At 63.0% G+C, this 56,713-nt stretch carries 54 protein-coding genes and 2 tRNA genes (2 of these 56 only partly in view); 28 read left to right on the top strand and 28 right to left on the bottom strand.

Annotated features, from left to right (window positions below; genetic code table 11):
• The 5 genes from PIN31009_RS22035 to PIN31009_RS22015 all read left to right on the top strand — a co-directional run.
• Positions 1-6: the end of an acyl-CoA-binding protein gene (locus PIN31009_RS22035; protein ID WP_150791585.1), read on the top strand. The gene continues 255 nt to the left of window position 1, outside the view; only the last 6 of its 261 coding nucleotides appear in the window; its start codon lies off the left edge, out of view; the stop codon is at positions 4-6.
• 536 nt (positions 7-542) lie between these two features.
• Complete coding sequence (locus PIN31009_RS22030) at positions 543-788, top strand: hypothetical protein (RefSeq protein WP_150791584.1); 246 nt, start codon at positions 543-545, stop codon at positions 786-788.
• Positions 789-895: 107 nt separating this feature from the next.
• Positions 896-1,756, top strand: a complete 861-nt coding sequence (locus tag PIN31009_RS22025) for a PilW family protein (RefSeq protein ID WP_174997332.1) — start codon at positions 896-898, stop codon at positions 1,754-1,756.
• Entirely contained in the window at positions 1,735-2,457 is a 723-nt protein-coding gene (locus PIN31009_RS22020) for a hypothetical protein (protein ID WP_150791582.1), read from the top strand. Before PIN31009_RS22025 ends, PIN31009_RS22020 begins: the two co-directional genes overlap by 22 nt.
• Entirely contained in the window at positions 2,454-2,981 is a 528-nt protein-coding gene (locus PIN31009_RS22015; protein ID WP_150791581.1) for a GspH/FimT family pseudopilin, read from the top strand. Before PIN31009_RS22020 ends, PIN31009_RS22015 begins: the two co-directional genes overlap by 4 nt.
• Positions 2,982-3,103: 122 nt before the next feature.
• Here PIN31009_RS22015 and PIN31009_RS22010 read toward each other — a convergent pair whose 3' ends face one another.
• From PIN31009_RS22010 to PIN31009_RS22000, 3 genes are all read right to left on the bottom strand, one after another.
• Positions 3,104-3,664 (bottom strand): DUF3318 domain-containing protein, encoded by a 561-nt coding sequence (locus tag PIN31009_RS22010; protein ID WP_174997330.1) that lies wholly within the window; start codon positions 3,662-3,664, stop codon positions 3,104-3,106.
• 13 nt (positions 3,665-3,677) lie between these two features.
• Positions 3,678-4,061 carry a phage holin family protein gene (locus tag PIN31009_RS22005; RefSeq protein WP_087691579.1) on the bottom strand — a complete coding sequence of 128 codons (384 nt, stop codon included), beginning with the start codon at positions 4,059-4,061 and terminating at the stop codon, positions 3,678-3,680.
• A 184-nt stretch (positions 4,062-4,245) separates the two neighbouring features.
• Complete coding sequence (locus PIN31009_RS22000; protein WP_087691578.1) at positions 4,246-4,521, bottom strand: ElaB/YgaM/YqjD family protein; 276 nt, start codon at positions 4,519-4,521, stop codon at positions 4,246-4,248.
• Positions 4,522-4,773: 252 nt separating this feature from the next.
• Here PIN31009_RS22000 and PIN31009_RS21995 point away from each other — a divergent pair, with 252 nt between their 5' ends.
• Positions 4,774-5,412 carry a peroxiredoxin gene (locus tag PIN31009_RS21995; protein ID WP_150684980.1) on the top strand — a complete coding sequence of 213 codons (639 nt, stop codon included), beginning with the start codon at positions 4,774-4,776 and terminating at the stop codon, positions 5,410-5,412.
• Positions 5,413-5,745: 333 nt separating this feature from the next.
• On the opposite strand, the gene PIN31009_RS21990 is transcribed toward PIN31009_RS21995, so the two are convergent.
• Complete coding sequence (locus tag PIN31009_RS21990; protein ID WP_150684979.1) at positions 5,746-6,939, bottom strand: acyl-CoA dehydrogenase; 1,194 nt, start codon at positions 6,937-6,939, stop codon at positions 5,746-5,748.
• A 203-nt stretch (positions 6,940-7,142) separates the two neighbouring features.
• Here PIN31009_RS21990 and PIN31009_RS21985 point away from each other — a divergent pair, with 203 nt between their 5' ends.
• Positions 7,143-7,991: an IclR family transcriptional regulator gene (locus PIN31009_RS21985; RefSeq protein WP_246185802.1), complete on the top strand. Its 849-nt coding sequence runs from the start codon at positions 7,143-7,145 to the stop codon at positions 7,989-7,991.
• A gap of 129 nt (positions 7,992-8,120) precedes the next feature.
• Here PIN31009_RS21985 and kynA read toward each other — a convergent pair whose 3' ends face one another.
• The 5 genes from kynA to PIN31009_RS21960 form a co-directional block, all read right to left on the bottom strand.
• Positions 8,121-9,128, bottom strand: coding sequence for a tryptophan 2,3-dioxygenase (gene kynA, locus PIN31009_RS21980; protein ID WP_150791579.1), 1,008 nt, complete (start codon positions 9,126-9,128; stop codon positions 8,121-8,123).
• Positions 9,129-9,143: 15 nt separating this feature from the next.
• Entirely contained in the window at positions 9,144-10,397 is a 1,254-nt protein-coding gene (kynU, locus tag PIN31009_RS21975; protein ID WP_150791578.1) for a kynureninase, read from the bottom strand.
• A 216-nt stretch (positions 10,398-10,613) separates the two neighbouring features.
• On the bottom strand, positions 10,614-11,273 hold the full coding sequence (gene kynB, locus PIN31009_RS21970; protein WP_150791577.1) for an arylformamidase: 660 nt from the start codon (positions 11,271-11,273) through the stop codon (positions 10,614-10,616).
• A 263-nt stretch (positions 11,274-11,536) separates the two neighbouring features.
• Positions 11,537-11,974 carry a MarR family winged helix-turn-helix transcriptional regulator gene (locus PIN31009_RS21965; RefSeq protein ID WP_150791634.1) on the bottom strand — a complete coding sequence of 146 codons (438 nt, stop codon included), beginning with the start codon at positions 11,972-11,974 and terminating at the stop codon, positions 11,537-11,539.
• Positions 11,975-11,990: 16 nt separating this feature from the next.
• Positions 11,991-12,509 carry a flavin reductase family protein gene (locus tag PIN31009_RS21960; protein ID WP_150684975.1) on the bottom strand — a complete coding sequence of 173 codons (519 nt, stop codon included), beginning with the start codon at positions 12,507-12,509 and terminating at the stop codon, positions 11,991-11,993.
• Between the two features lie 160 nt (positions 12,510-12,669).
• Here PIN31009_RS21960 and PIN31009_RS21955 point away from each other — a divergent pair, with 160 nt between their 5' ends.
• The 10 genes from PIN31009_RS21955 (at position 12,670) to msrA (ending at position 22,555) form a co-directional block, all read left to right on the top strand.
• Positions 12,670-13,716: a 2,5-dihydroxypyridine 5,6-dioxygenase NicX family protein gene (locus PIN31009_RS21955; RefSeq protein WP_150684974.1), complete on the top strand. Its 1,047-nt coding sequence runs from the start codon at positions 12,670-12,672 to the stop codon at positions 13,714-13,716.
• Positions 13,713-14,528, top strand: coding sequence for an alpha/beta fold hydrolase (locus PIN31009_RS21950; protein WP_150791576.1), 816 nt, complete (start codon positions 13,713-13,715; stop codon positions 14,526-14,528). The genes PIN31009_RS21955 and PIN31009_RS21950 overlap by 4 nt, the downstream gene beginning before the upstream one ends.
• A gap of 9 nt (positions 14,529-14,537) precedes the next feature.
• A complete protein-coding gene (locus tag PIN31009_RS21945) occupies positions 14,538-15,782 on the top strand; it encodes an acyl-CoA dehydrogenase family protein (protein ID WP_150684972.1) in 1,245 nt (414 codons plus the stop codon).
• A gap of 109 nt (positions 15,783-15,891) precedes the next feature.
• Positions 15,892-17,454 (top strand): class I adenylate-forming enzyme family protein, encoded by a 1,563-nt coding sequence (locus tag PIN31009_RS21940; RefSeq protein WP_150791575.1) that lies wholly within the window; start codon positions 15,892-15,894, stop codon positions 17,452-17,454.
• 243 nt (positions 17,455-17,697) lie between these two features.
• Entirely contained in the window at positions 17,698-18,444 is a 747-nt protein-coding gene (locus tag PIN31009_RS21935) for an IclR family transcriptional regulator (protein WP_058377680.1), read from the top strand.
• Positions 18,445-18,480: 36 nt separating this feature from the next.
• Positions 18,481-19,218, top strand: a complete 738-nt coding sequence (locus PIN31009_RS21930) for a transporter substrate-binding domain-containing protein (RefSeq protein WP_058377681.1) — start codon at positions 18,481-18,483, stop codon at positions 19,216-19,218.
• 107 nt (positions 19,219-19,325) lie between these two features.
• Positions 19,326-19,994 carry an amino acid ABC transporter permease gene (locus PIN31009_RS21925; RefSeq protein WP_058377682.1) on the top strand — a complete coding sequence of 223 codons (669 nt, stop codon included), beginning with the start codon at positions 19,326-19,328 and terminating at the stop codon, positions 19,992-19,994.
• Positions 19,991-20,767 carry an amino acid ABC transporter ATP-binding protein gene (locus PIN31009_RS21920; RefSeq protein ID WP_150684969.1) on the top strand — a complete coding sequence of 259 codons (777 nt, stop codon included), beginning with the start codon at positions 19,991-19,993 and terminating at the stop codon, positions 20,765-20,767. The genes PIN31009_RS21925 and PIN31009_RS21920 overlap by 4 nt, the downstream gene beginning before the upstream one ends.
• A 19-nt stretch (positions 20,768-20,786) precedes the next feature.
• Positions 20,787-21,734 carry a formimidoylglutamase gene (gene hutG / locus PIN31009_RS21915; protein WP_150684968.1) on the top strand — a complete coding sequence of 316 codons (948 nt, stop codon included), beginning with the start codon at positions 20,787-20,789 and terminating at the stop codon, positions 21,732-21,734.
• Positions 21,735-21,985: 251 nt separating this feature from the next.
• Positions 21,986-22,555, top strand: a complete 570-nt coding sequence (gene msrA / locus PIN31009_RS21910; protein WP_150684967.1) for a peptide-methionine (S)-S-oxide reductase MsrA — start codon at positions 21,986-21,988, stop codon at positions 22,553-22,555.
• A gap of 120 nt (positions 22,556-22,675) precedes the next feature.
• Here msrA and PIN31009_RS21905 read toward each other — a convergent pair whose 3' ends face one another.
• On the bottom strand, positions 22,676-23,389 hold the full coding sequence (locus PIN31009_RS21905) for a hypothetical protein (protein WP_150791574.1): 714 nt from the start codon (positions 23,387-23,389) through the stop codon (positions 22,676-22,678).
• 169 nt (positions 23,390-23,558) lie between these two features.
• The gene (locus PIN31009_RS21900; RefSeq protein ID WP_150791573.1) at positions 23,559-23,945 is read right to left on the bottom strand and encodes a hypothetical protein; all 387 of its coding nucleotides are present in this window, start codon (positions 23,943-23,945) and stop codon (positions 23,559-23,561) included.
• A gap of 414 nt (positions 23,946-24,359) precedes the next feature.
• Here PIN31009_RS21900 and PIN31009_RS21895 point away from each other — a divergent pair, with 414 nt between their 5' ends.
• On the top strand, positions 24,360-25,898 hold the full coding sequence (locus PIN31009_RS21895; RefSeq protein WP_150791633.1) for an MFS transporter: 1,539 nt from the start codon (positions 24,360-24,362) through the stop codon (positions 25,896-25,898).
• 89 nt (positions 25,899-25,987) lie between these two features.
• Complete coding sequence (fabV, locus tag PIN31009_RS21890) at positions 25,988-27,181, top strand: enoyl-ACP reductase FabV (RefSeq protein ID WP_150791572.1); 1,194 nt, start codon at positions 25,988-25,990, stop codon at positions 27,179-27,181.
• 73 nt (positions 27,182-27,254) lie between these two features.
• Here fabV and PIN31009_RS21885 read toward each other — a convergent pair whose 3' ends face one another.
• The 4 genes from PIN31009_RS21885 to PIN31009_RS21870 all read right to left on the bottom strand — a co-directional run bounded on the left by PIN31009_RS21885 (position 27,255) and on the right by PIN31009_RS21870 (position 32,836).
• A complete protein-coding gene (locus PIN31009_RS21885; RefSeq protein WP_150791571.1) occupies positions 27,255-28,439 on the bottom strand; it encodes a DUF72 domain-containing protein in 1,185 nt (394 codons plus the stop codon).
• Positions 28,440-28,532: 93 nt separating this feature from the next.
• The gene (locus tag PIN31009_RS21880; RefSeq protein ID WP_150684962.1) at positions 28,533-29,753 is read right to left on the bottom strand and encodes an SAM-dependent methyltransferase; all 1,221 of its coding nucleotides are present in this window, start codon (positions 29,751-29,753) and stop codon (positions 28,533-28,535) included.
• Between the two features lie 114 nt (positions 29,754-29,867).
• Positions 29,868-30,515, bottom strand: coding sequence for a pyridoxamine 5'-phosphate oxidase (pdxH, locus tag PIN31009_RS21875; protein WP_150791570.1), 648 nt, complete (start codon positions 30,513-30,515; stop codon positions 29,868-29,870).
• A 263-nt stretch (positions 30,516-30,778) separates the two neighbouring features.
• Positions 30,779-32,836: an AsmA family protein gene (locus PIN31009_RS21870; RefSeq protein WP_246185800.1), complete on the bottom strand. Its 2,058-nt coding sequence runs from the start codon at positions 32,834-32,836 to the stop codon at positions 30,779-30,781.
• A gap of 19 nt (positions 32,837-32,855) precedes the next feature.
• On the opposite strand from PIN31009_RS21870, the gene tcdA reads away from it, so the two are divergent.
• Complete coding sequence (tcdA, locus tag PIN31009_RS21865) at positions 32,856-33,704, top strand: tRNA cyclic N6-threonylcarbamoyladenosine(37) synthase TcdA (RefSeq protein ID WP_150791569.1); 849 nt, start codon at positions 32,856-32,858, stop codon at positions 33,702-33,704.
• Between the two features lie 149 nt (positions 33,705-33,853).
• Here the strand turns inward: tcdA and PIN31009_RS21860 are convergent, their stop codons facing one another.
• Complete coding sequence (locus tag PIN31009_RS21860) at positions 33,854-35,506, bottom strand: AMP-binding protein (RefSeq protein ID WP_150684959.1); 1,653 nt, start codon at positions 35,504-35,506, stop codon at positions 33,854-33,856.
• A 407-nt stretch (positions 35,507-35,913) separates the two neighbouring features.
• Between PIN31009_RS21860 and PIN31009_RS21855 the strand changes: the two genes are divergently transcribed.
• Both PIN31009_RS21855 and PIN31009_RS21850 read left to right on the top strand, forming a co-directional pair.
• Positions 35,914-35,990 (top strand) — tRNA-Arg (locus PIN31009_RS21855).
• A gap of 149 nt (positions 35,991-36,139) precedes the next feature.
• Positions 36,140-36,216 (top strand) — tRNA-Arg (locus PIN31009_RS21850).
• Positions 36,217-36,278: 62 nt separating this feature from the next.
• Here PIN31009_RS21850 and PIN31009_RS21845 read toward each other — a convergent pair.
• From PIN31009_RS21845 to PIN31009_RS21825, 5 genes are all read right to left on the bottom strand, one after another.
• Positions 36,279-37,136, bottom strand: coding sequence for a nucleotidyl transferase AbiEii/AbiGii toxin family protein (locus PIN31009_RS21845; protein WP_150791568.1), 858 nt, complete (start codon positions 37,134-37,136; stop codon positions 36,279-36,281).
• On the bottom strand, positions 37,117-38,226 hold the full coding sequence (locus tag PIN31009_RS21840; RefSeq protein WP_150791567.1) for a type IV toxin-antitoxin system AbiEi family antitoxin: 1,110 nt from the start codon (positions 38,224-38,226) through the stop codon (positions 37,117-37,119). Before PIN31009_RS21840 ends, PIN31009_RS21845 begins: the two co-directional genes overlap by 20 nt.
• A 141-nt stretch (positions 38,227-38,367) precedes the next feature.
• The gene (locus tag PIN31009_RS21835; protein ID WP_150791566.1) at positions 38,368-39,807 is read right to left on the bottom strand and encodes an efflux transporter outer membrane subunit; all 1,440 of its coding nucleotides are present in this window, start codon (positions 39,805-39,807) and stop codon (positions 38,368-38,370) included.
• A gap of 2 nt (positions 39,808-39,809) precedes the next feature.
• Positions 39,810-41,303, bottom strand: a complete 1,494-nt coding sequence (locus tag PIN31009_RS21830) for an MDR family MFS transporter (RefSeq protein WP_150791631.1) — start codon at positions 41,301-41,303, stop codon at positions 39,810-39,812.
• A gap of 190 nt (positions 41,304-41,493) precedes the next feature.
• Entirely contained in the window at positions 41,494-42,864 is a 1,371-nt protein-coding gene (locus tag PIN31009_RS21825) for an HlyD family secretion protein (protein WP_150791565.1), read from the bottom strand.
• Between the two features lie 102 nt (positions 42,865-42,966).
• Here PIN31009_RS21825 and PIN31009_RS21820 point away from each other — a divergent pair, with 102 nt between their 5' ends.
• The gene (locus PIN31009_RS21820; RefSeq protein WP_150791564.1) at positions 42,967-43,722 is read left to right on the top strand and encodes a CerR family C-terminal domain-containing protein; all 756 of its coding nucleotides are present in this window, start codon (positions 42,967-42,969) and stop codon (positions 43,720-43,722) included.
• 113 nt (positions 43,723-43,835) lie between these two features.
• On the opposite strand, the gene PIN31009_RS21815 is transcribed toward PIN31009_RS21820, so the two are convergent.
• Together PIN31009_RS21815 and PIN31009_RS21810 are read right to left on the bottom strand one after the other, a co-directional pair.
• Positions 43,836-45,284 carry an amino acid permease gene (locus PIN31009_RS21815; RefSeq protein ID WP_174997328.1) on the bottom strand — a complete coding sequence of 483 codons (1,449 nt, stop codon included), beginning with the start codon at positions 45,282-45,284 and terminating at the stop codon, positions 43,836-43,838.
• 214 nt (positions 45,285-45,498) lie between these two features.
• The gene (locus PIN31009_RS21810; RefSeq protein WP_084656045.1) at positions 45,499-46,587 is read right to left on the bottom strand and encodes a porin; all 1,089 of its coding nucleotides are present in this window, start codon (positions 46,585-46,587) and stop codon (positions 45,499-45,501) included.
• A gap of 311 nt (positions 46,588-46,898) precedes the next feature.
• On the opposite strand from PIN31009_RS21810, the gene PIN31009_RS21805 reads away from it, so the two are divergent.
• The gene (locus tag PIN31009_RS21805) at positions 46,899-47,372 is read left to right on the top strand and encodes an Lrp/AsnC family transcriptional regulator (protein WP_039372583.1); all 474 of its coding nucleotides are present in this window, start codon (positions 46,899-46,901) and stop codon (positions 47,370-47,372) included.
• A gap of 227 nt (positions 47,373-47,599) precedes the next feature.
• Entirely contained in the window at positions 47,600-48,787 is a 1,188-nt protein-coding gene (locus PIN31009_RS21800) for an alpha-hydroxy acid oxidase (protein ID WP_150791563.1), read from the top strand.
• Between the two features lie 107 nt (positions 48,788-48,894).
• Here the strand turns inward: PIN31009_RS21800 and PIN31009_RS21795 are convergent, their stop codons facing one another.
• Together PIN31009_RS21795 and PIN31009_RS21790 are read right to left on the bottom strand one after the other, a co-directional pair.
• Positions 48,895-49,326: a hypothetical protein gene (locus PIN31009_RS21795; RefSeq protein ID WP_087686573.1), complete on the bottom strand. Its 432-nt coding sequence runs from the start codon at positions 49,324-49,326 to the stop codon at positions 48,895-48,897.
• A 134-nt stretch (positions 49,327-49,460) separates the two neighbouring features.
• Entirely contained in the window at positions 49,461-50,384 is a 924-nt protein-coding gene (locus tag PIN31009_RS21790) for a LysR family transcriptional regulator (protein WP_058380139.1), read from the bottom strand.
• Between the two features lie 342 nt (positions 50,385-50,726).
• Here PIN31009_RS21790 and tcuC point away from each other — a divergent pair, with 342 nt between their 5' ends.
• From tcuC to PIN31009_RS21775, 3 genes are all read left to right on the top strand, one after another.
• A complete protein-coding gene (gene tcuC, locus PIN31009_RS21785; protein WP_150684953.1) occupies positions 50,727-52,049 on the top strand; it encodes an MFS transporter in 1,323 nt (440 codons plus the stop codon).
• Between the two features lie 132 nt (positions 52,050-52,181).
• Positions 52,182-52,997 carry a substrate-binding domain-containing protein gene (locus PIN31009_RS21780; protein WP_150791562.1) on the top strand — a complete coding sequence of 272 codons (816 nt, stop codon included), beginning with the start codon at positions 52,182-52,184 and terminating at the stop codon, positions 52,995-52,997.
• 129 nt (positions 52,998-53,126) lie between these two features.
• Positions 53,127-54,689 (top strand): amidase, encoded by a 1,563-nt coding sequence (locus PIN31009_RS21775; protein WP_150791561.1) that lies wholly within the window; start codon positions 53,127-53,129, stop codon positions 54,687-54,689.
• On the opposite strand, the gene PIN31009_RS21770 is transcribed toward PIN31009_RS21775, so the two are convergent.
• The 3 genes from PIN31009_RS21770 to PIN31009_RS21760 all read right to left on the bottom strand — a co-directional run.
• Positions 54,672-54,905: a DUF3820 family protein gene (locus tag PIN31009_RS21770; protein ID WP_058377699.1), complete on the bottom strand. Its 234-nt coding sequence runs from the start codon at positions 54,903-54,905 to the stop codon at positions 54,672-54,674. The two genes, PIN31009_RS21775 and PIN31009_RS21770, sit on opposite strands and share 18 nt — an antisense overlap.
• Before the next feature lie 66 nt (positions 54,906-54,971).
• The gene (locus PIN31009_RS21765) at positions 54,972-55,607 is read right to left on the bottom strand and encodes a LysE family translocator (RefSeq protein ID WP_150791560.1); all 636 of its coding nucleotides are present in this window, start codon (positions 55,605-55,607) and stop codon (positions 54,972-54,974) included.
• Between the two features lie 78 nt (positions 55,608-55,685).
• A protein-coding gene (locus PIN31009_RS21760; protein ID WP_150791559.1) for an MFS transporter crosses the window boundary here: on the bottom strand, positions 55,686-56,713 show its 3' portion. 505 nt of this gene lie beyond the right edge of the window; the window shows 1,028 of its 1,533 coding nt (coding positions 506-1,533); its start codon lies off the right edge, out of view; the stop codon is at positions 55,686-55,688.

The following is a 56,713-nucleotide window of genomic DNA, read 5'->3' as shown; positions in this document are numbered from 1 at the left end:
GGCTGATGGCGAAACGTTGAGCTCACGAGGCGGCGGTTGTTGCTGCCGTTCTCGAGAGGTTCGATGGTTTTTGCTTGAGAAGAAACGGCGACTTTGGTCGCCGTTTTTTTATGTCCGTTTTGTTCGAAAAGCGGCGACGGTGCCGCGATGTGGCACCTGCGATGCATTGTGTTTGAGGAGTGCGGGCGCGTATCGAGCGGTGGTTTTTGCGGTGGCGTCTGATTGGCGTAATGCGTGTGCGGCGCGACGATGACTTCGTTATTCACCCAACGAGGTAGCGAAGCATGCAACAGGATCGCAGACATCAAAAGCGCCGGGCAGACCGGAAGACGCAACGAGATGCGGCCCGTGGGAATGGCCGCAGGGTTGTCGTCATGACGCCGCGAGACGTGTCGAAAAACGCGCTGCAACGATTGGCATATGCGGCGCGGGCAAATCACATCGTGCCTGCGGAGCCGCCGGTAAATCGGCCGGCGGCCGGGCGGACGGCGCTGGCAGCACTACCCGCACCACCAGCAATTCCAGCGCTATCGGCGCTACCTGTGCCGTGTAAGCCCGCGGCTGCCGAGCCGCGAGATGTGTCGTCGCCCGGCAGGCTGGCGGGCCTGCGGCGTACCCGCGCCTACCGTGCGCGAATGCGCGGCGCCGCGTTGCTCGAAGTGATGTTCATGTCGGCGGTGCTGCTTGCCGGTGCCGGGGGATTCGCCAACTGGCAGGCGGTCGACGGCATGCCACAGCAAGCTTCGGCGATTGCCGACGGTGCGCAGCAACGCGGGGAGCTGTCATGAGACGCCTTGTCATTGGCGGGCGGCGTAGCTCATCCGGCGCGCGGCATGCGAGGGGCTTTACGCTGCTCGAACTCACGCTCGCGATGCCACTGGGACTGTTAGTGGTGATGGCCGCCATCGCCATCTATCTCGCGGGCCTCAGGCTCTGGCGCGTGCAGGTGGCACGGCTGGACGTACAGCAACGGGCCGTCTTTGCGCTGACGCAACTCACGCGTGCCGTTCAGATGGCGGGCTATCGCAACTGGGACCCGATGGAAGGCGGTGCGATGCCGCCCCCCACAGGCAAGCGTGATTGGGTTTCGCTTCGCGCCGCGGACGAATGCGCGAACAGCGTTGAGACATGTCCACGCCGGGGCTGGCAGGGGAGCGCACTCATGGAAGTGCAGTACCACGGGGCCGGTGTGAAACCCGGTAACGGTGCGATTCAGAACTGCGGCGGGAAACGCGCGCCAACGACCTTCTACTCAACTGATCGACACATCAATATCTTCTATGTCGCCAAAGGCGAGGATGGCTTGCCGTCGCTGTTCTGCCGATACAACGACCCCGAAAAAATGCCGTCGAAGCTGAAGCCGGGACAGGTGTTGGTGGCGGGCGTCGAGGCGATGTATGTGCGATTGGGGGTGCGCGGTGGCGGCAGTCGCGTTATCGGCGGAGAGCGGATGTTCTGGATTGAACCGGTGAAAAGCGCACGCGGAAAGCGACCGCTGGTGCCCATCGGCATAAGCGATTGGGAGGACGTGGAGGCGGTGGCATTCTCACTCGTGCTGCGTGGCGCGCCGCGTGCGGGCGTCAGAAAGGGCACTGCGCGCGTGGTCGAGGTCTTCGACGCGAAGTCCGGCGGGGGGACGTACAAGCGGCTTGCCGATGCGGGGCAGTTCCATCTGCATGTGTTCACCGCCATTGCGCATCGTCGGAATGACGGCGGCTTCGGCAAGGAGGCGGCGTGGTTGGCGTCTTCCTCATGATGTGGCTGGCGGCGCTGATGACGTTGGCCGCGTCCGGCTCGCATCATCGCCAGTTGTCGGGGCGTTTTGCGGCGTACACCAATGACCGTGCGCGTGCGTTTGCGGCGGCAGAGGCGGCGCTTTCCGAGGCCCGGCATTGGCTGACCCATGACGCAGGTGCGGTGGACATTGCCTTGGCACGGGACGACGCGGCGGGGCCGTACGGCATTCTCGCGCCCGAGAACCGTATCGATTGGCCACTGAATCTTGCGCGCCGCTGGCAGACGATGTGCTGGGACAGTCGCGACAAGACGACTGAATCGTCACGCGGCCGGTACTTTGTCGAGCGGATCGCTTATGCCCCGGAAGCCCTCGCCATTGCGATTGGCGGCGCTACCCGGGCGGCCGGGTCAAACGCAACGACTGCATCGGAAAAGCGGGGTGCCTTGCCGCGCCGGTATCGGGTCAGTGCCGTGGGGTATGCCGATCTGCCGGGCACGAATGTGTACTTGCAGGCGATCTATGAGGTCAGGCGTCTGGCGGCCCCGGACCTTACTGGTGGCAGGGACGCGGCGGTATTCACATCGCGTCGGTTGAACTGGCGTGAGGTGACGGTCTGGCAGCGTTCTACGCCCGATGCGCGCGATGACCGGACTGGGCGGACTGGCCGTGGGTCCCGTGGTGGGCGGGGCGCCCGTGGTGGCTGGGGGCGGGAGCGATGACCGCAATCGGCGATCGCCAGACGCGGTCGCGCGGCATCTCGTTGCTGGAGTGCGTTGTGGTGACGGCCGTGTTGGCGATTGCCATGATGGCAGCTGCGCCATCGATACAAGCGGTTCGCAACCGGGTGGCGGTCGAGATTACGGCGCGCGCGCTGCTCGCTGCGATCAATACGGCGAAAGCGGAAGCGTTGGGACGGCACCGCCGGGTGACCATCGCCCCTCACGACGGCAAGCACTGGAACAGCGGTTGGGTGACGTTCATTGACGACAACCTCAACGATCGCCACGACGCGGGAGAGCGGTACCTCGCCCGCTATGCACCGTTGCCGGCCGGTGTGGACGTCACGACGAACTGGTCGCTCTACACGCAGCCAGTCGTGGCATTCGAAGAAAACGGGTTCATGCGTGTCGAGAAGGGGGGATGGCTATCGGGAAACATCCAGATCAGCGGCCACGAGCGCTGCATCGGCATCACCTTCAACGCGTACGGGCGGCCGCGTGTCGCGATGACGTGCAACATGTGAGTTCGACCATGGCGTGAAAACACGTCGGCCGGCGCACGAGGCGCCGGCCGACAGGTTCAAAGCATGGGAACGGGGGGAGCAGGGGGAGTCGAGGGACTCGAGCGAATGAATAAGCGGGGGTGCTAGATGAGCGGCGGTGCGCCGCCATCGTTCGAGCCGGGCTTAGTGGTACGCGTGCCGGTAGCGCCCGGCGAAGCGGCCGCGCCTGCGGTGCCGGTGCCGTCAGTGCTGCCAGCGGTAGCCGTCGCGCCATCGGCAGCGTCGCCCGATTTCGATTGCTGCCACATCTTGAAGCCCTGATAAGCCAGCACACCGAGGCCGCCCCACTTGAGGCCACGGCGTACGACGCGCCCGACCGGCGTATGCGACAAACCGGTCAGTGCGATGGACGCGACGGAGCTGACGAGCGGGTAGCGTTCAAGCAGGCCGCCGAGCTTCAGGCCGGAGCCGGCGAGCCCGCCCAGACTGCCGAGGCCGCTGAGCTTTGAAAGGCCGCCGGGCAGCAGGTAACGCATCCAACGGAAATTGCGCAGACGTTCGCGCGTGTTGTGCGTTACCTGAATCAACTCGGCGCGTTCGACGGCGATACGGGTGAGTACCAGTTCCTTGCGAATCGCCAGCAGGTCGTGACGCGAGCGCCGCGAGGGGCGTTGGCGTCGGGTGCGATTGGGTTCTAGCGGCACGGGGCGGTCTCCTTCAGTCCGGACGCAGGGCGTCGCGGTCCTTTTCGAACTCGGCCAGCGTAGCCTCGAACGGCATCGGGGCATCGCGCAGGATATTGCGTGCGCGCAGTGCGCACCACAAGGCGAGCAGCAGATACACGATGAAAATGCCGGTCATCGCCTGGAGACGGTACGTGTCCCAGAACACCACGATGACCAGAGCGGTCAGCGAGACGAGCGAGAGAACGCCAAAGAGCATCGCGGCAAGGCCAAGGAAGGCCACACCCATCAGGCGCTCTTTTTCCTCGGTGAGTTCGATGCCGATCAGTTCGATGCGCGACTGGACGATCTCGAGCAACGCGCCGGCGATGCGCCGCAGCGAGGGCCGCGGCGGGGTCGTGCGATCATTGTCGGTCATGGGCTGGGCTCGGCGGGCCGCCCGAACCTTTGCGCTATGGCGCTGGGTCAGGCGAGCTCCGCTTCAGACTGAGTGGGCGAATAGCGAATAGCGAATAGCGAATCGCGAGTAGCGGGTAGCTAGTCAGCGGTGCTGTGAACCGTTCGCGCCGGCAACCGCCGACGCGACACTGACTGACAACAGCTTACTTGCGGTTGAGCAACAGGCCGATCACCACGCCGATACCGGCGGCGATGCCCACGGCTTGCCACGGATGATCGTGCACGTAGTCGTCGGTCACGCGGGCAGCCTGCTTGCTCTTTTCCACCACGACGACCTGCACGTCGGAGGCTTTTTCCTTCGCTTGCTTGAGCAGCGCCAGTGCCTTGTCGCTCAGCTCGGATGCCCGTTCGCCGGTCGTGTTCGCGGCTTGCTTGAGCAGGTCTTCGGCGTCAGCCAATACGGTTTTGATGTCCGTCATGAACTTCTCCTTGTTGGTATGCACTTGCGACAAAGTCGTCACCCGATTGCCTTGGGAGTCAATGCAAAAAGGGCTAAGGTTGGATATGGGGGTTATCGTAACGCTTTCAACGTGTCGTTGCCAGAAAACAACAACCGTTGCGGCGCTATATTTCCAATTCTTATTTGCAACCAATTTTTTATTCGTTCTTGCAAAGCTTAGCATCCTTTAGTCTTTACCCCACTCAGTTGAAGGATCTCAAGGAGACCGTAAATGACTTTGCGTTTGGGTGACATCGCTCCCGACTTCGAGCAGGACTCGTCGGTTGGCACTATCAAGTTTCACGAATTCCTCGGCAATGGCTGGGGCGTTCTGTTCTCCCACCCGGCCGACTACACGCCGGTGTGCACGACCGAATTGGGTCTGACCGCCAAACTGAAAGGCGAGTTCGAAAAGCGTAACGTCAAGGCCATCGCGCTGTCGGTGGACGACGCCGAGTCGCACAAGGGCTGGATCAGCGACATCAACGAAACGCAGAACACGTCGGTCAACTTCCCGATTCTGGCTGACGCCGACCGTAAGGTTTCGCAGCTGTATGACATGATCCACCCGAACGCCAGCGAAACCGTGACGGTGCGCTCGCTGTTCGTGATCGATCCGAAGAAGAAGGTGCGTCTGATCATCACCTACCCGGCAAGCACGGGCCGCAACTTCGACGAAATCCTGCGCGTCATCGACTCGCTGCAACTGACCGACAACTACTCGGTCGCCACCCCGGGCAACTGGAAAGATGGCGAAGACGTGGTGATCGTGCCGTCGCTCAAGGACGAAGCCGTGCTCAAGGAAAAATTCCCGAAGGGCTACAAGGCCGTGCGTCCGTACCTGCGTCTGACGCCGCAGCCGAACAAGTAATCGGCCGTGCGTACCCGGTGGCGATGCCACCGGCGGACACAAAAAAAGCCAGCTCGAGAGAGCTGGCTTTTTGTTTTGCATGGATCCTCCACCGGCTTCTTGTCCGGCCATGCAGTCCGCGTCATACCTTGTTTGCCACTAGCCTTTCAGTCGGCATGACTGCTTGTCGGGTACGCGCCGTTGCTCGGGGGATTGACGGCCCGCAACACGCGGCCTGAGAACGACGCGTACCCGACAAGTCGGGCAAAGCGCGAACCGTACCGCTAGTACCGCTGATGCATACGGTTCGCGCTTTTGATCCTGCGAGAGGATCGGCAAACGATCAGAAGGCGATCAGAAGAACGCCTGAATACCCGTTTGAGCGCGACCCAAAATCAGCGCGTGGATATCGTGCGTGCCTTCGTACGTGTTGACCACTTCGAGGTTCACGAGGTGACGCGCGATGCCGAATTCGTCGGAGATGCCGTTGCCACCGAGCATGTCACGGGCGAGACGCGCCACATCGAGGGCCTTGCCGCACGAGTTGCGCTTCATGATCGAGGTGATCTCGACCGCAGCCGTGCCGTCGTCCTTCATGCGACCCAGACGCAGGCAGCCTTGCAGGCCCAGCGTGATTTCGGTCTGCATGTCGGCAAGCTTCTTCTGAATCAGTTGGTTGGCGGCAAGCGGGCGGCCAAACTGCTGACGATCGAGCACGTATTGACGTGCCGTGTGCCAGCAGTACTCGGCGGCACCCAGCGCGCCCCAAGCAATGCCGTAACGTGCCGAGTTCAGGCACGTGAAGGGACCCTTCAGGCCCGAGGCGCCCGGCATCAGGTTTTCTTCCGGCACAAACACCTGATCCAGCACGATTTCGCCGGTGATCGACGCGCGCAAGCCCACCTTGCCGTGGATGGCGGGGGCCGACAGACCCTTCCAGCCCTTTTCCAGAATGAAGCCGCGAATCTTTTCTTCGCCATTCTCGTCGGCGAGCTTCGCCCACACGACAAAGACATCGGCGATCGGCGAGTTGGTGATCCACATCTTGCTGCCGCTCAGCTCGAAGCCGCCCGCAACCTTCTTCGCGCGGGTGATCATGCCGGCCGGGTCCGAGCCGTGGTTCGGTTCGGTCAGGCCGAAACAGCCGATCCACTCGCCGCTGGCCAGCTTCGGCAGGTACTTCTGCTTCTGCGCTTCGCTGCCGAATTCATAGATCGGCACCATCACGAGCGACGACTGCACCGACATCATCGAACGGTAACCCGAGTCGACACGCTCCACTTCACGCGCGATCAGACCGTACGCCACGTAGCTCAGGCCGGGGCCGCCATACTCCTCGGGAATCGTCGGGCCGAGCAGGCCGATTTCACCCATTTCGCGGAAGATCGCGGCGTCGGTGCGTTCGTGACGGAATGCCTCGAGCACGCGCGGCATGAGCTTGTCGTTCGAGTACGCCGCAGCGGCGTCACGAATCATGCGCTCGTCGCTGGTGAGCTGCGCGTCGAGCAACAGCGGATCTTCCCAATGAAATTGTGCGTTGCCTGCCATGACCTATCTCCTCCGATGTCCTCGAAAAACAGTCTCGCGACCTGTGTCGATTCAGCGAGTTTGCGGAAATCGACGTCTTGACGAAAGTTCCGCAATGCGGAACAATGTTCTGAAATCGAAGTTAGTTTAACACTAAAGTTTTTTGTCGGGCAACGGCTGGTGCGTGCACCGGCCGTCCTTTATTTCTTGACGCGGAGTGTGCGATGGCTGTGGTCAAAACGTCTTTGTCTGCCTTTGCCGGGGCGCCGGCGCACGGTGTGCCGCCGTCGCATGATGAGCGCAAGTTCGTGACGGCGCTCGCACGGGGTCTGGAGTTACTGCGGGCATTTGGTCCCGATGACGCATTGCTGGGCAATCGCGACTTTGCGGCGCGCACCGGTTTGCCGAAGGCGACCGTGAGCCGGCTGGCGTACACGCTCACTGAACTGGGCTATCTGCGGTACGACGTCGATCTCGGCAAATACGCGCTCGACGCGGGCGTGCTGGCACTCGGCTACGCGTTTCTGAACGGCACGGACATGTTGACGCTTGCGCGCCCGCACATGCGCGCGCTGGCGAAGGAAATGGGGTGTTCGATTTCACTCGGCTGTCGCGAGGGGCTCGACATGATGTATCTCGAAACCATCCGCAGCGACGCCGCACACCTCACGCTGGGGCTGACGGCCGGCTCGCGCTTGTCGATGCTGACGAGCTCGATGGGGCGCGTCTATCTGGCGGTCATGACGCCGACCGAGCGCGAGACCATGCTGGCCGATCTGCACGACGCGTACGACGCCAATCCGGCAGCGTTGCGCAACATCGGCTGGGGCGCGCTCGAGGCGAGCGTAGAGAAGGGGCTGGAATCGTACAAGCGCGAAGGCTGCTGCTACTCGTTTCGCGAATGGCACGAGGGGGTGAATGCGGTGGCGGTCCCGCTGCGTGACGTGCGGCAAAACCGATGGCTGGCCATCAGTTGCAGCGGTCCGTCGTCATCGATTCCCGACGCCGTGTTCCGCGACGAAATCGGTCCGCGATTGAAACAACTGGCGGCGCGCCTGACCGGGCAGGCGTAATCACCCAATCGCCACATTGCCAAATCGCCACGGCCCGGATGTCCGACAGAACGATCCGGGCCGTCGATAGAACAATGCCGGCGGCAACGCCACCGGCATCAACAACATCACAGCCGCATTACAACAACCTCACAGCAACGTACGCACGTGCCAAAGCTCGGGGAACAGCACCACATCGAGCATCTTGCGCAGATAAGGTGCACCGTTCGTGCCGCCCGTCCCTTGCTTGAAGCCGATGATGCGCTCGACGGTCGTCACGTGACGGAAGCGCCACTGACGGAACGCATCTTCGAGATCGACCAGTTCCTCGGCCATCTCGTACAGCTCCCAGTGCTGCGACGGGTTGCGATACACCTCAAGCCAAGCGGCCTCCACGCTCTCGTCGTGCGGCGTCGGCAATGTCCAGTCGCGATCGAGCCGCGCCGGCGAAATCGCAAAGCCGCGACGCGCCAGCAAACGCACCACTTCGTCGTAGAACGACGGCGCGTTCAGTGCCGCTTCCACTTGCCGGAACAAGTCGGGCCGATGCTCATGAGGCTTGAGCATCGCTGCGTTCTTGTTGCCCAGCATGAACTCGAGAATGCGGTACTGGTACGACTGGAAGCCCGATGAGCTACCCAGCGACGGACGCATCGACGAATACTCCGAAGGCGTCATCGTCGCGAGCACGCTCCACGCTTGCACCAATTGCTCAAGAATGCGCGACACACGGGCGAGCATCTTGAACGCGGGCGGCAGCGCGTCGTTGTGCACCGCCGTGCGGGCAGCCTCCAACTCGTAGAGGGCCAGCTTCATCCACAACTCGCTCGTCTGATGCTGAATGATAAACAGCATCTCGTTGTGATCGGTCGAGCGCGGATGTTGCGCGTTGAGAATGGGATCGAGCGACAGATAGTCGCCGTAGCTCATGCTCTTCGAGAAATCGAGCTGAGCGTCGTGCCATTGCGAGTCGCCAGCCGAGGCAGTCGACGAAGCAGACGACGAAGCAGCCGAGGCCGCAGCAGCACTGCCCGCCGCCGGAGCGTCGGCCGATGCGCCGTGTCCGAACGGGCAACCGCCCTGCGGTGCGTCAGGCGCTTGTGACGCCTTGCCCGGGAGGTCATGCACGTTGCTGGCGGGGGTAGAGGTCTTTGTCATGCGTACTGCTCCTGCTTAGGTCACCGTGCCACGGCGATGGAATTCGGGCTTGTCCCACGAACCGGTGGTGAGTACGTCGCGCAGAATCTCGACCGAGTCCCACACGTCGGCGAAGCTCGTGTACAGCGGCGTCATCCCGAAGCGCATGATGCGCGGCTCGCGGTAGTCACCGATCACGCCACGGGCGATCAGGGCCTGAATCACCGCAAAACCTTCCGGATGCTCGAAGCTCACCTGCGAGCCACGGTCGGCATGATTGCGCGGCGTCACCAGCGTGAGCGGGAACTCGGCGCAGCGCTCTTCCACCAGCTTGATGAACAGGTCGGTGAGGGCCAGCGACTTGCGGCGCAGGGCGTCCATCGACGTTTGCGCAAAGATGTCCAGACCGCATTGCACGAGTGCGAGCGAGACGATCGGCTGCGTGCCGCACAGATAGCGGCCAATGCCGTCGTCCGGCGTGTATTCCGGTGTCATGGCAAACGGCGTGCGGTGACCCCACCAGCCCGACAGCGGTTGCCAGAACGTGTCCTGATGACGCTTGTTCACCCACACGAATGCGGGCGAGCCCGGGCCGCCGTTCAGGTACTTGTACGTGCAACCCACGGCGTAGTCGGCGTTCGCGCCGTTCAGGTCGACAGGCACCGCGCCGGCCGAATGGCACAGGTCCCACACGGCGAGTGCGCCGGCGGCGTGAATCTCGGCCGTGCGAGCCGCCATGTCGTACATCGCGCCCGTGCGGTAGTTCACGTGCGTGAGCAGCACCACGGCCACGTCGTCACCCAGTGCGCCCACCAGCTCTGCCGGCGAGTCGATCAGGCGCAGCGAGTAACCGTCGTCGAGCAGGCGCGTGAGGCCTTGCACGATGTACAGATCGGTCGGGAAGTTGCTGCGCTCGGAGACGACCACCTTGCGTTGCGGTGCGCGCGTGCGTTGTGCATCGAGCGCCGCAGCCATCACCTTGAAGAGGTTGCTCGACGTCGTGTCGGTCACCACGACTTCGCCCTTGCCGGCGCCGACGATCGGGGCCATCGCGTCGCCGAGCGTGCGCGGCAGCGCGAACCAGTTGGCATCGTTCCAGCTGCGAATCAGGCCGTTGCCCCATTCGCCGGTAATCACTTCTTGCGCGCGCTTGGCCGAGGCGATCGGACGCGCTCCCAGCGAGTTGCCATCGAGATAGATCACGCCCTGCGGCAGGTCGAATTGTGCGCGCAGCGGGGCAAGCGGATCGGCCGCGTCGAGGGCCAAACAGTCATTGCGGGAAGACGTCATGGTGTCAGGTATTGAATAAAGACAATGCGTTAAAAATCGAAAAGGTTTGTGAAGTGCAAGGTCATCGCCGCCACCTTCGGCGGGTTCGCCGTGGGATAGCGATGCCCTTCGTACGGCCCGCGTCAGTTCGTCCGATCGTTCAATCGTCAAATCGTCCAATCGTCCAATCGTCCAATCGATAACGCCGCGCGTGGCTCTGTGTATGTGTTTGTCAGTTCAGGTGAGCGAGCGCAACACGGCACGCACGGGGCTCGCATCAAGCCGCATAAATTTGAGCGGCAGCGCAATCAATTCGTAATCGGCAGGCGCGATTGCATCGAGTACCAGCCCTTCGAGAATCGCCATGCGATGCGCGCGAATCCGATGGTGCGCATCCATCGTTTTGCTTTCCTGCGGATCGAGCGACGGCGTATCGATGCCCACGAGCTTCACGCCGTGCGAGGCGAGCAAGTCGATCGTTTCGGCAGCGACGGCACAAAACGCGCTGTCCCAGCGAGACACCGGCGCTTGTTGGTAAGTCCGCAGCAACACGCGCGGCGGCACGTCGGCCAGATGCGCCGCCACCATCTCGGGCGTGACCACCGGCGATGCACCGAGGCAATGAATTACGCGGCACGGCCCCAAATAGGTGTCCAGCGCCACTTCGCCGATACACGCACCGTCCTCGTCGTAATGACGCGGCGCATCGGCATGCGCGCCCGTGTGCGGCGACAGGGTGATGCGTCCGACGTTGACGGGGCACCCGGGGCCGATCTGCCAGACCGCTTCTTCCGAAAACGGCGTGTCGCCCGGCCAGACCGGTGTGTCGGCCGAGAGCGGGGGGCTGATATCCCACACGCGACGTGTGTCGGTGCGGTGGTTGTGGGGTGCGGTCATGGCCTTGCTCAAATACAAGATTCGATACAGGGCATCTTAGAAGAATTCGCGTTGCAAGTGCTTGCGTATTCGCTGGCCGCCGCGGCCGCGTTTGCCGCCGAACAACCGTTTTCGTGGATTATTCGACAGAAAATTCGACAATATGGCGAAGTGATCGAATTTATAACGAATGGCGCCCGATCGTTTGGGGCGGCGCTGTGTCAGATCCGGAATGGACCCAAGCAGAAGAATGTTGTGTCTTGAGAACGGTGCAGACGGACGCGTCAGCGCGCCATTTCGTCGATGAGCCGACGCAGCGTGTCCTTGAGTTGCGACGACTGCTCGGCGCCGAAGCGTGCAAGCACACCGGCTTCATGTTGGCGCGCACTGATCAGCAGCGGCGCAACGCGCTCGCGACCCGCATCGGTGAGCGACACGAGCGACTGGCGCCGGTCGGTCGGGCTTTCGCCGCGCACCACGTCGCCGGTGGCCTCCAGCCGGTCGATGACCTTGGTCACCGTCGGCTGCTTGGCGAGCACGATGTCTGCCAACTGATTGATGGTGCGCGCCTGCCCGTCGGAGAGCGTGGCCAACACGCGCCACTCGGATACCCCCAGACCGGCTGCCGCGACTTCGCGATGAAACTCATCAGAGACGAGCGCACTCGCGCGGGCGAGCAGATACGCCAGATAGTCGTCGACAAACGGCACGCCCGCTCCCATCCCCATGACCCCGCGCTTACCCGAGCGACTGCGGCTTGTGGAAGCCGCCGGCGTGGAAGACGAGCGGCATGCGATTGGCCACGTCGGCGTGCACGCCGCAACGTTCCACTTCGCCCACGAAGATGACGTGATCGCCTTCGTCGTACCGGCTGCGGTTATGACACTCGAACCACGCGAGCGCACCGTCGAGCACAGGCGTGCCCGAGGCCGAGAGCGTGTACGGCACACCCGCGAAGCGATCGCCCTTCATCGTGGCAAAACGCTGGCAGATGTCGAGTTGATCGGCTGCCAGCACATTCACCGCGTAGTGCGAGTTCTCGCGAAACACCGGCATGCTGCCCGCGCGCGTGGCGAGGCTCCACAGGATGAGCGGCGGCGTCAGCGACACCGAATTGAAGGAGCTTGCCGTAATACCGATGAGCGAGCCGTCGTCGGCGCGCGTGGTAATGACCGTGACGCCCGTGGCAAATTGCCCGAGTGCATGGCGAAAGGCGGCGTTGTCGAAATCTGGCGCCGTGGCGCGTTTGGCGTTCACTGTCCCTGCACTCCCGTCGGGCAAATTTGATCGGGTTGATTTGTATGAATATTCATATACTATGGCACGAACAACAGATCGACAAGACGCGTGACGGCCGACGATGTGCCACGGGGCATGGGCCCCTGGCAGGCGGGAGGTCAGACGCTCAGGAGACGATATGCTGATCGAGCGAATCGAGCATAAGTGGATCGACGTATTTGCCGAGACCTTGCGGCGCTGCGACATTCAACCCGGTGATGTGGTGGCGATTGTAGCTGAAACGCAATCCCGGCCTGTCAATGTGGAATTAGCCGAACTCGCCGCGCAGGCGCTCGGCGCGAGGCCTTTCCGACTGGTCGTACCGAGCCCGCGCGTCAGTGCACCGGTGCCCGTGCGCTCCACCGGCGCCAGCGACGCGTTGGGGCAGCTTGCCCCTGTCGTGGCGGCCCTCAAGGGGGCGGCGCTGGTCGTCGATTGCACCGTGGAAGGGCTGCTGCACGCCCCCGAACTGCCCGAGATTCTGGGCGGCGGCGCGCGCGTGCTGATGGTCTCGAACGAACACCCCGAAATTCTGGAACGCTGCGCCACCGACCCGGCCCTCGAGCCGAAAGTGCGCGCCGCGATCAAGCGTTTGCGCAGTGCAGCAGAAATGCACGTCACCTCGAAAGCCGGTACTGATTTGCGCATCAGTTTGCGCGACGCGCGCGTCGGCGGCGTCTGGGGCTGGTGTGCCAAACCGGGGCAAGTGGCGCACTGGCCGGGCGGCCTCGCACTGGCGTTCCCCGCCGCACACAGCGTCAATGGCCAACTGGTTCTGGCGCCCGGCGACATCAATCTCACGTTCAAACAATACTTGCGCGACCGCATCGCGCTCACGGTCGAGGACGATTACGTCGTCGAGATCGAGGGCGAAGGCGTCGATGTCGATCTCATGCGCGAGTACTTCGCCGCGTGGGGCGACCGTGACGCCTACGCGGTGTCGCACGTCGGTTTCGGCCTGAACCAACGCGCCCGCTGGGACGCGCTCGCCTGTTACGACAAACGCGACTGCAACGGCACCGAGCAACGCGCTTTCGCCGGTAACTTCCTCTATTCGACCGGGGCGAACGAAGTGGCCGGGCGTCATACGCTGGGTCACTTCGACCTGCCGCTGCGCCGCTGCACGATTGCGCTCGACGGCAACGTCGTCGTACGCGACGGGCTGCTGCAAGGCGAGTTCGCATGACGGCCGCCGTCACGCCGACGCCTGCGTTCCAATCGGCGGGCGATGGTCCCCTGACGCTGGTGCTGTTGCACGGCATTGGCGGTAATCGCAACGTCTGGCCGGCGCAATTCGACGCCTTTACGCGCGACGGACATCGCGTCGTTGCTTGGGACATGCCCGGCTACGGCGAGAGTCCCATGCCCGCAACCGCCACGATGGCCGCGCTGGCCGACAGCCTGCGCACCTTGCTCGATGCTTTGACGAAGACAGGCGCCTCGCGCTTCGTGCTCGTCGGGCACAGCATGGGCGGCATGGTGGCGCAGGAACTGATGGCACGCGGCGAACCGTTCACGCGCGATGTGGCGGCGCTGGTGCTCTGCGGCACATCGCCCGCGTTCGGCAAACCGGATGGCGATTTTCAGCGCGAGTTCGTGCGTCAGCGCACTGCGCCGCTGGAAGCCGGCAAGACACTCCGCCAGATGGCCGAAGCCATTGTGCCCGGCATGCTGGGCGAGCCTGACGAAGCGATGCGTGCCAAAGCACACGCCATTGCTGTGGACGCCATGGGCGCACTCACGCCCGAGGCGTATCGCGCGGCGTTGCAGGCGCTCGTCGGTTTCGAGCAACGTGCGGCGCTCGCGCGACTCACCGTGCCGGTACTGCTCATTGCCGGCGAACACGACACGAATGCCCCGCCGAAGGTGATGGCGCGCATGGCGGAATCGATCGCCAATGCACGCTACGTTTGCCTGCCCGGCGCGGGCCATCTGATGAATCTGACGCATGCGGCGCCGTTCGATGCCGAAGTGCGCGCTTTCCTCGCAACACTCTAGGAGACAACCGTGGCCTATCAGCCCCCTTCGATCGTCGGCGAACACTATCCGCTCACCGACAAGCAACGTCGTCTGCTGGCCCTCGCCGAGCAGGTGGGACGCGAGTCACTCGCCCCGCGCGCCGCGCGCTGGGACCGTGAAGCCACGTTCCCGTTCGAGAACTACGACGACATGCGCGCGGCCGGGCTGCTCAAGCTCTGCATTCCCGAAGCGCACGGCGGGCTGGGGGCGGACTTCGCCACGTACATGATGGTGTCGGCCGAACTGGGCCGTCACTGCGGCGCGACTGCGCTCACGTTCAACATGCATACGTGTTCGATGATGTGGACCGGCATTCTGGCCGACGATCTCGACATGACCGAGGAACAGCGCGTCGAACACGCCCGCTATCGCGAGCATCATTTCGCCCGCGTGACGAAAGACGGCGCCGTCTACGCACAGCCGTTCTCCGAAGGCAGCGCAGCGGCGGCGGGCAAGGCCCCGTTCGGCACCACGGCCACCAAGGTCGACGGCGGCTGGATGATCAACGGCCGCAAGATCTTCGCATCGCTCTCGGGGGCCGCCAATTATTACGGCGTGCTCTGCACCGAAGACAAGCCCGAGCTGTCGATGAAAGACACGATGTACATTGCCGTGCCGGGCGACGCGCCGGGCGTGACGGTCACCGGTGACTGGGACCCGCTGGGCATGCGCGGCACGGTCTCGCGCACGTTGTTGTTCAAAGATGTGTTCGTGCCGGACGAACTGCAACTGATGCCGCGCGGCGTCTACTATCAGGCGGCGAGCCGCTGGCCGCACATGTTCATGACGCTCGCCCCCACTTACATGGGCATCGCGCAGGCGGCCTATGATTTCACCGTGAAATACCTGCGCGGCGAAGCCGAGGGCATGGGCGCACCGATCAAGCGTCGCATGTATCCGACCAAGCAGATCGCGGTGGCGCAGATGCACATCATGCTCGAGCAGACGCGCGCGCTTTTCCTGCGCGCGTTGCAGGACGGCCGCGCTGACCCGGGTAAGGAAGCGCGCCTGCGTGCCTATGCTGCGCAGTACACGATCATGGAGAACGCCAACGAGATGTGCCGGCTGGCGATTCGCACGTGCGGCGGGCAGTCGATGCTCAAGACGCTGCCACTCGAACGGATGTATCGCGACTCGCGTTGCGGCGCATTGATGCTGCCGTGGACGGCCGAACTCTGCCTCGATCGCATCGGGCGTGAAGCGCTTTACGAACCGGGCGAACGCGACGAATAAGCCGCACCAATCAGTGGCACGAATGAGCCGCATGAATCAGCCGCATGAATCAGCCGAACGAATAAGCGGAACTGTGCAAGCTGAAACACCTCTTGTCACGGAGGACAAGTTGACGCCTTTTGTAGAAGCGCTTGCCCGTCACGCGCGCGCCACGCCAGAGCGGCTGGCGCTGCGTTGCGGTGTGGGGCAGCAGGCTGAAGAAACCGACTACGCCGCGCTGTGGCGGCGCATCGAGCGCGTGGGTGGGCATCTGCGCGAGACGTGGCGTATCGCGCCGGGGGATCGCATCGCGTGCCTCGGTCTCAACGACGAGTTGCAGATCGCGCTGCTGTTTGCGTGTGCCCGTGCGGGGGCGATCTTCCTGCCGCTGAACTTCCGGCTGGCCGTGCCGGAGCTTGCCGCCATCGTGCGTCATGCAGGCGTGCGCGTGCTGTGGTTCGACGCGGAGCATCGCACCGCGGCCCGCGAGATTCGCGACGCGCTCGAACAAGAGGCCATCACCGATCTGCCGCCGCCGGCCATTGCGCCGATCGAAGGCCTGATTGCCGTGCCGTCGATCAAGCCTGTCGTATATCCCGACGTTTCGCCCGATGCGCCTGTGCTGCTGGCCTACACGTCGGGCACGACCGGCGAGCCGAAAGGCGCATTGCACACGCAGACGGGCCTGCTCGCCAACGCCGAAGCCAGTTGGTGGGCGCACGACATGCGTGCCGACGATCACGTACTGTCGACGCTGCCGATGTTCCACGTGGGCGGTCTTTGTATTCAGACGCTGCCGGCGTTGCTGCGCGGTGCCAGTGTCACGCTGCACCCGCGCTTCGATCCGGCGGCATGGCTGGCCGATGTGGCGTCGCGTCGTCCCACACTCTCGTTGATGGTCCCGGCGACGATGCGCGCGGTGCAATTGCATCCGGCATGGCCGACAACCGATCTGTCGTCGCTGCGTGGTGTCATGGCGGGTTCGTCCGTGGTGCCGTTGTCGGCGATCGATGCGTTTCACGCGCGCGGCATTCCGCTGGGGCAGGTGTATGGCGCGACCGAGACCGGTCCGGTGTCGATTGCGTTGCGCTTCGGTGAAGCCAAGGCTCATCCGGGGGCGGTGGGCCGTGCGTGTCCGGCGGTGGAAGTGCGACTGGCCGATACCGCTGGCAACGAGGTCGCGCCGGGCGAGGTCGGCGAGATTCTCGTGCGCGCGCCAAACGTCATGCGCGAATACTGGCGCGCCCCGCAACACGCGTCGTTCGTCGAGGGGTGGTTCCGTTCGGGAGACCTTGCGCGCTTACGCGAAGACGGCTGCTTCGAAGTGGTCGGGCGCAGCAAGGACATGATCATCTCGGGCGGCGAGAACATCTATCCGGCAGAAATCGAAAATGCGCTGGTGGATTGCCCGGGCGTACTCGAAGCGGCCGTGGTGGGTGTTGCCGACGAACGCTGGGGAGAAGTCCCCGTCGCGGCCATCGTCGCTGCGCCGGTGGCAGGCTCATCGGCCGAAGTGACACCACAAGCGGTGCTCGACTACCTCGGCACACGTATCGCGCGCTTCAAGTTGCCGCGCCGGGTGGTGATACTCGACACATTGCCGAAAAGTGCGCTTGGGAAAGTGCAAAAACCGATTCTCACCGCGTGGCTATCGAAACCGGAGGAAGGGCAAATCCCAACTGCGAGTCGATAATCAGAGGACTTCCTCAAATTGCTCTGTAAAACGCCGAACCCCTTGTTAATCAAGGGGTTCGGCGTTTTTGCTTATGTCGCTTACGCAATGCATAAGGGAAAATCCCTATGAGTAAATCCTCATTTTGTTACCATCCCATGGGAATTTGATTTTTTACTTTGGGAATTTCCTCGCAAGATACGCCCATGTCGTCATCGGCGTTCAACCCCGCCGATTTTTTTGCTTTTTTCTGGTTTTAGGACGATGGACACCACCGAAGCTCATTCGGTCTCCGAACGCGTTTTACAGGTCCTCGTGACCGTAGCGCGTCACGGACGCCCGATCGCGGCACGCGAGATCGCCGCGCAGACGAGCCTGCCGCTCTCCACGGTTTACCGCCACCTCGTACCCCTGAAGAAATGGGGGCTGGTGCAGGAACACGCCCATGAGGCGTTGTATGAACCGGGTCCGGTCGGCGTGCAACTGGCGTGGGGTTTCGACCACAACTCGCATCTTGTCACGCAGGCGCGTGAAGAAATCGACGCCCTTGTGCAGCGCACCGGCGAGACCGTCGGCCTGCTGGTCGCCGCCAACGGTCAGGTGGTCTGCCTCGACATGCACGAGAGCGAGCAATCGCTGCGTTGCTCGTTCGCGAAAGGCCGCGCGCATCCGCTGGTGCACGGCGCCTCGGCCAAGGCATTGCTCTCCTTCCTGCCGCAAGCGACCCGCGAGACCCTGATCGGCCGTCAGTTGGCTGGCCAGCCGGTCGCGCAGGAGCGTCTGATCGCGCAGGTCGAAGAGATTCGCAAGCAGCGTTATGCGGTGTCCGAGAGCGAAGTGGATTTCGGCGTCTGGGGCGTGTCGGCCCCGGTGTTTGCCGCCAAAGAACGCCTGGAGGGCACCATCACGCTGATGGCGCCGGCCGTGCGCGTGGCCCAGCGCCACGAAGAGCTGATCCGCCTGACCGTGGCGGCAGCCGAGCGTATTTCGAACCGATTGCAATATTTTTAACCGGTTACCCGACCGAGACTACACGAGGAGTACCAGATGAAATTGCGTCACATTCTGTTCACGATGGCGCTGGCCGTCACGTGTTCGAGCAAGGTTTTCGCGGCTGACGACGTGCTGCGCGTCGCCACCGATGCCACCTTCCCGCCGTTCGAATACGTGGAAAACGGTAAGCGTACCGGCTTCGACGTCGAAATGATCGAAGCGCTCGGCAAGGCCATGGGCAAGAAGGTCGAATGGACCGACATCGACTTCAAGGGTCTGATTCCGGCATTGCAATCGAAGCGCGTCGATGTGGCCGCCTCGGCCATCTACATCACCGACGAGCGCCTGAAGGTCGTGAACTTCACGCACCCGTACTACACCGGCGGTCTGGCCATCATGGTCAAGGCTGACAACAACACCATCAAAGAGCCGGCCGATCTGAACGGCAAGAAGGTGTCGGTGCAGGTGGGTACGAAGTCGGTGCAGTTCCTGACGGAAAACTATCCGAAGGTGCAGCGCGTGGAAGTCGAGAAGAACCAGGAAATGTTCAATCTGGTGGAAATCGGCCGTGCTGACGCCGCCGTGACCGGCAAGCCGGCGGCGCTGCTGTACGCCAAGGCACGCCCGGGCGTGAAGGTGCTCGACAAGACGCTGACGATCGAGCGTTACGGTTTCGCCGTGCGTAAGAGCGACACCGAGCTGACCAACGAAATGAATCAGGCGCTGGAAAAGATTCGTGCCGACGGCACCTACGCCGCACTGGTGACCAAGTACTTCGGCACGTCGAAGTAAGTTCGCAAGCCGCAACGACCTGAGACCGGGCAGATACCTCGCCCGGTCGCAGGTTGGCCGCGGCAAGAAAGTCGCAATAAAGCAGTAGAGCAACTGACGGAGTACGCATGGAACTCGATTTTTCGCCGGTGTGGGCAAACTGGCAGGACCTCGCGCACGGCGCGCTCGTTACCGTCGAGGTAACTGTCTGCGCGCTGGCCTTGGGCTGCGTGTTGGGTTTGCTGGTCGGCATGGGGCGCCTGAATCCGGCGCATCGCATCCGCTACGGCATCTGCACCATCTACGTCACGTTCATTCGTGGCACGCCGCTGCTGGTGCAGCTCTTTATCCTGTTCTTCGGCCTGCCGCAGTTCAACATTCTGCTGCCGGCGTTCCTGTGCGGTGTACTGGGTCTGGGCATTTATAGCGGTGCCTACGTCTCGGAAATCGTACGGGGCGCCATCCAGTCGATCGAGCGCGGCCAGATGGAAGCCGCCCGCTCGCTCGGTATGCCCTACGGCATGGCCATGCGCTCGGTGATTCTGCCGCAGGCGATCGTGCGCATGATTCCGCCGCTGGGTAACGAATTCATTGCGCTGATCAAGAACTCGGCACTCGTGTCGTTGCTCACCATTCACGACGTGATGCACGAAGGCCAGAAGATCATCAGCGTGTCGTACCGCTCGCTGGAAGTGTATCTGGCGATTGCGTTTGTTTATCTGATTCTGACCGGTGCCACCACGCTGCTGTTGCAGCGCGCCGAGAAGTCCCTGCGTGCCGGAGGTGCCGTGCAATGAGCAATGTGAAGAAAGACATCGGCGCGCCGATTCTCAAGATCGAAGGGCTGGGCAAGGCCTACGGCAGCCATCAGGTGCTCAAGGGCATCGACTTCGAAGTCGATGCGCGTCAGGTGGTCGTGGTCATCGGGCCGAGCGGCTCGGGCAAGAGCACGTTCCTGCGCTGCTGCAACGGGCTGGAAACGGCCGAGCAGGGCACCATCGAGATCGTCGGCAAGAAGCTCGTCGATCACGGCAAGATGATGAGCGAGAACGCCCTCAACGACCTGCGCACCGAAGTGGGCATGGTGTTCCAGTCGTTCAATCTGTTCCCGCATCTGACGGTGCTCGAGAACGTGACGCTGGCGCCGAAGAAGCTGCGCGGCATGAAGGGCGCGGAAGCCGAAAAACTGGCGCGCGAGTTGCTCGCCAAAGTGGGGCTCGCCGCCAAGGCCGACGTGTTCCCGGGCACGCTCTCGGGCGGTCAGAAGCAGCGTGTGGCCATTGCGCGTGCGCTGGCCATGCAGCCGCAGGTCATGCTCTTCGACGAACCGACGTCGGCGCTCGACCCGGAACTCGTGGGCGAAGTGCTGCAAGTGATGAAGGCCCTCGCCAACGACGGCATGACCATGCTGGTCGTGACGCACGAAATGGGCTTCGCCCGCGAAGTGGCCGACGTGGTCGTCGTGATGGATCAGGGCCGCATCATCGAAGCCGGTGCGCCCGAACAGATTTTCACCGCACCGCGTGAAGCGCGTACGCGTGAATTTCTGCAAGCAGTTATCGCACGGTAAGGGCAAGGCAGGTACACGTATGACAATCGATCGAACGGTGTGGCAAGGCCGCGTGGATACTGGCGAAGCCGGTCACACGCTGCGTCTGCATCAGGTGCTGCGCGACTACGATGCGACACAGGTCGCGGGCGGCGCTGTCGTCTTGGGTTTTTGCAGTGACGAAGGCGTGCGCCGCAATCACGGGCGTCAGGGTGCGGTAGCTGGCCCCGACATGCTGCGCCGCGCGTTGGCGAGCCTGCCCGTGCAGGGCACGCCGGCCGTGTTCGACGGCGGCAACGTCGTGTGCGCCGACGACCGGCTTGAAGCGGCGCAGGCCGCCCTCGGCCATCGCGTGGCCGAAGTGCTGGCCGCTGGCGCACGTCCGGTGGTGCTCGGCGGCGGTCATGAAATCGCCTACGGCACGTTTCTCGGTATCGCCGAACACTTCGGCGACCGTCTGCGCGACGAGCCGATTCTGATCCTCAATTTCGACGCGCACTTCGACTTGCGTGCGCAACCGACGGCCAGCTCGGGCACGCCGTTCTGGCAGATCTCACAGTTGCTCGCCGGGCGTCAGGCGCCGTTCCATTACGCGTGTCTGGGCGTGAGCCGGTATAGCAATACTGACGCCTTGTTCGAACGTGCGAAGGCACTCGATGTCGACTTCTGGCTCGATGCGGAAATGCTGGCGCATCGTCTGCCGGAAATGTGCGAACGGCTGGAGAAGAAGCTCGCCCGCGTGAGCCACGTCTATCTGACCATCGACATGGATGTGCTGCCGGGCGAGAAGGCCCCGGGCGTGTCGGCACCGGCAGCGCACGGCGTCGCATTCGAGGTGGTCGAGGCGCTTATCGGTGTGGTTCGCCGCTCGGGCAAATTGCGCGTGGCCGATATTGCCGAGTACAACCCGACGTACGACCGCGATGGACTGACGGCACGCGTGGGCGCACGTCTGCTGCACCCGTTGATCACGCAGATCAACGACTGAGCGAGGCTGAAACAAGGCCAGAGCAAGGTTGAAGCAAGGCCGAAGCAACGCTGAATGTGCAGGCGATGGCAGGAGACGATGGGCGCGAAGGGTTATTTGCGCCCATCGCGGAATTTCTGCGCGACAATAGGGCGGGCGATCGAAAGTGATCGCCCGCCCTATTTGTTTTGGTGCGTGTTTTGGTGCGCCGCCGCAAAAATCTCCGGATTTCGCGGGGCGCCCGCCGTCCGAAGTCGACAAGCGAGGTCACGATGACAGAGCAGACGAATTCCCCGAACGATGCCAACACCGAAGTCGCCACCTTGGCCGGTGGCTGTTTCTGGTGTCTTGAGGCTTGTTACCAGCAGCTTGACGGCGTGAAGCGCGTCGTCTCAGGGTACGAGGGCGGTCAGGTCGATAACCCAAGTTACGAGCAGGTTTGCGAGGGCGATACGGGCCACGCCGAAGTGGTGCGCCTGACTTACGATCCGGACATCGTCAGCTATGAAGAATTGCTGATCGTATTCTTCTCGATTCACGATCCGACCACGCTGAACCGGCAGGGCAACGACGTCGGCACGCAATATCGTTCGGCGATCTTTTATCACGACGAGAAGCAGAAGCAGGTGGCCGAGCATCTGATTGCCGAGCTGATGGCAGAGATGACCTATCCGGCACCGATCGTCACGCAAGTCGTCCCCGAAGAGACGTTCTGGCCGGCCGAGGCTTATCACCAGAACTACTTCGTCCAGCATCCCGATCAGGGCTACTGCGCGTACGTCGTCGCCCCGAAACTCAAGAAATTCCGCGAGAAGTTCTCGCGCCGTTTGAAGGCCGCTTGAAGGCCGCTTGATGACGGTCGCTTGATGAAGGCCGCTTGAGCGTAAGCGCCGGACTCGCACGTGAGACGGATACCGTTCTCACGTGCGGCGTCGCGTACCGCGCTTACGCGTCAGCGGTGCTCAGAGAATGGCGCAGCGCATAGCCGCCCTCGGCATCGTCTGCGCATCCGCCGTCACCAGTGATTCGGCCTCACGGCGTTGCTGGCATGTCGCGAGATGGCGCGTGAAATCGGCGATTTGCATCATCGCCGGCGTGATCCTCGTCTCCCTGTTTTCCCGTGCACCGTGCCCAGCCATCCCCGCGGCCCCGTAATGGAAGTCGATGATGGCTGCATGGGCGCTCGCGACATCGTGTCGATACTCGTTGGGGGTGTCGAGAAACATGAGCTCGCTGGCACCGAAGTCCAGCAACTCCGCCTCGCCGGGCTCTCCTTCACTGACAGAAAAGACGCCGCTTGCCACCGCGTGCGCGCCCACGTCATAGCGCAATGCGTTGAGCGTGCCGGGCGCGTATTCGGGGTCGTCGCGCAGTAGCGACGGCAGGCCAATTTGGCCGATGACGCGTTCAAGCGAAGTGGCATCCCCTTGCGGATGCAGCGTGAGAATCGTCGTTAACATCTCGCGCAGTTGCGCGTTGCCGGGCACGCAGGCGTTCGGGCAACCGTCTCGTGGCGTCAACAATTCCGTCAGTGCGTTTCGGACATAGCGGTCGACCGGCACCGGCGTGCACTCGATGACACCGAGCCGGAAACGATCGGTCGCGCCGAGGGAGAGGGACGGCCCCGCAGGCAGTGCCGGTCGCGCATTGGTCATTGCGCGCAGATCGGCGGCCACACGAGGTGGTTCGGCCGAACGCAGGCCGAGGCTGGAGGGTTCGCTTGGCAGGGCAAGGGCGGGAGCGATGGCGTAGGAAGGCGGGCAAAGCGTAGGACTGACGACGGCAAGACTCGGCATGTAACGCGATCTCCTGAGCGTTGAGGCGGGTTTCAGGCGGGAATGAGGCTCATCCCACCACGGTGACTGGCATTCCCTCGGCTTCGGCGAACAGAATCAGGCAGTGTTCCCCCACATCCAGCGCGTGACCGTAGGCGGCGTCGAAGCTCTCGAAAACGAAGGCTTCTCTGGCGTCGGCAACGGGTTGCGTCACGATTTCGAACCGATGGTGATCGAACCGGATATCAAGATACGTATCGCTCTCGTGAAACCAGACGACGTAGCCCCCGAAGGGCAGTGAGGCGGGGGGCTCGCGCACCGTTGCCGTGTCGGCCGTGTCCGCCGCGACAGGCTCGGCGGACGTGGCGGTGCAGGGAGCCTGCTGCGTCAAACGGGCATTGGGCGGCTGAGCATCCAGCCAGCGCTGATAGTCGTCACGAAAGGGCCGATCCGTCATGGGCGTATCTCCTTGGGAATGACAATGGCGCCTGTGAGGCGCCGGGGCGATGGTGCGATAAGTGACGTCCGCCGGTTGTTGCGAACGGGCTTTTCTTTGCGGAATTTGCGTCGTGTCGGGCGAGGCAAACGGCATCCCGTGGGCGCGGCCGATGGGGTGGAGCTCACGCCCCTTGGGATGTGTCGATAGTGCCTTCCGGGACCGGGCGGTAGTGCAAGGGACTTCCGAAAACGGTCTAGGACAGCACCTCGATCCAGAAAATTCGCCAATCTCCAGCCGCTTTCCACTGAAAACCCTCGCCGATACTAAACGTTCATATCTTCATTATTTTTCGCATAGAATGACGGCTCCCCTCATGAAGTCTTCAGGTAGTTAGCCGTGCGCCCCCTGCCTTTTCGCGATGCGTTGATGGCCATGATTGGCATCGCGCTCGTCAACATGCTGGTCGCTCTTGACCAGACCGTTGTCAGTACTGCCCTCCCGTCCATCGTCGCCGAACTCAAGGGTTTCGAGTATTACGCCTGGATCGCCAGCATTTATTTGCTCGCGTCCGTCGTGACCGTGCCGGTTTTCGGGCGGCTGGGCGACTATTTCGGCCGTCGCCAGTTCGTCATTGCCTCGGTGGTTACCTTTACGGCGGCCTCGGTGCTGTGCGGTCTGGCGCCCAATATGCCGTTCCTGATCTTCGCGCGAGCGTTGCAGGGGCTGGGTGGCGGGATGATGGTCGGCACGGCGTTCGCCTCGGTGCCCGATCTCTTTCCCGATGCGCGTTCGCGCGTGCGCTGGCAGGTGGTGATTACCACGGCGTACGGCATCGGCACGGCGGCCGGCCCCTCGTTGGGCGGTTTGCTCTCCGAGCACTTCGGCTGGCGTTCCACCTTCTTCATCAACCTGCCAGTGGGCCTCGCCGCGCTGTATTTCGTGTGGCGGTATCTGCCGAAATTCCCGTCGGTGCACAAGGGCGATGTCCGCGTCGACTGGCGCGGTGCGCTCTGGATCGCGGTGGTGCTGGGCGGTTTTCAGGTGTTTATCGAGAACGTGCCGGCGCATGGCGCGTCGCTCACCAATCTGTTGCTGATCGTGGCGGTCGTCGTCGGTTTTTGGGTGTTGTTGCGCACCGAGCGTCGCGCCACGCACCCGATCGTGCCGCTCGACATGTTCCGGCACCCGCAACTGGTGGTGCTTTTCACGTTGTCCGTGCTGATCGGCTTCGTGATGTACTCGCTGATCTTCTTCGCGCCGCTGCTGCTGCAAGGCGGCTTCGGCCTGAGTCCGCAAACGGCCGGGCTCATTGCCACGCCGATTGCCGCGTGCATTGCGCTGGGCAGCTTCATCAACACGCCCATCGTGGTACGCCTGTCGCGCCCGACCAACATGCTGATCCTCGGCTTCTGCCTGCTGGCCGTCGCCTCGGCCGGCGTCGGGCTGGCGCATCGCGAAACCTCGCACGCGGTACTCGCGCTGATGATGGCGTTTGCGGGCATCGGCATCGGCTTCATCCTGAACAACATGAACGTGTTCGGGCAGGAGATTGCCGGGCGCGAGCGCTTTGGCATTACCACCGCGCTGCTCCAGTCGACGCGTATGGTCGGCGGCATGCTCGGCACGACCATCGTCGGCACGCTCGTCAATCATTGGTACGCCAGCGGTGTGGCCGGTGCCGTGTCGGCCTACGACGGCACGCCGGCGTCGCACGCGGTCACGCGGGCCCTCGATCCGCGCATTCTGATCGACCCGGCGCTGCGCGGCGACTTGCTCACCGACCTGCGCGCCATGGGGATCGACGGCATGCCGCTCGTTGAAACCGCCCGCCAGACGCTGGTTAGCGCCGTGCACGCCGGCGTGCTGCTCACCGGCGTGGCGGCGATCGTCGCCGCACTGCTCGTGCGCCGCATCCGCCAGATTCAGTTCCCGAAGCGGCTCGACCGGTCCGTGGTCGTCGCGCCGGAATAACGCGATAAGACGATAAGGCGTCGACCTCGTTTACAATGCGCGGTGTTTGCCGGTATGCGGCATCACCGAATTTTGTGAACGAGGTTTCCATGATCATCAAGCCACGCGTGCGCGGCTTCATCTGCGTCACCACCCATCCCGTCGGCTGCGAAGCCAACGTCAAGCAACAGATCGAGTACGTGAAGGCTCAGGGCCCGATCGCCAACGGCCCGAAGAAGGTGCTCGTGCTCGGCGCGTCCACCGGTTACGGTCTGGCCGCCCGCATCACGGCCGCCTTCGGTTGCGACGCCGCCACGCTCGGCGTCTTCTTCGAGCGTGCCGGTTCTGAGACGAAGCCGGCGACCCCGGGTTGGTACAACACGGCGGCGTTCGACAAGTTCGCCACCGAAAAGGGGCTGTACGCCAAGAGCATCAACGGCGATGCCTTCTCCAAGGAAATCAAGGCCAAGACCATCGAGACGATCAAGAACGATCTCGGTCAGGTCGATCTGGTCGTCTACAGCCTCGCCGCACCGCGCCGCATCCACCCGGAAACGGGGCAGGTCTTCAATTCCGTGCTCAAGCCCATCGGCAAATCGGTGACGCTGCGCGGTATCGATACCGACAAGGAAGTAGTCAAAGAGTCGGTGCTCGAACCGGCATCGCAGGAAGAAATCGACAACACCGTGGCCGTCATGGGCGGTGAAGACTGGCAAATGTGGATCGACGCGCTGGCCGAAGCCGGTGTGCTCGCCCCGGGTGCCAAGACCACGGCATTCACGTATCTCGGCGAGAAGATCACGCACGACATCTACTGGAATGGTTCGATCGGCGCCGCCAAGCGCGATCTCGACGACAAGGTACTGAACATCCGTGCCAAGCTCGCCGCCAATGGTGGCGATGCCCGCGTGGCCGTGCTCAAGGCGCTGGTCACGCAGGCCAGCTCCGCGATTCCGATGATGCCGCTGTACCTGTCGCTGCTGTTCAAGGTGATGAAGGAACAGGGCACGCACGAAGGCTGTATCGAGCAGATCTACGGTCTGTACAAAGACAGCCTTTACAACGCGGCGCCGTTGCTCGACGACGATGGCCGTGTGCGTACCGATCAGAAGGAACTGTCGCCGGAAGTGCAGACGGCCGTGATGGCGCTGTGGGACAAGGTGACCAACGACAATCTGTACGAATTGACCGATTTCGCGGGCTACAAGCAGGAATTCCTGCGCCTGTTCGGCTTCGAGATCGACGGTGTGGACTATGACGCCGATGTGAATCCGGACGTGCAGATTCCGCATCTGGTCGCGTAAGTTGACCCGGTAAGCCTCACAAGGTTGTCCGGACGAGGGCCTGACCCCGGCGAATTGATTGAATTCGCTGGCGTCAGGCCCTCGGCGTTTCTACGTCTGTGGCGCCGGTGTCCGGTGTGCCGGTTGTGTCGGCAGCCGGTGTCGATAGTTCGGCAATTCGCTCGGCCAGCGCCTGACACGATAGCGGCGACGAACCCTCTGCCTTGTTGTTGACGATCACATAGACCGGGTGACCGGCCAGCGCATAGTGCGTGGCCAGCGCGGCGAGCACGTCGCGAGTCGTTGGGTCGGGGTCGACGATCTTGTCGAACGGCGCGTACTTCGCTTTGGCTTGCTCGTAGCGATGCCCGCTGTTGAGATTCCAGCGCACCACCAGCGGTCCGGCGCCGGCTTCATCGAGCATCGCCAGTGCGGCCGCCTGCCGCTCCACATGTGGCATACGCGCATGCAGGCCGATGCAATAACGCACGCCCAGTTGCCCGAGCGCGCGCATCAGCCGGGGCGTCAGCAACGCGCCGTCGCGAATCTCCAACGCATAACAGGGTCCCGGCGTCGGTGCACCCGAATTCGGATCGTCCGGCAGCGCCGGCAGCGGTGGCAACGCCGCGAAAAACGCCTCAATACGCTGCACCAGCGCAGGAATATCACGCAGGAGCTCCGAGGGCAGCGGCGACATCTGGAATACCAGCACGCCCGCCTTCGCACCGAGCCCGGTCAGGCAGGGCGTGACAAATTGCTCAGCCGCAATGCGCGCATCGAGAAAGCAGGGGTTCGACGACAGGCCTTCGCCTTTCTCGCCGCGCACGACGGCATCTGTGACGAGGGTCGGCGCCTTGACCAGAAATCGGAAGCTGTCGGGCACTTGCTCGGCGTACTTCTGATATTCGACGATCGTCATCGGCTTGTAGAACGACCGGTCGATGCCGACGCAGCGCAGTACCGGATGACTCGCGTACGCGGTGAGCCCCTGACGGGAGAGCTTGGTATCGCTGTAGTCGTCATCCCAGACAATCCCCTTCCAGCCCGGAAACGACCACGACGAAGTCCCCAGCCGGATGTTGCCCGGGAGGGCGTTACCCGTGGTTTGCAGGGTGGGGGAAACGGCAGCCGCACCGACGCCGCCACGGCGGGACGTGCCCGCGCGGCGGTCGGTAGATTCGGGGGCGGTGGGAACGAGAGGGACCGGACCGATCTGCCCGGCGCGCCCGCCCGGCGCAGGATCGTCAGGCGGTGCCCCAAACAGATCGAACTGACTCATGAATACCTACGACGCGATGGATGACGGTATGGACGACGACGGACAACGCGATTAGAACACGTCCCGCAGGTTGGCCGTCGTCACGTCAGCCGCTCATCCCCCGATCGGGTTCTCGTACATATAGCGACGCGACCACGGCAGACCCTTGGCCGGCTGCCCCGCCTTGCGGCACACGATCTGATAAATCGACACATGATCGTGTTCGAACGCGTACGCACAACCCGCGAGATACACGCGCCACACGCGGAAGCGCTCTTCGCCCGCCAGCTCGCGCAGACGCGGCGCATGCGCTTCGAAGCGTTCCGACCAGAGCGTGAGCGTACGCGCGTAGTGACGGCGCAGACTCTCCACGTCGCTCGCTTCGAGCCCACCGCGCTGCATCGACTCCAGCGCAAGGCTGATGTGCGGCAGTTCACCGTTCGGGAACACGTACTTATCGATGAATTCGCCACCGCCCATCGCGGTTTCGCCACTGTCCGGGTCGGTCGAGGTGATGCCGTGATTCATCGCGACGCCATCGTCCTTGAGCAGCGATGCCATCTTGGCGAAGTAGTCGGTGAGGTTCTTGCGGCCCACGTGTTCGAACATGCCCACGCTGGTGATGCGATCGAACTGGCCTTCGACGTCGCGGTAATCCTGAATGCGGATCTCGATCTGATCCTGAAGGCCCGCCTTCTTCACCCGCTCGGTCGCCAGATCGTACTGGTTTTGCGAGAGCGTGACGCCCACGCACTTCGCGCCGAACTTCTTGGCCGCGCGAATCACCAGCGCACCCCACCCGCAGCCGATATCGAGCAAGGTCTGCCCGGGCTGCACCTGAATCTTGGTGAGGATGTGATCGATCTTCTTTTCCTGCGCCGTATCGAGGTCTTCGTCGCCCTGCTCGAAGTAGGCACACGAATAGACCATGTTCTTATCCAGCCAGAGCTGGTAGAAGTCGTTCGATACGTCGTAGTGAAACTCGATCGAGCGCTTGTCGGACTGCTTTGTGTGATTGAAGTGGCGTGTAATGCGCCCGAGCGGACCGATCGCCGAGAGACTGCTGCCGGCGAGCGCGTAGCTCATGTCGATAACGTCGGAGAGCTTGCCTTCGACGTCGATCTCGCCCTTCACGTACGCCTCGCCGAGATTGTCGAGGCTGGGGGTCAGCAAGCGCGTCATGGCCGCGGGGCCATTGACGCGCAACGTCACGCTGGGGTTGTCGAACGCACCAAAATCATAGTGCTGCCCGTTCCAGAGCGCGAGGCGGATCGGCAGGTTGGAGGAAGTCTTGACGCCGCTGACCCAGCTTTCGAGTTTTTTCTCCCACAACATGGATGTGCTCCAAGTGTCACCAAAAAAACTTTAAGTCCGTACCGCACGGCGCGGCGACGTCTCCTCGTCAAACGGGCGGGCAGGCGTACCGCGTCGGCCAAGCCGATGCGTGGGTCAGGGTGAAAGGCGCGCCACGCGCCACGACCCATCGGCAAGCCGGAAATACTTGATTCGATCATGCAGGCGCGACACGCGGCCCTGCCAGAATTCGATGCTCTCGGGGTTGAGGCGATAGCCGCCCCAGTGCGGCGGGCGCGGCGGGGCGTCGCCGAACTGGCGCCGGAAATCCGCTTCACGCTCCTCGATGATGCTGCGATCGGCCACTTCGGCGCTCTGCACCGAGGCCCAGGCACCCAGTCGTGAGCCGACCGGACGCGAGTGATAGTAGGCGTCGCTTTCTGCTTCTGTCACCTTCTCGACGCGTCCCTCGATGCGCACCTGACGCTCGAGTTCGATCCAGTGGAACAGCAGACAGCCGTACGGCGTCGCGGCCAGTTCCTGCCCCTTACGCGATTCGTAATTCGTGAAAAACGTGAAGCCGCGTTCGTCGACGCCCTTGATGAGCACGATGCGTGCGTCGGGACGGCCGTCGGGCGTCACCGTGGCGAGCGTCATCGCATTCGGCTCGGGCAGTTGGGCCGCGAGCGCTTGCTCAAACCAGCGTTGGAATTGGTCGAGCGGGCTGGGCGCTACGTCGGCCTCGGAAAGTGAGCCGAGGGCGTAGTTTTTGCGCAGGTCCGCGAGTGATGGCGTCTGGGTCACGACGATCGTTGTCGGTCAGTTGCGGTTGGGGGTTGCGACACAGTATAGCGAAGAGTCGGCGAATTTGCGCACGTGGCGATTTGTCGCATCGCCGACACGCCATCGCGCCGAATGCCGCGTAGTACGGGCATCCAGCGCCATGTGCTTGATATTTAAGGAGTGAACTAATTTGCCGGCTCGCTGGCGCCGCGCGGCAACGATGGCGCCGGCGGGGTGCCGCAAATCCCTGCGGCTGGCATGGGATTTGCGGTGTCCGAGGCGGCTCAGGGCGCCTCGCGGCCCGCCCCGAAAGTGGGCGCCGTGCTGGGCACCGGTGCGCCGCGCGAGGGCGTCGCCGCTTTGCCGTTCGCACCGGGCACCGCCTTGGCCGCCCCGGGGTTGCGGCTCGCCGGGCGTTGCAGGTTGGCGAGCAGCTCGCCGCACGGGCTGTCCTTGCCCGGGCCGAGTTCGAGCAGCGGCACGAGCGCCGTGTACGGGGCGAGCACCCCGAGCGCGATGGCGCCGCCCGCCCGGGCGACCAGCGTCGGCACGTTCACGCCCACATCTGGGTGCTTGAACGTGCCGTGCACGTACAGAGGCGAGCGCAACGACAGGAGACCGAAGTGTTTCGGCTCGGGGCGGATCGTCAGGTTGAAGCGTTCGCGCTTGAGATCGACCTGCCCCGTCACGCCGATACTCGTGTCGTCGGTATCGATCACGAAGGTGCGGGCATCCATGATGCCGTCGCGCACCGCAAAATCGGCCGCCGCACAGCGCATCTCGATCTGCTTGTCGCCAAAGAGCTTGGTGAGCACGATGTTGCCCACGTTCATCCCGAGATACTGCAACAGCAGTTTGCTGACCGAGCCGCGATCGATCAGCGTCTTGATCTCGCCGTTCGACGAGCCGGCCAGCGCAGCAATGGAGTTGCCGGTGGCGGTCAGTGCGGCGTCGCCATTGACTTCACCGACGCTGGTCTTCATCAGGTCCACCTCGGGCAGCAGTTCCTTCATCTTCAGATGTCGCAACGAGACCTGCGAGTCGACCTTCATCGGTTCGGCTTGCCCGTTGAGCACCAGATTGGACGTGATGCGCCCGCCCGCCACACCGAACTCCAGCGGCTTGAGCGAGAGCACGCCGTCGTCGAGCACCACGTGGGTGACGAGGTTGTCGATCGGCAGACTCTTGTCCTTGATGATCTTGCGGCCAGTGAACTGCACATCGGCGTCGATGGCACGCCAGCGGTCCGTCTTGAACGGATCGACGGGCAATACCTTGTCCGACGGCGGCGCTTTCGGCTTGCCGGAAAGATCGCTGCCGCCCGACGGGTTCTGGCCCCCGACGACCGGGCCCAGATCGACCAGCCGCAGCTGATTCGAGACCACGGCGCCTTGCAGAATGTTGCGCGGCTCGCGTTGGCGGAACACCAGCGTGCCCGACAGATCGCTCTGGCCGACCTTGCCCTGAAAGCGCTCATAACGCCACACGCCGGCCGTATGCAGCAGATGGCCGTTGGTTTCGTAGGCAGGGGTTTCCGGCAGCAGCACGCCGGTAATCGGATAGAGGTCGGCCATCGTCGGGCCGGCCAGACGCAGGTGCATGTCGAGCGCGGAGAGCGTGGCCGGGTTGGTGAACGTGCCGCGCGCCGCAATTTGTGTGCGCCCGATACGCACGCTGGCGTCGAGCGGGTAGGGGTCTCCCGAGTCCTCCAGCGAGAGCACGTCGCCCCCGCGGGCTTTACCGGTCACGGCGGCCTTGCGGAACGTGCCTTTGAGTGTCACGCCGATGCCATACGGGGCTTGCCCGTCGATGGTGGCGACATTGGCGGTCAGGTCGAGCTGTTGCGGCACGATATTGGCGCGAATCACGCCGTCTTCGAGAATCAGGCGGCCGATGCGAAACTTCCACGGCGAGGGCTCGCCGTTGCTCTTGGTGAAGGTCCAGTTGTTCTGGCCGTCGGCCCGTTCTTCGACAAGTATCTTGGGCGCGGAGAGCGTGACTTCGGGCAGGACGATGCGTTTGTCGAGCAATGGCAGCCATTCGAGCGAGAACGTGAGGCGGCCGAGCGAGATCATGTTCGGCGTCTCGCTCCACGCAACATTGCCTAACACGATATCATTCGCGATCAGGCGAGGCCGCGGCAGCCAGCGCCCCAGTCCCGGGGTCTGTGCGTTCGGGGCGAGCCAGTGCAGTGACAGGTCGCCGCGAATCTCGAACGGCCGGCCGGTCGCGGTGCTCACTTCCCGATTGATCCAGGGCCGGGCGTAGTTCCAGTCAAACCACGTGATGAACGCCGCGAATGCCAGCACGATGGCGACCAGAGTGATCGCCAGCCATTTCAAGGACGTTATCCATCGCATCATGAACAGTACCCCGTCGATTATTGTTGCTCCGGTGTCTGCCACGCCATCGGAGGAGGATTTTGACGCGAACCGCCGTTTTGGCGGTATCGCGCGTTTATACGGTGACGACGGTCTCGCGCGCCTGCGTGAAGCGCACGTCGCGGTCATCGGCATCGGCGGCGTTGGCTCGTGGGTGGCGGAAGCACTGGCGCGCAGCGCCGTGGGCCGGCTCACCCTCATCGATCTCGATAACGTCGCCGAAAGCAATACCAATCGTCAGGTGCACGCGCTTGACGGCAACTACGGCAAGCCGAAAGTTGCCGCGATGGCCGAACGTATTCTGGCCATCAATCCTGCCTGTCAAGTTACGCTTATCGAGGACTTCGTGGAACTGGAGAACCTCGACACGATGCTTGGCGGTGGCTTCGACTGGATCATCGATGCCATCGACAGCGTGCGGGTGAAGACGGCGCTTATCGCGTGGTGCGTGGCGCATAAGCAGCGTCTTATCACCGTCGGCGGGGCCGGCGGTCAGATCGATCCGACACGCATTCGTATCGACGATCTTGCTCGCACGATTCAAGATCCGTTGCTGGCGAAAGTGCGTGCGCAATTACGCAAGCAACATGGTTTTGTCCGTGGTCCTAAAGCCAAGTTCAACGTGCCGGCCGTGTACTCCGACGAGCCTTTGCAGTACCCCGAAGCGGTTTGCGCCCCGGGCGAAACCCCCGATGCTGCTGATGGGCCTCAGGGGCTCAATTGCGCGGGTTTCGGCTCAAGCATGTGTGTCACAGCGACATTCGGCATGGCGGCTGCCGCGCACGTTCTGAAGCAGATGACGATGCGTGCCCCGAGAGCACGCACCTGACGTGTCTTTGTTTTACCAAGTCACGCGCGCCACGTCTGTAACCAAAAGTTACCAATGGACGTGAGGTCGATGTGACGGCGCGACCGAGCGTGGAATGAAAAACGGCCGGGGACTGAACAGACCCCGGTCGTTTTTCATTGACATACCGATCAGCGAAGTTCGCGGCGCAGCACCTTGCCCACGGGCGTTTTCGGCAGTTCTTTGCGGAACTCGATCACGTGCGGCACCTTGTAGTTCGTGAGGTGCTGGCGGCAGAAGTCGATCACGATCTGCTCGGTCAGGTCGGCCGACTTTTTGACGATGACCGCCTTGACCGCTTCGCCCGTACGCTCGCTCGGCACCCCGACGACGGCCGATTCGAGCACGCCCGGGCACATCGCGAGCACGCCTTCCACTTCGTTCGGATAGACGTTGAAGCCCGACACGATAATCATGTCCTTCTTACGATCGGTAATACGAACGTAGCCTTGCTCGTCCATCGTGCCGATGTCGCCGGTGCGCAGCCAGCCATCGGGCGTGATGGTCTTTGCCGTTTCGTCGTCCCGGTGCCAGTAGCCCTTCATGACTTGCGGGCCGCGCACGCAGATCTCGCCTTCCTGACCAAAGCCGAGGGCTTCGTTGGCGTCGTTGCGGATGCTGACCTCGGTCGACGAAATCGGCAGCCCGATCGAGCCGTTGAACTCGCTGCCGAGCGGGTTGATACACACGGCCGGCGATGTTTCGGTCAAGCCGTACGCTTCGATGAGCGGATGCCCGGTCACTTGGCGCCAGCGCTCGGCCACAGCGCGTTGCACGGCGGCACCGCCACCGAGGGCGCACTTGAGGGCGCTGAAGTCGAGCTTGTCGAACCCCGGGGTATTGAGCAGGCCGTTGAAGAGCGTGTTCACGCCGGTCATGAACGTGAACTTCCACTTGCTCAATTCCTTCACGAAGCCCGGCATGTCGCGCGGGTTGGTGATGAGCAGGTTGAGCGCGCCTAGTTGCAGGAACACGAGGCAGTTCGCGGTCAGGCAGAAGATGTGATACAGCGGCAGCGCCGTGACGATGATCTCTTTGCCCTCTTCGAGACCGGAGCCGATCCAGGCGCGTGCCTGCAACATATTGGCGATCATGTTGCGGTGCGTGAGCATCGCGCCCTTGGCCACGCCGGTGGTGCCGCCTGTGTATTGCAGGAAGGCGATGTCGTCGTGACCGAGTTTCACGTCGTTCAGCTTGGCGCGCGCGCCTTGCGCGAGTGCATCGCGAAACGACACGGCGTGCGGAATATTCCAGTCGGGCACCATCTTCTTCACATGGCGCACCACGTAGTTCACGATCCAGCGCTTCGGGGCGGGCACGAGGTCGCCGATGGCCGTCGTGATGATGTGCTTGACGGGCGTGTCGGGCAGGGCCTTTTGCAGCGTGGCGGCGAAGTTCTCGATGACGACGATGGCGGCGCAGCCGGCGTCCTTGAGTTGGTGTTCGAGCTCACCGGCGGTGTAGAGCGGGTTGACGTTCACGACGACCATGCCGGCGCGCAGGATGCCGAAGACGGCGACCGGGTATTGCAGCAGGTTGGGCGACATGATCGCGACCCGCGAGCCTCGCTCGAGACCGGGCAGACTTTGCAGATAGGCGGCGAAGTCGCGCGATTTTTTCTCGAGGTCGGCGAACGTCATCGTCACGCCGAGGTTGGAGAAGGACGGGCGATTTGCGAATTTCTGGCAGCTTTGAAGAAACAGGTCGTTCAGCGAACGATACGCGTTGACGTCGATCTCGGCCGGCACGCCGGGCGGATAGCTCTTGAGCCAGACTTTTTCCATGAGCGCCTCCTTGAATATGGTTTTTATCGCATCGTCGCTTCCGGGGGAAGGGGGTTCCCCGTGGCGCCGTGCCTGTTTTGAATGTCGACGCGCGAAATGGTGCGCTGCCCGATGTTCCCTTGGGGAACTGTGCTCGGTGCAGGCGGCGCCTTGAGCGCAGAAATCATGCGTCGCAAAAAGCCGTAGGATACCGTGTCGTTTGCGCGCGTAGCAGAGGGAATCCCATGATTTGGCGCGGGTTTGCGTGGAGTAATTGTTCTAGCGGCAAACACTTGCCACGGTGGGCGATTCCGCGCTAATCCCGCATGGAATGCGCGGTGAGGCGGGGAAATCAGGGATATGACAAAAGAATTGCAAAAAACACTTGCGCGGTGAGTTGGTTTCTTACATAATTCTGTTCTCACAGCGCGGCTGTAGCTCAGTTGGATAGAGTACTTGGCTACGAACCAAGGGGTCGTGGGTTCGAATCCTGCCAGCCGCGCCATCTGATTCGAGGGTCTCCTCACGGAGACCCTTAGTTTTTCGGGAGAGTCTTTCCCGTTGGCGCACCTAGTTTTTAGACAGGGCATGCGTTGATGAGAAAGCGTATCGACAGCGTCAAATCGTCTGATCGGTACCTCGCGTGCAGTTTGTGCGGCTGTAGCTCAGTTGGATAGAGTACTTGGCTACGAACCAAGGGGTCGTGGGTTCGAATCCTGCCAGCCGCACCACGTAGTAGAAAAAACGCTCCAGAGGCGAAAGCTTCTGGAGCGTTTTTCATTGGTGCGCCGGTTCAGAGTCGGTCATTCAATCCCTTGGCGAGTTGATCGACGAGGCGCTCGCAGTGTGAGTAAGCGTGGTTGACCTCGGTGGCAGGTGACACCATGGCGATGATCAAGCGGTCACGAAGTTTCCCGTCGGCCAACCAGGTTTCTATCTCGTCACGGACCCGCATACCCAGAATCGTCCGAATGTCTTTGCCGAGAAGGCAAGCGCCTGCGAGCGTTTGATCGTAATCGCAGGCCATCAAGGTCATCATCTCTTCGCCGTAAAGGCGGTCCAGATTGCCCGCCTCAGCATAGGTCTCCAATAATTGCCGGAGATCTATTGCGTCTTTGCCATTCTCGTGACCGCGTTCTCGCCATGCGACCAGTTTCATGGACGTGAGTCCTGGAATAGACGCGACACGCATGGAAACACCCTCCTCGAGCGCCACGCTCAGTGAGGTGCTGTGAGCTTCGGCGTATCCCGCGACACGCATCATGATCGCCCAATCGGGTGGCCAAGCAATTCGATGGTCTGCATCCGCGATATTGCCGAAGGGCAGCAGATCCACGGGCAGCGGCGCGAGTCCTTTAGCGACGAACCGCAAGCGCTCGGGGCGCTGCGGCGTTGCATGGAACTCGCCGGTCGCGACAAGCGCGGCACTCATGCGACTGAACATTTCCCAGTCGGGCAGGAGCATGGCGATATCGACATCGAAACTGGCCCGCTGAATGCGAAAGCCGAACTGATAGTGGAGCAGAATATCGCGCGCGGTGGCGCCAGCGACAAACCACTCGATGCCAAGTCTTGCGGCTTCGCGCGCGACACGGCTGAGCATCGCGTGCTGGTTGGCAGGCAGAGCGTGCCTAAGCCCAATCGAAACCATTGCTTGTCTCCATCGCGTTGCGAAGCGCTCGTGCCGCTTCGCGATTGCGTGGCTCCCTCGTTCTCATCAAGTCTGCATAGACTAGTGGCGCAGGTGCAATGTTTCGATAGGTTCGCGTTCTGGCGTAGTTATCGTCAAATTCCCAAAAGGCATCGACGACCTCGAGGGAGCCCATGGGGTCGGCCCGTAATCGATGATCCATCGCCAAGTTTTTCAGCAAGTCGTGTCGTGCATCTGGTTTGACATATAGCGTCTGTGCAGCCGGACGCAACTCGCCAAACACTTTGTTGACAGCGACTTCGCCACCCCATTGGGCCAAGCCCTCGACGTCGTAGTCCACCCACCAATCTTGCGAGGCGAGCGTGAATCGTTGTGACGGGAGTTTCGGATAAATGCGTTGCTCATAACCGATCACCCATTCGTCCAGCAGTGTTGACGTCGAGAGCAGGTGTCGGCCGGCTTTTGAACTGTCGTCACTGAGAAGGTGTCTTGCGCGCCAGCTATCGAAGGTTCCCGCAACGGAGCCGACCGAGACGCCTGCGGCATGCGCGATATCCCGATACGACTTATTGAGGAGTTCAGCGTCACGCATCACAGCAAACATGACGTGTAGTGCGGCCGTCGACGTGGCTTTAGTCAGAGGACGTTGTGCTTGCCAAGTGTTATTTGCGCGCTCCGGAAGTCGGCGCCCCACGATCTGGATGTGTAGGCCGTCGGCATGGAGAAACGCGTTTCCCGCAAGGTCGATGAACTGGGCCTGCCGCGCGATGCATGTCTCGGCCATCCCGCGCGTCAGATGTGACGTGACCAGTAGCGTTGGTCGGTCGGTATCGGTCGACGAAAGTCCTGCGAGGGCAGTGGTGAGCGTGTTTGTGTTCAGCGTCTCCGGTCTAAGCACGGCGAGATAGTGAACATGACGCTCGCCGATTTGCAGCGCGACTTCCATTGAGGCGCCGGCTTGTGCCGCCGCCGGACGCGTCCCAGCGATCGCGACGTCGATCCTGAGTGAATCGCCCAACGCATCGACAGCGGTGCGAATGAAATCCAGGTTGGATTCATCGCCGGGGTGAGTCTGTAGATTGCTCATCATTTCGCTGTGTCCCGCGCGGGACAAATGGAAATTCTGAGCAATCTAGCATTATTCCTGCCGATGTTCAATTTTTATATTTGTTCAAAAAATGTGAACAAAAATATTTATTGAACATCGGCCATACGATACGCCATCGTCGCCTTACCCCACCTGCCACCCCAACCCCAACGCCTTTTGCAGCGTCACGAACGACTTGAGCAATTGCGCGTCGCCGGCGATGCGGTCCTGCTCGGCGGAGAAGCGTGTGCGTTCGGCATCGAGCCAGTCGAGCGTGCTTGCTGTACCGGCGCGATAGCGTTGACGCGTGAGCGTTGCGGCGCGGGTGGCCGACGCCTCCACACTGCGCAGCCGGTAGACGTTCTCGCGCTGGTGTCCGTAGCGGGCGAGCGCCACGTCGGCGTCGCGCAGCGCCGTCAACACGGCACTTTCGTACTTCGCCTGCGCCTGATCGCGCCCGGCCTTCGCGCCGTCGACACCGGCCTGCACGCGACCGAAGTCGAGCACGTTCCATTGCAGACGCGGCAGCGCCATCCAGCTGAAGTTCTCCTTGCGCACGAGATGACCGGGGTCGAGTGCCGAATAGCCGAGCTCACCCATGATCGAAAGCTTCGGGAACCAGTTCGCGGTCTGCACGCCGATCTGCGCGTTCTGCGATGCCAGACGCCGCTCTGCCGCACGAATATCCGGACGCGCCTGCAACAGGGCCGTCGGGTCGCCGATCGCCACCTTCGCAGGCACTGTCGGCAACGCCTTGGGTGCCTTGAATTCCGCGTCGAGCGCGCCCGGCGCACGGCCTGTCAGCAGCGCCAACTGATCGAGTGATTCGATGACGTCCGCCTCCAGTGGCAACACCCGCGATTGCGTCTGCTCCACCTGCGTCACCAGACGTTCCACATCAAGCTCCGATGCCACACCACCGGCACGCCGCTGACGCGTGAGGTCCAGCATCTCGCCCTCAAGCTGCGCAGAGTCGCGCACCAGTGCCAGACGTGCCTGCTGATCGCGCAACGCGACATAGGTCTGCGCGACCTCGGCGGCCAACTGCACATGCGCATCGGCGAGATCCTCCGACGCCGCATCGGCGTCGGCGCTCGCCGCTTCCACGGCCCGGCGCGTGCCGCCGAACAGATCGACTTCCCAACTGGCATCGAAGCCCGCGATATACAGATCGAGCGGACCACGCCCGCTTGAGCCGCTGCCCCCATTCCCTCCGAGCAGGCTCAAATCGGGAGAACGCGTGCGCAGCATCGTCACATCCACCGTGCCTTTCGGCAGCAGATCGGCCTCGTGACTGCGCAGGCTGGCGCGCGACTGGCGCACTTTCGCCTGTGCCGCACGAATGTCCGGGCTGTGCGCGATGGCATCGTCGATGAGGGCGGTGAGTTGCGCATCGTCGAGCGCCGTCCACCAACGTGCCACGCCGGGCGTATGCGCTTCGACGCCGTTACCCGCATGCGGATAGGCGCCCGTGCGCATGGCGTCGCCGGCGACATCGGGCGCGCCGTGGTAATCGGGGCCGACCGTGCAGCCCGCAACGAGAAGCGCCGAAGCAACGGCCAAGGTTCGCAAATAAAGAGTCATGATCAGTGCCCGCCGGAGCTAAAACCCGCGGGTTGCTTGAGCAGCAGGGCAAGCGGCACGCATAGCAGCAGCGCAATGCCCAGCGCATAGAAGGTCTCGGAAAACGTAATCACACTGGCTTGCTGCGCAATCTGGGCGGCGAGTTGCGCCGTGGCCTGTAACTGCGCGTGGGCCAGATCGCCGGTCTGCGCAAAGAAGCCGGCCGCGTTCGCCGCCAGATGTTCCTGTCCGAGCGAACTGTTGGCGGTAATCGTCTCGCGCAGCATCGCGTCGTGATAGTCGGTGCGACGGTCGATCAGCGTGCCGAGCAGGGCCAAGCCAACCGAGCCGCCGAGATTGCGCGCCATGTTGTAGAGCCCGGCCGCGTCACCCGCGTCCTGCGCCTCCACGGCCGCCATCGAGGCCTGATTGAGCGGCATCATCGCGAGCATCTGCCCCACGCCGCGCAGCAACTGCGACACCGTGAAGTCATGCCCCACGCTCTGCGCCGTGAGGTCGATATCGAGCATGCAACTGGCGAAAAAACACAGCAGCCCGACAATCACAAGAAACCGGATATCCACGCGGCTGATGAGCCGTGGCAAGAACGGCATCATCAGAAACGCGGGCAGACCCGAGAGCAGCATGATGTTGCCCGACTGTTGCGCGTTGTAACCCGCAATCGTCGCGAGAAACTGCGGCAGCAGATACGACACGCCGTAAAGCCCCGCACCCACCGTGAACACGATGTAGATCACGCTCGCGTAGTTCTTGTTACGCAGCAGCGAGAGCTTGACGATGGGTTTCTCCGCCGTGAACTGCGCCACGAGCATCATGCCGATACCCACCGCCGAGAGGATCGACAGCCAGATGATCATGTGCGAGTCGAACCACCGCTCGCGCTGCCCTTCTTCGAGCACCACTGTGAGCGAACTCAAGCCGATGGTCAGGCCGACGATGCCCAGCCAGTCGGCTTTGACGAACGCGTGCAGATTGGTCGGCTCGCGCTTGAGGCCGAGCATGAGCAGCGAGACGATGGCCACCGAGATCGGCAGATTCAGGAAGAAGCACCAGCGCCAGTTCGCGTTCTCTGTGAGCCAGCCGCCGACCACGGGGCCGAGCAACGGCCCGAGCAGCACAATGAGACCGAACATCGCCATTCCCACGGCCATCTGATGACGTGGCAAGCGAGTGCGAATGATCATCTGTGCGGTCGGAATCATCGCGCCACCGGCGAAGCCCTGACCGATACGCCCGATCACCATCTCCGGCAGGCTGCTGGAGATGCCGCACATCATCGAGAAGATGGTGAAGAACACCGCGTTGAGCGTCAGAAAGCGGCGCAGACCCAGCACGCGCGTGAGCCACGCCGCGAGCGGAATCATGACGATTTCCGACATCAGATAGCCGGTCGAGATCCAAGTGCCCTCAGTGCCCGAGGCGCCGATCTGGCCTTGAATCTGCGGCAGCGCCGAGTTGGTGATCGAGATGTCGAGCGTGGCGAGCAGGGCGCCCATCGCCCCGGCCGCGACGGCGATCCAGTCAGACGCCGAGGCGTTGCGAGGCGTGGCGGCCGCCGCACCGCCACTGCTGCCGCCACCACTACCACCACCACCGGTGCCTGCGGCGACAGCGCTGCGCGCCTCATCGCGTGAAAGTGTGCCCGACGCGCCCGGCGAACCTGCCGGAGCGGGGAGCGTGTGTGCTTCAGCCACGTTGCACTCCGGTGCTGTTGCTCCCCGGCGTCGCGTGCGCATTGACGTTGGTCGCGGGGCCTACGGTGATGTTCAGCGGTGCGCTCAGCGCCAACGGTGCGATCGACTGACCCGGCGGCGTTGGTAACGCCGCCTGCGCGGCCTTCGCGGGTGCCGGGGCGGGGGCGGCGGCGCTTTGCTTGCGTCCATGCGTGTCCACGTCCGCCGTCACCGACAGGCCCGGCAGCAAGACCGTGCGCAGCGACTCGGGCACTTCCAGTCGGATGCGCACCGGCACGCGCTGCACGATCTTCGTGAAGTTGCCGGTCGCGTTCTGCGCCGGCAGCAGCGCGAACTGCGCGCCCGTGCCCGGCGAGAGCGAATCCACCACCCCATGAATCGGCTCACCGGGCAGCGCATCGACATGCACCGTCACTGGCTGGCCCGGGCGCATGTGGCCGACCTGCGTTTCCTTGAAGTTCGCCGTCAGATAGACGTTCTGTACCGGCACCACGGTGAGCAAACGCGTGCCCGGCTGGGCAAACTGGCCAACGCGCACTGCGCGATCTCCCACGCGGCCGGCCAGCGTGCTCTTGACCACTGTATCGGCGAGATCGAGCTCGGCCTTGCGCGCGCTGGCCTGCGCCACCGACAACTGCGCTTTGGCCTGCGCGAGCGCAGCGTTGAGGGTATCGGTCTGGCGAACGCTCGCGTCCACGCTGGCCTCGTTGCTCTTGAGCGTCGCGTCGGCGCGCGTGCTGGCGTTGCGCAACTCGGCGAGCCGTTCATCCGTTTCTGCGCCGGTGGCGACAAGCGGCGCGTAGCGCTTGACCTGTCCGGCCGAGTACGCGGCGTTGGCCCGGGCGCTTTCCAACTCGGCGCGCGTTTGCGCAATGTTGGCGGCATGCTGGCCCAGTTCGGCCTGTGCACGGGCGACATCGGCCTCGCGGGCCGCGACCGTCGCCTGCGCTTCGTCGTAAGCGGCCTGATACTGACGGCCGTCGAGCTTGACCAGCGGCTGGCCGAGCGCGACGGTCTCGTTGTCGCGAACCAACACTTCGGTCACGTAGCCGCCGACTTTCGGGGCGACGGTCATGCTGTCGGCTTGCAGATAGGCGTCGTCGGTCGATTCGATAAAACGTCCGACAAACCACCATTGGGTGCCCCAGCCGAGGGCGGCGATCAACGCCAGCACACCTGCCCCGATGGCGAGCTTTTTACGACGGGGGTTGCCGGGGGCTTTCTGGGCGGGGCGATTCGCGCCGTCCGGCGCGGCGGACGGGGCGGCGGTGCCGGGCGCTGTCTTGGCCTCTTCGGGCTGACGCGTGGCCGTATCGATCGACTGTGCCGACGTTTCGAGTCGGGCCTGCGCTGCGGTAGACATCGGAAAACTCCTAAATTATTCCAATTGGCAGAATTATTCCAGTTGATCGATTTATGTCAAGTGTTATATTTTTGACGAAAGTTTTGGGAAGCAAGGAGATTCATGGCACTGACACCACCGCAGACACAACGCGCACCACGCGCGGCAGCCCGCCCGCGACACGCGGTCGACACGGGGTACCAGCGTGGCGAGGAAACGCGCGCGCGCATCATCCTGGCGGCGATCAAATGTTTCGGCGAGCACGGTTTTGCGGGCGCGTCGACGCGCGACATCGCCAACGAGGCCGGCGTGAACGCCCCGGCGTTGCAGTACTACTTCGATAACAAGGAAGGGGTGTACACGGCGTGCGTCGAGTACATCGTCGACGTGGTGTGGACGCAACTGGGCGAGGCTGTCATCGCGGCCGAGGCGGTGATTGCCGATCCGGCCGCGGGCGATGCTCGCCTGATCGACGCGTTCTGCGCGTTGCAGGACCGCAAGGCAGGTTTTCTCGAAGACGTGCCGCAGATCGACGGCTGGCACATGTTCATGGCGCGCGAACAGGCGGGGCTTGGCCCGGACGCCGGCTTCAAGGTGTTTCACGAGCGCCTGTCGCGACGGATCGCGGCGGTGACCGGCGGGATTGTGGCGCGCCTTTGCGGCACGTCGACGGACGACGAACTCACGTTGATGCGTGCCGTGTGCATCAGCACCACGGGGATGGCGTTCCGGGTGATGGGCCGCTCGGTCAATTGCTCGATGGGCTGGACTGGGGACGATCCCGAGCGTAATCGACGGATTCGCGCCGTGATTGTCGGGCAGACGCGCGACATGCTGGAATTGCTGGTAAAGCGCCGCGATAACAAGGCGGATGCGTAACCTCAAGCCGCCCGGTACAAAAATCGCACGCTGAAACATCACGGGGGCGCCAAGTGGCGCCCCCGCTGCATTTCAACGCTGCATGTTGCGCGTTTTGCCGAGCCTTCAGGCGATCACGGCTGCGTGGCGGCTTGCGCCTGCGCCTCGCCATCGCGCTTGCGATACCAGAGGAAATACACCAGCAGCACCACGGCCACGAACGGCACGCCGAAGAGCAGTGTCATGCGAAACACGCCGGTAAAGAGCGTGGTCACCATGACGGCGGCCATGAGCGCCGCACCCAGCAGCGTGAGCCACGGAAAGCCCCACATCCGAAACGCGAGACGTGGGTGATCGCCGCGCTGCCATGCCCGGCGGAAGAAGAAATGCGTGACGAAGATCATCATCCACGTGAGCATGGCGCCGAACATCGAGATCGCCATCATGAACGTGAACGACGACTCGGGGTAAAGGAAGTTCACCAGCGTGGCGAGCGCGATACCCACCGTCGACAGCATCAGTGCGGCGAGCGGCACACCGCGCTTGTTCACTTCGCCGAAGCGCGCGGGCGCATAGCCGGCACGCGAGAGCGAGAACATCATGCGCGTGGTGATGTAGAGCTGGCTGTTCATCGACGAGAGCGCGGCAATCAGCACCACGAAGTTGATGACCCCTGCCGCGCCCGGAATGTTGATGGCCTGCATCACTTTCACGAACGGGCTTTCGTCGTGACCGGCGGCCGTCCACGGCACGATGGCGAGCATGAGCGCCAGCGTGAGCAGATAAAACAGCACGAGACGCACGACCGTCGAGCGGAACGCGCGCGTGACCGCCCGCTCCGGGTTTTCGGCTTCACCTGCCGCCACCGCAATCATCTCGATGGACAGATAGCTGAAGATCGAGATGATCACCGCGACCCACATGCCCCACAGGCCTTTCGGAAAGAAACCGCCGTGTGCTGTGTAGTTCGCGAAGCCGGCCGGCGAGTGATCGGCGTTCACCACCGAGCCCGGCGCGATAAACACCACGTAAGCCCCGATCATGATGAACGCGACGATGGCCGCAATCTTGATGAGCGAGAAGCCGTATTCGATCGCGCCGAACAGGTTCACCGACATGGCGTTCACGAGCACCAGCGCGGCGGAAAAACCGGCCACCCAGTACCAGCCCGGCACCTGCGGGAACCAGTACTTCATGTACACGGCGATGGCGCTCACTTCTGTGCCGACGGCGAGCACGATGCACGACCAGTACGCGTAGCGAACGAGAAATCCGGCCCACGGCCCGATGTAGTGCTCGGCATACGCGCCGAACGAGCCGGACGTCGGATGCGCGACGGTCATCTCGGCCAGGCAGCCCATGAGCATCAGCGCGATGAGCGCGCCAATACCGTAGGAGAGCAGCACGCTTGGGCCCGCAAAGCCGATGGCGAAGCCGCTGCCGAGGAAGAGCCCGGTGCCGATGGCGCCACCGATGGCGATCATGGCCATCTGGCTGGCGGTGAGCGAGCGTCGCAAACCTTGTTCGCGGCGCGTGATGTGAGAGAAGTTACGGGGAGACGGGGGCAGGGGAGAACGCGACATGGCACACCTCTTGGGGCGCCGTCGGCATCAGGGCGGCACCCGCATGAAAACCGCATTGCTTGTTATTGCCCGTTCGCGCCTGACTGACGAACGCAACTCAAAAACGGCGCGACCGGACCCCACCGCCCCGGCCGAAGCCGGGGCGGGTCAAACCACTGCAAACGATGGAACTAAGACCAGCGCGGCTGGTACGGCTGGTGCAGGTAAGGCGACATCAGAAGATGTGGCGAATACCTGTGCCCACGCCCACTTGCGTCGAGTTACCCGGCAGTTCGACGCGTGCGGCGCCGCTGACCTTGTTGTAATCGACCGTGCCGTAGACCTGCGTGCGTTTGGACAGCGCGTACTCGGCGAGCAGCACGTACGTGTAACGACGGCCCGAACCGGCATCGCCTGCCTGCGCGTTGATGTTCTTGATGTCGTCGAAGTAGGCGGCGCCCGTGATCGCGAGGTTCGGCATGGCCTGAATGGTCGTGCCGAGATAGAACGTCATGTCCTTGCGCGGGTTGTCGTTCAGGTTGCCCGTGGCGACGGTTTGCGACGGATCGTTGAGCGTACCGTCGAGCCAGCCGCTGCGGTCGCGACCACCCATGTAGCCGACGAACACCTTGGCAATCGAGACGCTGTAGATACCGCCCAAGCCCCACATCTGCTGCACGCGCTTGCTTGCGTCGCGGGCTTGCTGATACACGCCGGCGAGCTGGAATGGGCCCATCGCGTAGGCGGCACGCGCACCCCAGTAATTGCTGGCGGCCATCGTGCCGGCTGTGTTGCCGAAGCCGTAGGTCGCACCGACCGACAGACCCCCGAACGTACCGGCGTAGCTGACGGCATTGTCGACGCGGCCGCGCGTGATGTTGTACATCCACGAGTTGTTGGCGTAGTTGCCGATCGTGAGCGGGTCGAAGTCACCATAGACGTTGAACGCCTCGGTGGCCTGACGGCCGATCTTGATGGTGCCGTACTGGTTTTGCAGGCCGACGAAGGCATAACGATCGAACAGGCGCGGGCCGTTGGCGAGCGTGCCGTTCTGCGGGTTGATACCCGATTCCAACTGGAAGATCGCCTTGAGGCCGCCACCGAGGTCTTCCGTGCCTTTGAAGCCGAAACGGCTGTTGGTCACGGCGCCGTTGGTCACTTGCCAGAGGGCATCGTTATTGGCATTGGCGTTGGTCTGGTAGCGAACGCTCTGGTCGACGATCCCGTAGAGGGTGACCGAGCTTTGGGCGGCGGCGGTAGTGCTGAAAGCCAGGCCGCAGGCGGCCGTCACAATGGCCAGGCTGGCCGGAATTGCAGACTTCATGGGTCTCCTTTTTAGTCTTGTAGACATCAGCTAATTGTCGAAACTGGCCCGCTTCTCCTTCCGATATAGGAGACGGCGGACTCTTTTTGGCACGACAACGGCGACAACCGGAACTGCACTTTTGGTGCCTTGGGTGGTTGCGCAACGCGAGCAATCCCCCGATGTCCGGCGCAAACAATGCAGCCTCCCGGCTGAAAGCCGAGGGCTATCATATCAATGCAAAATTTGAATTTGCTTGCTATTTATGCCGAGCAACTGGCGGGACGTCGAAGGATCTGCCAAAATCCCGGAAAACTTGATGGATTCTGCCAATGAACCTTGACCTTGCCGATCTGCGCATCCTGCGCCATCTGGAACTCAATGGCCGTATCTCGAACCAGGAGCTGGCCGATGCTGTCGGTTTATCGCCTTCAGCCTGCCTGCGCCGGGTCAAATTACTTGAAGACCGGGGTGTGATTTCCGGATACCGCTGTATCGTGGACGCACAGCATATCGGTCTGGAGTTCGAAGCGCTAGTGCAAATCACATTGCGTCCGGACGTCGATCAATGGCATGAAAAGTTTCTGGCGTGCGTGCAGAACTGGCCTGAAGTCGTGACTGCACGAATTGTCACCGGATCAGCCAATTACATCTTGACGGTAAGAGCCCGCAACCTCGCGCATTACTCCGACTTCATCGTCAATGAGCTATACCGAGCGCCGGCTGTCATGTCGATTCAATCGAACATCGTGCTCAAGACAATCAAGCACACGCAGTCGCTTGTCGATCTCGTCAAGCAGAAATAAAACAATAGAAGATATTAACTACCTGTAATTCTCGCAATAATCGATTTTCAGTCGCTTCTCAGGTGATTCTCAGTCGATTATCAATCGGTGATACAGGTTTTTCAAGCGGAAGAGGCTCGTTGTATCACTCGTCGAATATCATCGCGAGTTGATTTGAATTGAGTCGAATTACCGACAACCGATGCCGGTCTTTGAATCGGCACTATCAAAAACCAAAGAGACGCAGCATGGCAGTGATCACCACCATCGAGGACTTGCGGGTTCTCGCGCAGCGGCGCGTACCGCGCATGTTCTACGAGTATGTCGATTCGGGTTCGTGGACCGAGTCGACCTACCGCGCCAACGCGGAAGACTTCAGCGCAATCGGTTTTCGCCAGCGGGTGGCGGTCAACATCGAGCACCGCAGCACGCGCACGACGATGCTGGGCACCGACGTGGCCATGCCCGTGGCGCTGGCCCCGACCGGCATGACGGGCATGCAGCATGCCGACGGCGAGATTCTGGCAGCGCGTGCCGCCGAGGCGTTCGGGGTGCCGTTCACGCTCTCGACGGTGTCGATCTGTTCGATCGAAGATGTTGCGGCGCATACCAAGGCGCCGTTCTGGTTTCAGTTGTACGTGATGCGCGATCGCGACTTCATCGAGCGCCTGATCGACCGCGCGAAGGCGGCGGGGTGTTCCGCGCTGATGGTGACGATGGATTTGCAGATCAGCGGGCAGCGCCATCGCGACATCAAGAACGGGCTGTCGGCGCCGCCCAAGCTCACGTTGCCGAACATCATGAACATGATGACCAAGCCGCGTTGGTGCATGGGCATGTTGGGGACCAAGCGCCGGACGTTCGGCAACATCGTCGGCCATGCGAAGGGTGTTGACGACATCGGCTCGCTGGCGGCATGGTCGGCGGCGCAGTTCGACCCGTGTTTGTCGTGGGACGACGTCGAGTGGATCAAGAAGCGCTGGGGCGGCAAGTTGATCTTGAAGGGCGTGCTCGATCCCGAAGATGCGCGTGCGGCACGCGACACTGGTGCGGACGCCATCGTCGTGAGCAATCATGGCGGGCGTCAGTTGGACGGCACGATGTCGACGATTCGCGCGTTGCCCGACATCGTCGCGGCGGTGGGGCGCGACACGGAGGTCTGGCTCGACGGCGGCATTCGCTCGGGGCAGGACGTCATCAAGGCGGTGGCGTTGGGCGCGAAGGGCACCCTGATCGGCCGTCCGTTCCTGTATGGACTCGGGGCGATGGGCGAAGCCGGCGTGCGCCGTGCACTGGAAGTGATGGCGAAGGAAATGGACGTGACGATGGCACTGACAGGCCGCACGACCGTCGACCGTCTCGACCCCTCGATGCTCCTGCCGGGCAGCTACCCGACGGGCCTCGGCCCGTATCTCCCGGAGCCGGGCAGGGCGTAAGGGGAGATTGCTGGTACGACGTTGGCGCGCACCAACAAAAAAGCCCTGCGATCCGCTCGCAGGGCTTTTTGTCATCTACCGGCCGATATCACCGGCATCCGCATCGATCAATGATGATGGTGTTTGCGATGGCCGCGGCGCTTGCCGTGGCGATAGTCGTCGTCGTAGGAGTTCGAGCGCGACATGTTGCCGCCGAGTGCCGCACCGGCGCCGCCGCCCAGCGCTGCGCCGATCAGGCCGCCGGACTGGCCGCCCATCGCATTGCCGGCTGCCGTGCCGGCACCGCCGCCCAATGCACCGCCCAGAATGGCGCCCGTGCGTTCGCGACGGTTCGACGTGATCGCACCACCGGCGCCACCGCCGACCGCGCCACCCACGACGGCGCCCGTGCTGCCGCCGAGCGCACCGCCCACCGCCGCACCGGCCACGCCGCCCAGCGCACCGCCGAGGGCATTGTTCATATCACCGGCCGTGGCCGTCAGGGAAGTGGTTGCGGCCAGTGCAGCCAGCACCACCATCGGGAGAATTCGCTTGAACATGAGGCTCGTATAGATTCGGGTTAATCGCGCAGCCAAGTATAAGGAGCCGTCGCCGCACTGCCCGCACCTCAATGTTTCATCTTTCGTAAGACGGGTAACAAAGTGTATCGGCGCGTGATCTTCGCGCCATTTGGTTATAGGGCCGGCTCCGCCTTCCGGCGCGACGTCACCTTCATCTCCGCGACATACCGGTACAGCTGCTCCGCCGCCGGCGAGAGCGGGCGTCCCTTGCTGCGAATCATGCCCATGCGGCGCGTGACCACCGGGTCGATCAGCGGCACGCTCGTCAACAACGGATGCTCCGCGCCCGGCATCGCCATCGTGGGCACCGCCGCCACCCCGAGTCCCGCTTCCACCAAGCCGAGCATGGTCGTCACGTGCTGCGTCTCGCAGATGCTGGGCGGGCGCTGCGGCAACCCCGTCAGCGCCTGATCGAGCAACAACCGGTTGCCCGACACCTTGCCGACGGTGATGTAGTCGTATTCGTAAAGCTCGCGCCACGTCACGCGCTTTTTTCCCGCCAGCGGATGATCGCGCCGGCACGCGGCCACATAGCGCTCCTGCAACAAGAGCTTGAACTCGATGTTCGGCTCCTGCGAGCCGATGAAGTTGAGCCCGAAGTCGGCGTCGCCGTTGACCACCGCCGCCAGCACTTCATTGGCGCTCGCATCCAGCACCGAAATGCGAATGCGCGGAAACGCCTTGTGATATCGCGAAATCACCTGCGGCATGAAGTAATAGGCCGCCGACGGCACGCAGGCAATCGTCACGTGCCCGAGGCTCGTCGACGCCACATCGCGAATGCCCAGCAGCGCGTTGTCGAGATCGGCCAGAATCCGCTCCGCATCGCGAGCGAAGGCGCGCCCCACATTCGTGAGCGCTACGCGCCGTGTGCTGCGCTCGAAGAGCTTCACCCCCAGCGCGTCTTCGAGCTTGTCGATACGGCGCGATAGTGCTGGCTGCGAGAGATGGATGGACTCGGCCGCGCGCCGGAAACTGGAAAGCTGCGCGACGGCGCGAAAGGCTTGCAGATCGTTCAGATCGAAGTTGATCGCCATGACGTTCGGGGGGGAGGAAAAACGTGTCTCTGACGGGGTGTTTGGCGACGGTGTTGTAGCCAGCAAAACGAACAAAAAACACGCCAAAAACGCGTGTTACACGAGGCGCCGCGAGTCTACCTTGTTACCGCTCGGTCGGTGCATCAGCATCCTACGATTGATAGCGTATGCGCATCAATCTTTCCAAAACTTGCAATTCACAAGGGTGGAACTTACGGCGCAACATTGGCGGCTTCAAAAAAGCGCCCATGACGGTCTCGACACGTCCCTTGGCAGAGGCGCAGCAATGCGACGATTTTTGCGGACCGACCCCCCGGGCCGCAGGCAACACGGAGACAGCGCATGCCACAGCGCCCCCAAGACGCGATTTCGCGTCGACCCTCGAAAGCCGGCGCGGTACTGCGCGTCACCGCCGGCAATTTCCTCGAACAATTCGACTTTTTCCTGTTCGGTTTCTACGCCACCCAGATTTCGCGCGTCTTCTTCCCGACGGACAGTGAATTCGCCTCGCTCATGCTGACCTTCGCCGTGTTCGGCGCGGGCTTCCTGATGCGGCCGCTCGGCGCCATCATTCTGGGCGCGTATATCGACAACGTCGGCCGCCGCAAGGGCCTCGTCACCACGCTCGGCATCATGGCGAGCGGCACCATCCTCATCGCGTTCGTCCCGGGCTACGCCACCATTGGCATGGCTGCGCCGGTGCTGGTGCTGATCGGCCGTCTGTTGCAAGGCTTCTCGGCCGGGGCTGAGCTCGGCGGCGTATCCGTCTATCTGGCAGAAATCGCCACGCCGGGCCGCAAGGGCTTCTATACGAGCTGGCAGTCGGCCAGCCAGCAGGTGGCCATCGTCGTCTCGGCGGCGCTTGGGTTCATCCTGTCGTTGACGCTCACGGCGCAGCAGATTGGCGAGTGGGGCTGGCGTCTGCCGTTCTTCGTCGGTTGCATGATCGTGCCGGTGATCTTTGCGCTGCGCCGCTCGCTTCAGGAAAGCGACGAGTTCAAGCAACGCAAGCGTCATCCGTCGGTGGGTGAAGTCTTCCGCTCGATGGCGGCCAACGCCGGTGTGGTGATCGGCGGCGCGCTGCTCGTGGCGCTCACGACCACCGCGTTCTACCTGATCACCGTCTACGCGCCGACCTTCGGCAAGAGCGTGCTGCACCTGTCGAGCACCGATGCGCTGCTGGTGACGTTGTGTGTGGGTGTGTCGAACTTCATCTGGCTGCCGATCGGCGGCACGCTGTCCGACCGCATTGGCCGCCGCCCGGTGTTGCTGCTGTTCGCGGGCCTCACGCTGGTCACCGCCTACCCGGTGCTGTCGTTTCTGGTGCAGGCGCCGAGCTTCTCGCGCATGCTGATCGCTCTGCTGTGGCTGTCGTTCCTGTACGGCATGTACAACGGCGCGATGATCCCGGCGCTGACCGAAGTGATGCCGCCCGACGTGCGCGTGGCCGGCTTCTCGCTGGCGTACAGCATCGCAACGGCACTCTTCGGCGGCTTCACGCCGGCCCTGTCGACGTACCTGATTCACGCCACCGGCGACAAGGCTGCGCCCGGCTACTGGATGAGCTTTGCGGCGCTATGTGCGATCTGCGCGACGCTCGCGCTGTATCGCGGCCGCACGGGCGGCCAAGGCCAGACGCGCACCGATCTGCGCACGGCCAACTGATCGTGAGGCGGGACGCATGCGTATCTGCCTGCTTCCCGCCTTCACTGCTTTCAATGCCTTCACTGCTTTCTCTGCCTCGTCGGTCCTGACGCAGGCAATCCCTCAGAAAAACACCATCGAGCGAGACAACTCATGAATGCCCTGACTTCCAAGGCGCGTACGCGCACGTCCCGACGTTTGCTGAGCGCCATCGGCGCCGGCCTGTTGCTGGCCACCGCACTGGGTGCCACGACCGCCCGCGCGGAAGACCTGCGCGTGATGAATTCCGGTGGTTTCACTGCGGCCTACAAGGCGTTGCTGCCGAAGTTCGAAGCGGCCACGGGCGATCACGTCGACACGGCGTGGGGCCCGTCGATGGGCAAGGCACCCGAAGCCATTCCCAATCGTCTGGCACGGGGAGAATCGGCAGACGCCGTCATCATGGTTGGCTACGCGCTCGACGATCTCATCAAGGCAGGCAAGGTGCGTGCGGATTCACGCGTCGATCTGGCCGATTCGCGCATTGGTGTCGTCGTGAAAGCGGGCGAAGTAGTGCCCGACGTCAGCACGCCGGAAAAGCTGAAAGCCGTACTGCTCGCCGCCAAGTCGGTGGCGTATTCCGATAGCGCGAGCGGTGTGTATGTCGAGCGCGAACTGTTCAGCAAGCTGGGCATTGCCGATCAGATGCGCGGCAAAGCCGTGATGGTGCAGAAGACCCCGGTCGCCGAGAAAGTGGCCGCGGGCGACTATGCCGTGGGCTTGCAGCAAGTGAGTGAGTTGCTGCCGGTCAAGGGCATTGCGTTTGCGGGCAAGATTCCCGAGTCGCTGCAATCGGTGACGCGCTTCGCAGGCGGTGTGCCGGTGAATGCGCCGCATCCGGACGAGGCGAAGAAGATGTTGATGTTCATGGCAGCCCCTGCGGCGGCGCATGACGTCGAGTCGACCGGGCTCGATCCGCTCACCCACTGATTCACGAACGAAGCCTTGATGCCGGGAGCGAAATTTTTCCTCTCGGCATCCGTGGCGGGTTTGACCGACAATGACGTGTCAGACAACGGCGTCGCCGACAGAGCGACGCCCCGCCAAGGAGAGAGACAAATGGCCTCTGTGCCGAACGTGCCGACCCCGGCCGCCGTCGATTCACAAGTGGACGCCCCCGCCGCCGCCGGAAATTCCCCGCACGCGCCCCACTCCGCAGAACGCCTCGACGACATCGTCGCGCTCGATGCACTGACGCTGTCGGATGCGATCCGCACGCGCCGCGTGTCGTGTCGCGAAGTCATGCAGGCGTACCTCGCGCACATCGCCCAACATAACGCAGCCGTCAACGCCATCGTCTCGCTGCGCGACGCCGACACGCTGCTGCGCGAAGCCGACGAGCGCGACCGACAACTGGCACAGGGGCAATATCTCGGCTGGATGCACGGCATGCCGCAGGCGGTGAAGGATCTCGCATCGTGCGCGGGCTTGCCCACACGCAAAGGCTCGCCGCTCACGTCGACCGGCCCCGACGCACAAGACAGCATCAGCGTGTCGCGCCTGCGGGCGGCGGGCGCGATCTTCATCGGCAAGACCAATGTGTCGGAGTTCGGGCTCGGCTCGCATAGTTACAACCCGGTGTTCGGCACCACGCTCAACGCTTACGACACAAGCCGAATCGCAGGGGGCAGCAGCGGTGGCGCGGCCAGCGCACTTGCCATGCGCATGCTGCCGGTGGCCGATGGCAGCGACATGATGGGATCGTTGCGTAACCCGGCGGCGTTCGGCAACGTGTATGGCTTTCGTCCGTCGCAAGGGCGCGTGCCGTATGGCCCAGTACCGGAAATTTTCGTTCAACAATTAAGTACCGAAGGCCCGATGGGGCGCACCGTCGCCGACGTCGCGCGGCTCCTCGCCACGCAGGCCGGTTACGACGCGCGCAGCCCGCTCTCGCTGGCCCATGCCCATGATCCGGCGCAGTTCGCAGGCGCACTGGATCGCGACGTGAAGGGTTTGCGTTTGGGGTGGCTGGGCGACTACGGCGGCTATCTGCCGATGGAAGACGGCGTGATGGCGCTGTGCGAAGCCTCACTACGCGACTTTACGGAGATGGGCTGCGAAGTCGAACCATGCGCGCCCGATTTTTCGATGGACCGTCTGTGGCAGACGTGGCTCACGTTGCGCCACTGGCTCGTCAACGGTTCGTTGGGCGAGATGTATGCCGACCCTGCGCGCCGCGACAAACTCAAGCCCGAAGCGCAATGGGAAGTGGCCGGTGGCGAACACCTGCGTGCGGCGGATGTGTTCCGCGCGTCGATCGACCGCAGCGAGTGGTATCGCTCGCTCGCCCGCTTGTTCGAACGCTACGACTTTCTGCTGCTGCCTTCGGCACAGGTCTTCCCGTTCGACGCGCAGACGCATTGGCCGGCATCGGTGGCGGGCAAGCCGATGGACACGTATCACCGCTGGATGGAAGTGGTGATCGGTCCCACGCTGGCCGGTCTGCCGGCGATCAGCGTGCCGGTCGGTTTCGATGCACGCGGGTTGCCGATGGGTTTGCAGATCATCGGCCCGGCGCAGGCGGATCTCGCCGTGCTGCAACTGGCCCATGCGCACGAGCAGCGCACGCAGTGGGTGCGCCGGTTCCCGCCCGCGATGCTGGCCTCAGGCCGGACCGCGTGAGGCTTTAAGCGGTTTCAGCAAATCGCCGAGCGCGTTGTGATCGATCTCGTACATCAGCGCGAGCAGGCGGCCGATCTCGCCCGTGGGAAAGCCTTCCCGGGCAAACCAGCTCAGATAGTTGGCGGGCAGATCGGCAATCATCGTGCCCTTGTGTTTGCCGTAAGGCATCGGCGTGGTGACGAGCCGCAGTAGCGCGTCGGTGTCGAAATCGATCATGTGAACAAATCGCGTGAGCGCCCGGAGGTCGCAGAAAGCGTCACGCTATCACATACCGTGCCGGCATCACGCGCGCGCTGTGAGCAGCAATCGCCACCCGACCACGCCGAAGACCAGCGCGAGTCCGCCATCGAGCCAGCGTCGCAGGCGCAGATAAGTGCGACGCGCCGCATGCGTCGAAAACAGCAGCGCATAGCCGCAGAACACCGTCACGCTGATACTGATGCATCCCGGCAAGATGGCCGGCTGCACCGCGCCGTCATGCGATGACGACAGCGCCACGATCGACACCCAGCTCAACACCGCCTTCGGGTTCGTCAAATGCAGCAGCGCGCCACGCAGATAGATTCGGTTGAACGGCTCGCCTTCCGTCGACACGGCGGCCTTATGAGATGAGGGATTGAGGGCAGCACGTCCCGACTTGAACGCGAGCCACAGCAGATACACGCCGCCGAAAATCTTGAGCGCGACGAGAAACTGCGAGTAAGCGATCAAGGCCGCCGACACGCCGAGCATGGCGACCGTCGCCCAGAACATCGATCCCGTGATGACGCCGAGCGCAAACGTAAGCGCGGGCTTGCGGCCATGATTCGCCGCGATGGACATGATCGCCAGATTGCTCGGCCCGGGGCTCGCCGTGCCGACGAAATAAGCCGTGTAAGCCACCAACAGGTTGGCGGAAAGCAAAGTGACGTCGGCCATCGCGCGCCTCGTGCGTCGTTGATAGGGGGAGTCTTCGCAGTGTCGACGCCCCCGCGTTGCGATGCCATAGACAGTTCGTCAATCTCCCACCGAGCCAGTTGCCAGACGCCCGTGTTTGCCGTCGCCGGCCGATGCATCGGGGGCATGGCGGCGATAGCGGAACAACACGCCCGCCATGACCACGCACGTCAGTCCGCCGCCGATCATGGCCAGTGCGAACCCTTGTGTCATGGCGACTCGGTAAGCCTGCGGCAGCCAGTTGAGTTGCCCGTCCATCACATGCGCTGTGACGGCCAACCGCGCCAGTCCCGGGGCATCGGCGGCGCCGTGGGCCTGTGCCGCCCCGGCGAGGCCGTGCATGGCCCGCAGGCTCATCACGCTGCCGAGCAGCGCAATGCCCATCGTCATGCCGGTCTGGCGCAGCGCGTTCATCGTTGCGGAGGCCATGCCGGTGCGCTCGGCAGGCGCGAGCCCCATGACCGTCGTGCCGGTGGCGGGCACCGCGAGACCCATGCCGAGGCCGAGCACGGCAAACAACGTGCCGACGATCCAGAACGGCGTGTCGGGGGTAAAGGCGGCCATGGCACACATCGTCAGCCCAATCGCGCCGTAGCCGGCCACCATCAACAAGGGCAGGGCGACGCGATGGGCGATGCGGCCGAAGAGCAGCGACGTCACCCCCATCATCAGAAACTGAGGCATCAACTGCCAGCCGGTCGCGGCAGGCGTATGGCCTTGCGCCTGTTGTAGAAACAGCGAGAGAAAGAACAGACTGCTGTACCCCGCGAAGCCCAGCGCGAACGAGGCGATGTTGGCCAGCCGCATGGGCGGGTCGCGCAGCAACGCCATCGGCAGCAGCGGACGCGCCACGCGCCGCTCGACCCAGACGAATGCGATGAAGGTGACGACGGCGATGGCGAAGACGACGGCCAGCGATTCACGCGATGTGTCGGGCTCGCCGAGTTGAATCAGCCCGTAGGTCAGTGTGCCGAGGCAAATCACGCTCAACACTTGCCCCGCCGGATCGAACACGCCGTGAGGGTTGCGCTCGCGCGACGGAATGCCCCAGATACCGAGCGCCAGCGCAATGAGGCCCAGCGGCTCGT

This window comes from Pandoraea iniqua (assembly GCF_902459685.1).
GTDB classification, from domain to species: Bacteria; Pseudomonadota; Gammaproteobacteria; order Burkholderiales; family Burkholderiaceae; genus Pandoraea; species Pandoraea iniqua.
The sequence above is the reverse complement of the archived record's forward strand: the minus strand, read 5'-3'. Positions and strand labels throughout refer to the sequence as shown.

Coding starts and splice junctions, on each gene's coding strand:
- PIN31009_RS22025 (WP_174997332.1), top strand. CDS start 896: ATGGCCGCCATCGCCATCTATCTCGCGGGCCTCAGGCTCTGGCGCGTG.
- PIN31009_RS22015 (WP_150791581.1), top strand. CDS start 2,454: ATGACCGCAATCGGCGATCGCCAGACGCGGTCGCGCGGCATCTCGTTG.
- PIN31009_RS22005 (WP_087691579.1), bottom strand. CDS start 4,061: ATGACCGACAATGATCGCACGACCCCGCCGCGGCCCTCGCTGCGGCGC.
- PIN31009_RS22000 (WP_087691578.1), bottom strand. CDS start 4,521: ATGACGGACATCAAAACCGTATTGGCTGACGCCGAAGACCTGCTCAAG.
- PIN31009_RS21995 (WP_150684980.1), top strand. CDS start 4,774: ATGACTTTGCGTTTGGGTGACATCGCTCCCGACTTCGAGCAGGACTCG.
- PIN31009_RS21990 (WP_150684979.1), bottom strand. CDS start 6,939: ATGGCAGGCAACGCACAATTTCATTGGGAAGATCCGCTGTTGCTCGAC.
- PIN31009_RS21985 (WP_246185802.1), top strand. CDS start 7,143: ATGGCTGTGGTCAAAACGTCTTTGTCTGCCTTTGCCGGGGCGCCGGCG.
- kynA (WP_150791579.1), bottom strand. CDS start 9,128: ATGACAAAGACCTCTACCCCCGCCAGCAACGTGCATGACCTCCCGGGC.
- kynU (WP_150791578.1), bottom strand. CDS start 10,397: ATGACGTCTTCCCGCAATGACTGTTTGGCCCTCGACGCGGCCGATCCG.
- kynB (WP_150791577.1), bottom strand. CDS start 11,273: ATGACCGCACCCCACAACCACCGCACCGACACACGTCGCGTGTGGGAT.
- PIN31009_RS21965 (WP_150791634.1), bottom strand. CDS start 11,974: ATGGGAGCGGGCGTGCCGTTTGTCGACGACTATCTGGCGTATCTGCTC.
- PIN31009_RS21955 (WP_150684974.1), top strand. CDS start 12,670: ATGCTGATCGAGCGAATCGAGCATAAGTGGATCGACGTATTTGCCGAG.
- PIN31009_RS21950 (WP_150791576.1), top strand. CDS start 13,713: ATGACGGCCGCCGTCACGCCGACGCCTGCGTTCCAATCGGCGGGCGAT.
- PIN31009_RS21935 (WP_058377680.1), top strand. CDS start 17,698: ATGGACACCACCGAAGCTCATTCGGTCTCCGAACGCGTTTTACAGGTC.
- PIN31009_RS21930 (WP_058377681.1), top strand. CDS start 18,481: ATGAAATTGCGTCACATTCTGTTCACGATGGCGCTGGCCGTCACGTGT.
- PIN31009_RS21925 (WP_058377682.1), top strand. CDS start 19,326: ATGGAACTCGATTTTTCGCCGGTGTGGGCAAACTGGCAGGACCTCGCG.
- PIN31009_RS21920 (WP_150684969.1), top strand. CDS start 19,991: ATGAGCAATGTGAAGAAAGACATCGGCGCGCCGATTCTCAAGATCGAA.
- hutG (WP_150684968.1), top strand. CDS start 20,787: ATGACAATCGATCGAACGGTGTGGCAAGGCCGCGTGGATACTGGCGAA.
- msrA (WP_150684967.1), top strand. CDS start 21,986: ATGACAGAGCAGACGAATTCCCCGAACGATGCCAACACCGAAGTCGCC.
- PIN31009_RS21900 (WP_150791573.1), bottom strand. CDS start 23,945: ATGACGGATCGGCCCTTTCGTGACGACTATCAGCGCTGGCTGGATGCT.
- PIN31009_RS21895 (WP_150791633.1), top strand. CDS start 24,360: ATGATTGGCATCGCGCTCGTCAACATGCTGGTCGCTCTTGACCAGACC.
- fabV (WP_150791572.1), top strand. CDS start 25,988: ATGATCATCAAGCCACGCGTGCGCGGCTTCATCTGCGTCACCACCCAT.
- PIN31009_RS21885 (WP_150791571.1), bottom strand. CDS start 28,439: ATGAGTCAGTTCGATCTGTTTGGGGCACCGCCTGACGATCCTGCGCCG.
- PIN31009_RS21880 (WP_150684962.1), bottom strand. CDS start 29,753: ATGTTGTGGGAGAAAAAACTCGAAAGCTGGGTCAGCGGCGTCAAGACT.
- tcdA (WP_150791569.1), top strand. CDS start 32,856: ATGAACAGTACCCCGTCGATTATTGTTGCTCCGGTGTCTGCCACGCCA.
- PIN31009_RS21860 (WP_150684959.1), bottom strand. CDS start 35,506: ATGGAAAAAGTCTGGCTCAAGAGCTATCCGCCCGGCGTGCCGGCCGAG.
- PIN31009_RS21845 (WP_150791568.1), bottom strand. CDS start 37,136: ATGGTTTCGATTGGGCTTAGGCACGCTCTGCCTGCCAACCAGCACGCG.
- PIN31009_RS21840 (WP_150791567.1), bottom strand. CDS start 38,226: ATGATGAGCAATCTACAGACTCACCCCGGCGATGAATCCAACCTGGAT.
- PIN31009_RS21835 (WP_150791566.1), bottom strand. CDS start 39,807: ATGACTCTTTATTTGCGAACCTTGGCCGTTGCTTCGGCGCTTCTCGTT.
- PIN31009_RS21830 (WP_150791631.1), bottom strand. CDS start 41,303: ATGGGCGCCCTGCTCGCCACGCTCGACATCTCGATCACCAACTCGGCG.
- PIN31009_RS21825 (WP_150791565.1), bottom strand. CDS start 42,864: ATGTCTACCGCAGCGCAGGCCCGACTCGAAACGTCGGCACAGTCGATC.
- PIN31009_RS21820 (WP_150791564.1), top strand. CDS start 42,967: ATGGCACTGACACCACCGCAGACACAACGCGCACCACGCGCGGCAGCC.
- PIN31009_RS21815 (WP_174997328.1), bottom strand. CDS start 45,284: ATGTCGCGTTCTCCCCTGCCCCCGTCTCCCCGTAACTTCTCTCACATC.
- PIN31009_RS21810 (WP_084656045.1), bottom strand. CDS start 46,587: ATGAAGTCTGCAATTCCGGCCAGCCTGGCCATTGTGACGGCCGCCTGC.
- PIN31009_RS21805 (WP_039372583.1), top strand. CDS start 46,899: ATGAACCTTGACCTTGCCGATCTGCGCATCCTGCGCCATCTGGAACTC.
- PIN31009_RS21800 (WP_150791563.1), top strand. CDS start 47,600: ATGGCAGTGATCACCACCATCGAGGACTTGCGGGTTCTCGCGCAGCGG.
- PIN31009_RS21795 (WP_087686573.1), bottom strand. CDS start 49,326: ATGTTCAAGCGAATTCTCCCGATGGTGGTGCTGGCTGCACTGGCCGCA.
- PIN31009_RS21790 (WP_058380139.1), bottom strand. CDS start 50,384: ATGGCGATCAACTTCGATCTGAACGATCTGCAAGCCTTTCGCGCCGTC.
- tcuC (WP_150684953.1), top strand. CDS start 50,727: ATGCCACAGCGCCCCCAAGACGCGATTTCGCGTCGACCCTCGAAAGCC.
- PIN31009_RS21780 (WP_150791562.1), top strand. CDS start 52,182: ATGAATGCCCTGACTTCCAAGGCGCGTACGCGCACGTCCCGACGTTTG.
- PIN31009_RS21775 (WP_150791561.1), top strand. CDS start 53,127: ATGGCCTCTGTGCCGAACGTGCCGACCCCGGCCGCCGTCGATTCACAA.
- PIN31009_RS21770 (WP_058377699.1), bottom strand. CDS start 54,905: ATGATCGATTTCGACACCGACGCGCTACTGCGGCTCGTCACCACGCCG.
- PIN31009_RS21765 (WP_150791560.1), bottom strand. CDS start 55,607: ATGGCCGACGTCACTTTGCTTTCCGCCAACCTGTTGGTGGCTTACACG.